Genomic DNA, 56588 nt, shown 5'->3' on the forward strand with positions numbered 1-56588 from the left:
GACTACGACCACCTGCGCGAGGCGTTCGAGTGGGAGATGCCGGAGCGATTCAACATGGCGGCGTACGTCTGCGATCGGTGGGCGACGGCGGACCCCGTAGACGGCGGCGAGAGCGGCGACGAACGCGTGGCGCTCTACACCGAAACCGCGGCCGGCGATCGCGATCAGTACACCTACGAGGAGTTCCGCGAGGTGACGAATCGGCTGGCGAACTTCCTCGCCGACGCCGGCATCGAACGCGGCGACCGGATCGGCGTCAACGCACCGCAGACGGCGGAGACGGTGTTCACCCACGTCGCCGCCTGGAAGCTCGGCGCCGTCTCGATCCCGCTGTCGACCCTGTTCGGCCCCGACGCGATCGCCTACCGCCTCGACGACAGCGAGTCGCGGGTCTGCGTCGTCGACGAGTCCAACGTCGACGCGGTTCGCGAGGCGGCCGAAGGCGTTCCGTCGCTCGAGCGGGTGGTGACGGTCGGCGACGTCGATACCGAAAGCGGAGCCGACGAGGCGGTCGACGCGGAAACCGACTTCTGGGACGCGATCGAGGATCGCTCGAGCGAGTTCGAGACCGTCGACACGGACGCCGAGGACGACGCGATCATCATGTACACCAGCGGCACGACGGGCGAACCGAAGGGCGTTCGCCACGCCCACCGGATGCTGCTCGGCCACCTGCCGCTCTTTCTGACGACGTTCTGTAACCTCGAGTTGGGCGACGACGACGTCTACTACACCCCCGCGGAGTGGGCGTGGATCGCCTCGCTGTTCGACGTCGTCGTGCCGGGACTGTACTACGGGAAGCCGATCGTCGCGTACGATGGCGGCCAGTTCGACCCCGACGACGCCTTCGAGATCCTCGAGCGCTACGACGTGACGAACTTCTTCGCGCCGCCGACGGCGCTCCGGATGCAGATGCAGGTCGAGAATCCGGGAGAGCGGTACGACATCGACTCCGTCCGCGTGATCCCCAGCGGCGGGGAGTCCCTCGGTCAGAGCATCGTCGACTGGGCCGAGGAGACGTTCGACGGCGCGGCGGTCCACGAGGGGTACGGCCAGACCGAGGCGAACCTCCTCGTCGGCGACTGTACGGCCCTCGCGGAGTTCCGGGAGGGGAAGATGGGACTCGCCGCGCCGGGTCACGACGTGCGGATCGTCGATCCGGACACGGCGGAGCCCACGGTGGAAACGGGAGAGATCGGCGAAATTGCGGTCAGATACGAGGGCAATCCGGTCTGCTTCAAGGAGTACCTCAACAAGCCCGAGCGGACGGCTCGCAAGGTCCGGAACGGCTGGCTGCTCACGGAGGACCTCGGGACGGTCGACGAGGACGGCTACTTCACGTTCAAGAGCCGCAAGGACGACGTGATCATCAGCGCCGGCTACCGCATCGGCCCCGAGGAGATCGAGGAGAGTCTGGCCGGCCACGAGGCGGTCGCCGACGCCGCTGTGATCGGCATCCCCGACGACGAACGCGGCGAGGTGCCGAAAGCGTTCGTCGTCACCGCCGACGGGACGGATCTCGAGGACGGCGGCGGCGGCGACGATTCCGAGACGCTCGAAGACACGCTGCAAGAGCACGTCAGAACTCGGCTCGCCCAGTATGAGTACCCCCGAGAGATCGAGTTCGTCGACGAACTGCCGAAGACGGCGACCGGAAAGGTTCGGCGGGCCGACCTGCGCGAGGAGGAGGGACTCGAGTAGGGTCGGAACGGACTCCGAGGCCGCAGTCGCGGTCGGACGCCGGTCGCGACGATCAGACGTGTTCGTCGAGGAAGTCCGCGATTTCGGAGTAGGCCTCGATGCGGTTCTCGAGCTTCGAGAAGCCGTGCCCCTCGTCGTCGAAGATCAGTTTCCGGACGGGAACGCCCTGTTCGGCCGCCCGCTCGGCGATCTGTTCGGCCTCGCCGACGGGGACGCGGGGATCGTTCGCGCCGTGGAGGACGAACAGCGGCGCGTCGATCCGCTCGACGTTGTTCGTCGGTGAAATCTCCTCGAGGAACTCGCGGTCCTCGGCGAGGCTGCCGTACTCGGCTTCGCGGAGTTCGCGCCGCCAGTCGCCGGTGTTCTCGAGGAACGTGACGAAGTTGGCGATGCCGACGACGTCGATTCCGGCGGCCCAGAGGTCGGGGTACTCCGTCAGCGCGGCGAGTACCATAAAGCCGCCGTAGGAGCCGCCCTTGGCGACGATTCGATCGGGATCGACGGCCGGGTGAGCCTGCAACCACTCCACGCAGGCCTCGACGTCCGCGACCGAATCCATGCGCTTCTCGACGTCGTCCAGCGCCGCGTAGTCGGCCCCGTAGCCCGCCGATCCGCGGACGTTCGGTTCGAAGTAGGCGTAGCCGCGATCCGTGAAGTACTGCTTGACGCTCGAGAACGACGGCCGGCGCTGGCTCTCGGGACCGCCGTGGATGTCGACGATGACGGGGACGCCGTCGTCGCTCGCTTCGCCGTCACCCTCCTCGTAGCCGTCGGGGAGGGTGAAGAAGCCGGGGACCTCGAGTTCGTCGAAGCTCTCGACGTGGACCAGTTCGGATTCGTCGAACGATTCGGGCGGGATGCCGGCCGTCGGCGCGCTCGTCCACCGCTCGCTCTCGCCCGTCTCCACATCGACCACGAAGACGTTCGTGTTGACCGCGTCTCCGGTCGTCGACAGCGCGAACCGCTCGGCGTCGGGATCGAAGCTCACGCCGCCGGAGATGCCGCCCGGGAGGTCGGGTTCGGGGAACGTCTCGAACGCGGTCGGATCGTTCCGGTCGAACTCGCCGACGGTGAGGTCGGTGTAGCCCTCCACGTTTCGCGAGAAGACGAACCGGCCCGTCTCGTCGTCCAGCGCGATGCCGCCGACGTTCCACCCCTCTCCCTTCGCGACGGTCTCGAGTTCTCGGGTCTCGAGGTCCAGGTACGCCAGATAGAGCGTATCCGCGTCACCCTCGTCGGTAACGAGATAGATCCCGCCGCCGTCGGGTGCCCAACTGGCGCTCCGGTAGCGGACGTCGCCCTCGTGGGGAGTGAGGTGCTCGAGTTCGGGGTCGCGCTCGAGGTCGAGCACGTAGAGGTCCTGATCGAAGTTGGAGTACGCCTGCGAGACGAGCAGTCTGGAGTCGTCGGGGCTCCAGCCCGACAGCGAGAGCCAGCCGTCGCCCTCGTAGAGGAGTTCGGCCGCATCGCCGGTCTCGTCGCGGTTCTGGACGTAGATGTCGAAGACCGACTCGTCGCGGCGGTTCGAGGCGAAGGCGAACCGCTCGCCGTCGTGGCTCCAGCCGCCCCAGCGGTGTTTCGCGCGAGCGATGCGAGCGCGAGGCTCGTTGCGGCTCGCAGAGCCGCAACGTTGTTTGGCGTCCGGTTTCGCGGTCAGATTCGTGACCTCGCCCGTTTCGGCGTCCAATCGGAAGAGTTGGGCGCGCTCGTTGCCGCCCTCGTCCATCCCGAAGATCAGTTCCGGCCGCTCCGGCGACCAGGAGGCGAACGACACCTGCTCGTCGTAGAACGTTCGCTGTTCGGGCCAGGAGCGGGGAGCCTCGAGCGTCCAGAGCTGTGCGGTTCCGGTGGTGTTCATCAGAAACGAGAGGCGCTCGCCGTCGGGGCCGAACGACGCGCCGTACGCGCTTCGAATGTTGAGGTAGCGTTCGATCTCGTAGCTGCCCATACCACAGCCTCTCGACTCGGCGCGGTAGTGGTTTTGGTTGCGGAACGCCCGCTGTCGTCCTGAAAGACCGGATCGGCGGACAGTTTTCCAGCAGTGACGCTCAATATACCAGATATCTTATGTTCGGGATACCGGTCTAATCCACCGTTACAGCGATGCTCGATTTCGGGCCAAGAAGTCGTATTTCGGCGTCTCTGGCCGGTTTCACCGCGTTCGTGATGACATATCGCGTGTCACTGTCCACCGCGAGATGGTTTGCTACGCGTAACAAAACGCCTCGAGGTGACTAGGTCCGGACGATGCAAGATAAGGGTGAAAACAGCGGTGACGAAGACGGCGTCGCCTCGAGCGCGGCGGTGCTCGTGACGGTGCTGGTCGTGCTCGTCGCGTTCGGCGTGACCCTCGCCGTCGTCGGCACCGGACTCTCGCCTGGAGAGACGTCGCCTACCAACGAAAGCGACACCGAGACGCCCGTAAACGTGAGCGACGACGATCCGGTCGATCTCGGCGACGAACTCGTCGGTAACGAATCGAACGAGAGCGAGGAGTCGGGCGGCGAGGATGGCGACGAAGCGGACGACGATGCGGGAAACGAGAGCGACGAGGCGGACGATGAGGAAGTGGACGAGGATGACGAGGCGGACGACGACGAAGCGGATACGGAGACCGACGATGACGAGGCGGACGAGAACGCGACCGACGACGGTGAGGACGAAGACACGAACGAGGAGAGCGATGCGGACGACGCGAACGAAAGCGACGACGACGGCGGAGACGCGGACGATGCGGATGACAGCGGAGACGACGATTCCGGGGACAATGACGACAGTATCGTCGATCGAATCACGGGCTTTTTCAGTGACATGCTCGACTTCGGCGACGATACCTAACTGATCGACCGACGGCACTCGAGGGTCTCTTCCTCTCGTCGAATCGAGAAACCGCACTGAGACGGTGCTGTTCCCCGCCGTCGAGAGTCGGAGCCGAACTCGTGGCGGTGTGGTAATCAGAGATCTCTCGTCCGTGTAACGATAGAAACGGCGCGGCTGTTCGAGGGGAACGGCCGAGGATACGCGACGACCAGCACGGCAGTCGAGGAACCGGATCTCGACGGGAACGACGACCGAGAGCGAGGCGACGGGACGGACGACGAGGATCGGAAGGACGATGACGCCGTAACGGCGATGACAGCGACGATACCGACAACGGCAGCGGCGGCGACGAGAGCAAAGGTCGCACCGAATACGACCCGAACGGGTGGGAACCGACGACTCGAGTCGGACGCTGCGCCCCAGTTTCGGGCGTCAGTATCCGACCGGAGTGGCGGTCCGAGCGCTAACTGACCAAAAGAAGTGACTTTTTATCCCGGCGCTACGTCCCGCGCCATATGCGCATCGCGTTCGTCTCGATCGACACGGTTCACCACCGCGATACCGAGACGAACCAGCGGTTTCAGACGATCCTCGAGGTGCTCCGCGATCACGGCCACGACGTCCACTGCTTCTGTGCCCGGTTCTGGGACGACGAGTCACCGACCCTCGAGCGAGACGATATCACCTACCACGCGGTCACCGACGATGTCGACGCGCGCCGAGCGTTCTGTCTGCGACTGCCGTTCGATCTGGCGGCCGCGGGCGTCGATATCGTACACGCGAACGCACAGCCACCGACAACGGTGGTCGCGGCCGATTGGGGCGCGACGCTCGCACGCGCACCGCTGCTCGTCGAGTGGTACGGCGACGGCGGCGTCGCCGACGATCGGTGGACGCGACGAGCGACGAAGCGAGGTGACCGACTCGTCACCCCGTCGGAACTCGTCGCCACGTGGGTCCGCGAGCGCGGGGCCGACGGCGACGTCGTCGAGACGGTTCCGAACCCGATCGACATCGAACGCATTCGGTCGGTGACGCCGGGCGAACGGGTCGACGTGGTCTACGCCCGCCGCCTCGACGAGGGGGCGAACCTCGAGAGTCTGCTGCTCGGTCTGGCGGAGCTTCGCGGCCGCGACTGGTCCACGACCGTCGTCGGCGACGGCCCCGAGCGAGCGGCCTACGAACGCCTCGCGAGCGATCTCCGGATCGACGACCGGATCACGTTCGTCGGCGACCGCTCGCTCGAGGAACGCATCGCGGCCTACCGCGGCGCCCACGTCTTCGCCCAGACGGCCGAACACTGCGTGTTCCCGACGGAGATGTGCTGGGCGCTGGCGTCTGGCTGTGTCGGGATCGTCGAGTACCACGCCGACTCGAGCGCCCACGAACTCGTCGAGGGGTGGGAGCGTGGCTTTCGGACGACGAGCGAGGAGGAACTCGCCGACGCGATTCTCGAGGCCGGCGACCTCGAGTATCGGGAGTTCGACGACCGGTTCGCCGACTACGACGAGTCGGTGGTCGCCGATCGGTATCTCGAGCAGTATCGGACGCTGCAGGACGAGCACGGGCTGTTGTAGGCTCGGCACTCGGCGGATTTCGTTCGGCCCGGTCGTCCGTTCGTACAGAGATACCTATATGTTCGTTCGCGATCAGGATCGGATATGAACGACGAGTGTGAGTTCTGTCGCATCGTCGCCGGCGACCGATCGGCGCACGTGCTTTACGAGGACGACCGAACCGTCGCGTTTCTCGACGCCAACCCGGCCGTGCGGGGACACAGTCTCGTCGTTCCACGCGTCCACGAGCAGGAGTTGCTGGCGGTCGACGACGCGATGGCGCCAGCCGTCTTCGAATCGGTTCGGATCGTCGCGAACGCGCTGGAGACGGTGCTCGATCCCGACGGCTTCAGCGTCTTCCACACCAGCGGACCGCTGGTCGGGACCGTCGACCACGCACACGTCCACCTCCTGCCGCGGATCGTGGACGACGACGTGTCGCTCTCGCTGTCGCGAGACCGACTGGAGGCCGACGACGCGTCGGCGCTGGCGACTCGAGTTCGAGAGTCGGTGTGACGGCGGCCCCTCCCAGCAGTCGAGACGCCACTACCGAGTGCGGTCGAGCGTGAGCGGTTAGAGATCGAACTTCGACGCCGCGGTCTCCATGTCCTTGTCGCCGCGACCGGAGAGGTTCACCAGGATCGTCTCGTGCTCGCCGTCCTCGGCGAGTTGAATCGCCCGGGCGACCGCGTGGCTGGACTCGAGGGCCGGAATGATCCCTTCCGTCTCGCTCAACTCGCGGAACGCGGCGAGCGCTTCCTCGTCCGTGATGCCGGTGTACTCACAGCGGCCGACGGCGCGGAACATGGCGTGTTCGGGGCCGACGCCCGGATAGTCCAGTCCCGCCGAGACGGAGTGGACCTCCACGTCGTCGTCGATCACTCGCGTCTTCATGCCGTGGATGACGTCGTCCCGGCCCTTCGCGAGCGGAGCCGCGTGCCGGGTGGAGTCGCTGCCCTCGCCGCCGCCTTCGGCGCCGTAGAAGTCGACCGGATCCTCGCGGAAGGCGTGAAAGAGCCCGATGGCGTTCGAGCCGCCGCCGACGCAGGCGACGGCCGCGTCGGGCAGGTCGCCCGTTCGGTCCCGGAACTGCTCGCGGGCCTCCCGGCCGATGACGCTCTGGAAGTCCCGAACCATCCGCGGGAACGGGTCGGGGCCGACGACGCTGCCCACGAGGTAGTGGGTGTCGTCGACGTTCTCGGCGAAGTCCTCGAGCGCGGCGTCGACCGCGTCTGCGAGTCCCTGCCCGCCGCGGGTCACCTCGTTCACCTCGGCGCCCATCAGCCGCATCCGGAAGACGTTCATCTCCTGGCGGGCGACGTCTTTCGCGCCCATGTAGATCTCCGTCTCGAGGCCCAGCAGGGCGCCGACCATCGCGGTCGCAGTGCCGTGCTGTCCGGCCCCCGTCTCGGCGATGAGTCGGTCCCGGCCGGCGTGTTTGGCGAGCAGCGCCTGCCCCAGCGCGTTGTTGATCTTGTGGGCGCCGCCGTGGAGCAAGTCCTCGCGCTTGAGGTAGATCTCCGCGCCGTAGCGCTCGCTCAGGTTCCCCGCGTGGTACAGCGGGGTCGGTCGGCCGGCGAACTCCTCGAGCAAGCCGCGCAGCTCCGCCTGAAACGCGTCGCTTTCGGCGACGTCGTCGTAAGCCGTCGCGAGTTGCTCGAGCGGTTCCTGCAGTGGGTCGGGGACGTGTCGCCCGCCGTAGCCCTCGAATGCGCCGTCAGACATACGTCGTGAGTGGAACGCCGATGACAAATACGTTCTGTACCATCGAGAAGACATTGACCTCCTCCCGCACCTAAAGTCGCGGGAATCCCACCATGGGATTTCAGGCCGACCGGTTCGACCCTAAGGTTTCAAGACGCATACGTTCCAAGCGTCTCTTGCTGGGCTTCAGCATCGGCTTGGCTGTCTTGCGGGCCGGTCAACCGGCCCCCTTCCTCAGCCGAGTCATCGCCATCCGTGTGTTCTCTTGAATGGCTCTCTCCGTTGAGGTAGCGGTCAGCAATATTGAGCGCGGCGTTGATGTCCGCGTGGTACTCCGATACCCAACACTCCGTGTTGGAACACTTGAACGTCGCTTGGTTGGGGCGGTAGCCCTGTTCTCCGCAACAGTGGCACGTCTTCGAGGTGTACGCGGGATTCACCGTTTCGACTCGAATCCCTTTCTCGGCTGCCTTGTAGCGAATCTGAGCGTGCATCTTTGCGAAGCCCCAACCGTGGAGCCGCCGGTTCATAAACGCGCCGTAGTCCATGTTCTCACGGATGTGCGTCAGGTCTTCCAGAACCAGTACGGGATTCTCGAAGTGGTCGGCATAGGCGACGACCTCCGACGTGACCGTGTGGAGTATGTCGTCAATCTGTCGCCAGAGCGAATTCCCGTAGGACTCTGCGATATGTTCGCTTCCGCGTTGCTGAAGGCGTCGAGTCGCCGTGAAGTACGTCTCACGGAGTTGTCGAACCCGCTTGCCTTCGTCGTTCCAGAGGTTGGGTGTAGCCGGGGAGCCACGCTCGTCACGGTGACACACCGTTAACAAAGAGGCTTCCCTGATGTCTACCCCAATCGGCGTTTCGGACGTCGAACTGGGTCGTTCCTCCACGTCTCGTGTGGCGACGACGTGTAAGTACCACTCGCCGCCCCGGTCGAACAGCCGACACTCGCCCATCTCCGCGTCCCCTGCGTGCAACGCTTCCAGCCACCCCCGCTGTTCGGGATTCGGTTGTGCAGGGAGCCACAGGTTGTAGTCGTCGTGGTGCGGGATTTTGACGTACCACTCGATGGCGTTCTGTGGCTTGTGGTCGAGCTTCGGCCCTTCGTTCGTGAACCGAACGGGATGGTCGTCGTGAATCTCTTCCGCGTCGTAGCTCCCACCGCAGAGTTGCGGGACGTACTTCTTGAGCGCATTTTTCGCGTACCCTGAAAGGTCGTAGTTGACCACCACGTCGTTCGTCGCCGACTGTATGGTGCAGTTGGCATTGAACGCGGCTTCGAGGGCGTCTTGGTACGCCCGTTTCGTCTCACAGAGCTTCCGATGCTTGTGGGCGTTCGGCTCCACAAGCTTGAGTTCCAGCGTCTCAGTGAGTTCAGTCACGTGTCTCCCTCCTCGTGACGTCCCGAGAAACGCGCCGCGTTTCTCGTGTGCCAAACAGAACTCATGAGTTCTGTTGACGCCGGATGTAGTCTTGCACCCTTTCGCTGGAAACGTGTCCCGCTGTGCCCGCGTAGTAACCGCGTGCCCACTTGATTTTCTCGCCGTCGTGGTCGGCGTGACGGTGGTTGTACTTCCGCGAACTGATACCTTTGAACCAATTGGCGAGAAGGGACGGGGCGTGTTTCGGCGGGCTACTCACAAACAGGTGTACGTGGTCGGGTTGGACGGCGAGGTCGATAATCTCCAACCCCTTCTCGTCGGCGATTTTGTGGAGGATTCGGCGCACACGGTCGGCGACTTCGTTAACCAGCACCGAGTTGCGACACTTCGGCAACTACACTATGTGGTAGTTGAGGTTGTAAGTCGCGTGCCGTGTGGTCTTCATCCCTGTTGCACACTATGGAAAGATACTACCTTAAAAATGTCGAATGGCGTGGGAAATCCAGTGGTTCGTAGCAACGTGGTTCGGACACACTATGCCTACCGCTCGACCCGCGCCTGAAGACGTGGGTATGCGCTCGCACTATGTATCAGCGTCTGCTGCCGGGTTCAGGCTTATCCGACCGTTCGTGGTAGCACGTGGCCTGAATCAGCGATGTCACGAGTGAGTCCGTACCCGAACCGCCAGTCGCGAGAGGTGGCGGCGACGTGAGAGTATCGGATCTACTTGCTGGCGAGCGCTCGACGCCGTCCGCGCTGCCGAACTTCGATTCGACGACGGTGTTCGTCCGGGCCGCGGCCAGATACCTCCGGGGGGAGGAGTTCCCCGCGCTGGGGATGATCCACCCGAAACTGGCGCCGCTCGGCGCACGGCTGAACCACCTGCCCCGGAGGGCGCGGACCGAGTTCTACACCCGAAGTGGCGCGAACGAGGGCGTCTCGCCCGACGACCTCGGCGACGTCGACGTCGAGGAGTTTCGGGAGTGGGTCGTCGACCAGTACCCCGAGAAGGGGTATCCCGCGGTCGTCGTCGGCTCGAGCAACGGCGCGGCGGTCTACCTCGCGGCCATGCTCGGCGTCCCGTGGCTGCCCCAGACCTTCCTCGTCCCGATTCGGCGGGAGATGGACCCCGACGCGATCCGCGAGGACGTCCAGTGGGGCGAAGCGCACGCGGAGCCGTTCCTCGAGGCGAATCCGGACGTCTCCGTCCACCAGATGCACGATCCGAACCAGGACCGGCTGATGGTCCAGAAACTGGCGTACTTCCGGACGAAATCCCATACGCTCGGCGACGCCTACGAGGAGTTCATCGACACCGTGCTGGCTTCGGACGGGACGATCGTCTCGCTGGAGTGCGAGTACGACTGGCCGGCGATCGAACTGGGCGACCGCCACAGCTTTCAGGTCGGTGGTCTCGGGGGCCTCAGTCCCGAAGAGTACTACGAGGGCAGCGACAACGTCGCGGAGTTCCTCGCGCGACAGGACGCCGGGATCCGCGAGTGGGACACGCCCGAACCCGATGGCCGGATGCCCGAGTCAGAGTGGGGGTTCGAACCGGCACTTCGTGAGGACGTGAAGCGAGTCGCGGACGAGCGGGGCTACGACCTGCGCCGGCTCTCGTTCGACGACCCGCGGGACCTGAGCCCGTTCGTCGCGGACTGGTACCGGGAGCGCTACGCCGAGCGGGATCGGCCGGTCGAGCGGTTGCTCGTCCAGTCGTTCGCGCTAGTCGAACCCTGGTGGACCATTCGAACGGGATCGGTGCCCTACTGGGCCGCGTTCAATACCGAATCGGACGCCGACTTTCTGGAAGAGTACCTCGAGAACACCGAGCAGTACGACGAGATTCGCGCGACGCTGTTCGGACACGGCGTCGAGTCGGCGGGGCTGGCATCGACGGACCGCTGGCTGGAGGTCCTCTCGCGTGCACGTGACGAGTACGGATTCGTCGGCGTCGACGCCGACGAGTTCCCCTACGACGTCGAGACGCACGTCCGCTACCACCGGGACCTGCCCGACGAGATCGAGGCGCGACACGCGCACCTGCCGCCGCTGTCGTTCGACCGATTCGACTCGATTACGAGCGATATCGCCGACGAGTACGCGATCGAGTGGGACGAGATCTGAGCGAGCAGAGTCGTTTCCTCCACCGCTCGAGGTCGACGCCCTCAGAACAGGATCAGGAGCGCCGTGAGGGTAATCGCGCTGGTCGCGAGAAACGCCACGAGGACGACGATCGCGGGCGTTACGCCGGTAGTTCGAAGATCGGCGAGGCGGATTTCGGTCCCGAGACCGACGAACGCGAGCACGAACAGCCAGTCGTAGGCGTTCTCGATCGAGCGCTGTTGTGCCGGCGAGAACACGCCCAGACTCGCGACGAGCGCGAGGACGAGAAAGCCGAGGACGAACGTGGGGAACTCGTCCCAGAGCGTCCGGAGGGACGGACGGCCGCCGCCCTCGTGGCGGGCGTAGTGACTCGCATAACCCAGTACGACGACGCCGATCAACGCGTTCCGCGAGAGTTTCGTCACCGTCGCCCACTGCCCGGCCAGCTCCGAGTGTGCGAAGCCGACTGCGACGACCGGTCCCGTCGAAAACATACTGAGGCCGGCCCAGATCCCGAAGACCCTTCCGGATAGTCCTAACAGATCGCCGATGAGCGGGTAGACGACGATCGTGATCGCGTCGAACAGCAACACCGTCGCCGCCGCGTACGCGATGTGTTCCTCCCGGGCGCGGATCGCACCGGCGACCCCGACGATCGCCGACACGCCACAGATGCTCGCACCGGCCGCGAGCAGCGAGCCGAATCGTGCGGGTAACCCGAAGACGTTTCGTGCGAGCAGTTCGACGCCGACGAGGGAGGTCCCGACCGCAGCGAGAAGGAGGACGAACACGGGGACGCCGACCTCGAAGGCGGTTTCGACCGTGATGGACGCACCCATAAGAACGATTCCGGCAGCCAACCACAGGTTGTGCGTCGCGATTCCCGGTGCGAGCCGGATCGGGATGCCGACCAGATTCGCCGCGAGGAAACCCAGTGCGATTGCGAAGAGGAGGTGATTGACACCGAGTGACGTCGCGAGCGTTCGTGCCAGCACCGCACCGAGACAGAGCACGAGCACTCCCGGACAGAGTCGTCGGACGAGCATCTCGTTACCGCAGGGGCCGTCCCTCGAGTGCATCGACGCGCACAACGAAAGTCCGACTGGCGACGACGGTCTTCCAGCCGCGTTCAAGCACCGACCGGCTCGTCGAAATAGCGCCGGCGGACGACCGCCGTTCATCGCTCGACATGTATTCGACCACCACGCGCCGTCGCAGTTAACGGTTGGCTATCTCGGCGGCGGCAGCGAAGACGGGGTCCCGGTGGTGCGGCGCACCGTTCCGACGACGGACGAGAACCGGGACAACCGTGGCCATGCGCACTCGAGCTATTTCCGTCTCTGGCCCCTCGTATGGTCCATGGTCGACGAGGAACACGGCGAGCCCGACGAGCACCTGAAACGCGTCCGCGAACGCCTCCAGCAGGCGACCGAAACCGCCGATCGACCGATCGACACGCAGCTGAACTCGATCACGGCGGGCGTCTTCGAGGAACAGGAGGGCGACCGGACCCAGTCCGAGCCGGGACCGAAAGCCGACCGGATCGCCGAAGTCGCGGAGAAACTCGACGGGCTGGCCGGGGAGGCATCGGGCGAGACGGTCGATCACGTGCTGGCGGCTCGAGACCACTGCCTCGAGTACATCGAGGAAGGCGGTGGCGACGAACGGTCGACGGACGGGTGAACGCGAGCGACCGAGAGCCGACCTCGCCTCGGGTCACCGGTCGACGCTGCCGAGCACGATGTCCAGACTGCCGAGCGAGGCGATGAGGTCCGCGACGTACTCGCCTTCGGACATCTCCGGCAGCGCCGAGAGGTTGTGGAAGCACGGACTGCGGATCTTGAACCGGGCCGGCGAGTTCGAGCCGTCGGCGCGGATGTAGACGCCGAGTTCGCCTTTGGCGATCTCGACGGCGCGGTACGTCTCGGTCCCCGCGTCGGGCTTGAGCGTTCGGGGCACGTTGCTCTGGACGGTTCGCTCGTCCTCGGGCCACTCCTCGAGCAGGTCGAGACACTGTTCGACGATCTTCGCGGACTCCTCGACTTCGTCCATCCGGACGAGGACGCGCGCGTGATTGTCGCAGCCGTCCCTGGTGACGACGTCCCAGTCGAGGTGTTCGTAGTAGCCGTAGGGGTCGTCGCGCCGAAGGTCGTAGTCGATCCCGGAGCCGCGGGCGACGGGGCCGGTACAGCCGTAGTCCTTGGCGACGTCGGGCTCGAGAACGCCCGTATCGATCGTTCGAGCCTGGAAGATCTCGTTGCCCGTGATCAGGTTGTGGTACTCGTCGACCTTGGCGGGGAGTTCGTCGAGGAAGTCCCGCGTCTTCTCGATGAACTCGTCGCGCGGCCGGGGGAGGTCCCACGCGACACCGCCCAGCCGGAAGTAGTAGAACATCATCCGCTGGCCGGTGAGGTCCTCGAGGATGTCCTGGACGACTTCCCGGTCGCGGAAGGCGTACTGGAAGATGGCCGTGAAGTCGCCGTAGACGTCCAGCGCGAAGGTGCCGAGCGCGAGAAAGTGGCCGAGCATCCGCCCGAGTTCGGTCGACATCGTCCGCAGGATCTGGGCGTACTCGGGGACCTCGATGTCGGCGAGGTCCTCGATGGCGCGGGCGACCGCCCACTCGTTGGGGAGGTTCGCCGTGTAGTCCCACCGGTCGGCGTAGGGGATGATCTGGTGGCGATAGGTGCCCGACTGGCACATCTGCTCCTCGCAGCGGTGCAGGTAGCCGACGTCGGGGTCGACGTCGACGACCGTTTCGCCGTCCAGCGTCGTCTTGAGGTGGAGCACACCGTGGGTCGCGGGGTGGTGTGGTCCGATGTTCAACAGCATCGTGTCGCTCTCGGGGTCGTGGTGGTCGGGCTGGATCGGGTTGGCGTGTTCGGCGAACTGGACGACCTGTGGCTTCTGCTGGTCGTAGTCCAGCGCCAGCGGGTGGCCCTGCCAGGTCTCGGGGAGCAGGATCCGGCGCGGATCGGGATGGCCCTCGTACTCGATCCCGACGAGGTCGAACGCCTCGCGCTCGTGCCAGTCCGCCGTTCGGAACACCGGCTCCGCGGACTGACAGACGGGATCGCTCTGGGGCAACTGCGTGATCAGCGTCACCTCGTGCGTTCGCTGATCGTACTTCGTCAGGTGGAGGATCGACTCGTAGCGGTCCTCGTACTCCTGGGGCGTGAGACACGAGAGGTGGTCGAACCCGGCCTCGTCGCGAAGGAGCGTCAGCACCGCTTGCACGTCGTCCGGTCGAATGATGAACGCCGGCGCGTTCTCGTGATCGTCTCGACCGAGCGTGTACTCCTCGAGCAGCGCCTCGAGTCGCTCCTCGTCGACACCCCCCTCCCGGAGGTGATCGTACTCGGGATCGATATCCGCCGGCTCGTGCTGGTGTGTTTCGCTCATTGGGATCCCCTCGTCGCGCCGCGGAGACGGTGGCGCATATGTCTGCAGCGTACGATTGATGCGGAGTTGAGGGTTTTCCCGGCTCGCAGTGACTGTCTTCGCCGGCGAAAGGGATTGGGGCGGGTCGGCGGTGGAACGGACGGTCAGCCGGCCCGGTACTGGTACTCCGTCCACAGCGCGGCGGCGACGGTGAAGTCCTCCGCGCTCGCGTAGCCGCGCTTGACGTAGGGCTCGCCCTCGAGCGTACAGACCTCCAGAAAGTTCCCGTACGGCTCGAGCAGCGCCTCGACGCGCTCGAGTTCCCGCCGGGCGCGGTCGTCGTAGCCGTACCGGCGGAGACCGAGTGCGTACATGAGGCTGTTCCAGGGCCAGATGTGATAGTGGTAGTCCCGGTGCAGGAGAAAGAAGGGGTGAACGGCCGCGTGCGAGAACGGTTCGGCGCGCATCGCGAGCCCGTACGGCGTGTCGAGACCCTCGAGCGAGGAGACGATCGAGGCCGCGCGGTCGTCGTCGACGAGACCGAGATAGAGCGGGACGACGTTGGCGTCACAGGCGAGAACGGGCGAGCCGCGACTGCGACCGCGACCGCGGCCATAGCCGCGATCTGCGGTGCGGTGCTCGTCGAAGTGCCGTCCGTTCCAGAGCTGCGAGTACAGCGCCTCCCGGATGGCCGCCGATTCACCCGTGAACACCGTCTCGATGTCTCGCTCCTCGAGGCGTTCGACCGCGGCGAGCAACACCGCGGTGTTGTACGTCTCCCGGGGCGCGGCCGCAGAATCCCACCAGGAGCTTCCCGATCCGGTGACGAGGCCGGAGTCGGCGACGAACCGCTCGCGGTGGACGGCCGCGAGGTCGGCGATGGCGTCGGCGTGCTCGCGAAGGCAGCCACACTCGGCGAGCAGCAAGACGAGCGCGGGGAACGTGTCCACTCCTTCCGCCGGCGTCGCGGCGTGGAACCGGTCGTGAAAGTCGGTGTAGAAGACGTCACCGTCCGCGAGTTGGTCGACGAGCCACCGTCCGGTCTCGGCGACGGCGTCGTCGAATCCCGCCGCGGAGAGTCCGCGCGCGCCGAACGCGAGGTCCCGCGGCCAGACGCCGCGGAAGTGCCCGCCCGCCTCGAACCCCCGCTCGGCTCGATTCGTCAGGATCGTCTCGGCCGCGCGCTCGAGCGAGCCGTGGTCCCGAAACCCGCGGCGGCGTTTCTCGACGTAGTGTGCGAGGCGCCGCTGGAACTCTCGAGCGTAGTACCGGCCGATCCGAACGGCCTCCATGATTCCACCCAAGGGGTCGCGTTCGGAAGTGCAGTCCGGCTGCACAGGACGGCGGTCCGCGAGTCCAGCGCCCATCGCGAGAGGTACCGATCGCTATCCGTACCGGTCGAAATCGCCGTGTACTCGGGCCCTCCGCACGCGTCGGCAACCCGCTCGCACAACCGAATCTCCTATGAACACGGCGAGCAATACCTCGGGATATGACAAAGCGGTACGTCTCGCTCCCTGACGAGGCGGAGGCGGGAATGCGGGAGTTCATCGACGAAGTCGACCGGCGACTGGCCAGCGACGAGGACACCTGCTCGGTCGTCGAGGACGTCCTGATAGACCTCTCGGGCGATCGCGAGGCCTACGAGCGCTGGCAGCGCGGCGAATCCGTCTCGCCGGCCGAGCGCGTCCGGTTGCAGAGCTACGATCCCTGTAACACCACCCTCGAGAGCGAGTACTACGCCGAGAAGGACGAGGAACGGTTCCGCCGATCGAAACACCTGCAGTGGCTCTGGCGGCAGTTCGATAGCCTCCCGATCGCCGACAACGTCGAGTTCGCGCTACGGTTCCGGCGGATGCTCGCGGACCACCTCTTCGAGGAGTGCGGGGATGGCTGCCGATTCTTCAAGGGGATCACGTTCACCTACGGCCACAACATTTCGATCGGCGACAACACGGTCGTCCACGACGAGGTCCACCTCGACGACCGCGGGAAACTCACCATCGGCGACCGCGTCTCGGTCTCGGACGGCGTCCACGTCTACAGCCACGATCACGACGTCGTCGACCAGACCGCGGTCCGCAACTACCACACGGTCGTCGAGGACGACGTCCGGCTCACCTACGACGCGATGGTCCGTGCGGGCTGCAAGGTCGGCGAAAACGCGATCGTCGGCGCGCGCGCCATCGTCCAACACGACGTTCCGGCCCACCACATCGCCATCGGCATGCCGGCCAAGAGCGTCAAGATCAAACCCGGCTGGGAGGACGCCGCGGTACCCATCGAGGACGCCGGCGTCAACCGCCAGGAGGAGCGACGCATCGAGTACGACCTCCCCGACGATCTCGAGGTCTTCGACGAGTTCGGTCGCGATCTGTGACCGAGTCGGGGTCGCTCCCGTCGATCTCGGACACGGTCTACCGCCGTCCCCACCCGACGTCGTCTCACTCCCACTAGGAGCCGGAATATTCGTCTCACTGCGACTCTCTCTGTGCGGTGATGCAGGGAATATCCAAGTGCCTTGAGACCGTATGTCATGGTGATGGAGCTCTGGGGCTGGCTCATCGGATACGTGGTGCTGTTCACCCTCCTGCACCTGTTACTGTACTACGTGTACGTCAAGGGCGACGACGGCGAGAACGCGGGGTCGCCCGGTGAGGGTGCGGGGTCACCCTCGTTCGCCGATCCCGACCGCGTGAGCCCGCACAGTTCGCCCGGCCCCGACAGGTACCCCCGTGCATCCGACGACGTCGACGACCCCGAGGAGTTCGAGGAACGCCACGAACTCGAGTTCGACGGCGAGACGATCCGCTGTCCGCACTGCGGGGCCCGAAACGAAGCCGATCAGACGTTCACCTACTGCTGGAACTGTATCTCGACGCTTCGGCGGTGAGCACCGTCCGTCGAGTGTGACAGCGTCCACCCTCTCGAAGTGCCGGCTATCCGTGGCCAACCGATCGTATCTAAAGAGAGTCGCGAAAAATAACGGTGTGAGAGAGTCCGACTCGATACGTTCAGACGGTAATGAACGATTACGCTTTTGGTCTCTAAACGCAGAGAGTGACACGACGCCGAACAGGTATGTACAGACAGAACTCCCCGCACGTCTCGCAGTCTCGCTCTCCACCGGTGTATCGCGCGACACACGACCCGTCCGGTCCGGCGACGCTCAGCACGACGGTCGTTCACGCACTGTCCGACTGTCTGGACGTCGACGTCACCGACAGCCGAATCTCGCTGTACGACACCGTCGATCCCGACGCGCTCGACGCCCTCTTTCGACCGCGCCACGACGGCCGGCCGCGAAGCGGTGGCTCGCTCTCGTTTTCCGTCCACGGCCACTACGTCACGGTCGACAGTGACGGCGAAATCCTGATCGAACCGCCCGTGACGCGGTAGCGCCCGGCGGTTCGGTTCGCTCTCGAGTGACGATACGTGCGGAAACGCACCCGATGGAACGGTCGGTAGCCGCGGCCGCGCTCAGGCGCCGAGTTCGTCCGCGAGTCGCTCGAGGTGATCCACGCCGACGACGGCGACGACGTCTCCATCGGTAGTCGCTCGAAGGTCCTCGAGGCGGTCGATCATACAGCGCTCGCGGGTCTCGTCGCGGTAGGCGAGCGCGCTGTCGTCGGTCTGGACGCTACTGAGCAGCGCCTGAACGCTGGCGACGTGGGAGCGTTCGTGGTCGGCCTGTCGTTCCGGCGGGTCGTCGTGATCGCAGTCGTACTCGATCGGATCGTCGCAGGTGACGGTCATCGACGTCGCGTGCGTCAGGGTCGCGGCGACGCGACAGGTCAGCGCCTCCCGCGTCGCGCCGCCGAGACTCGAGATGACGCGTCTGGCCGTCGACGTCGAGACGCGGTCGGCGATCAGCCGCGTCACGAGCTGGCGCAGGAACGACCAGTTCGGGGCGTCGATCCCGACGACGTCGGCGTCCGACGCGGCGCGGATCGCCGCGCTCATCTCGCCGCCGAACCGCGGCGGCGCTTCGTCCGAGCCGTCGCGAGCGTAGGCGCGGTAGAGGGGGAGGGCGGCCGTCGGTAGCTCGAGGGCGAGCGTGTCCGGCGCGACGGACTCGAGGACGCGCTCGACGCGGGCGATGCTTGCGGGGTGGTCGTGGACGACGCCGAGGAGGAGACAGTCACCCGACGGCCCGGACACCCGCCGACAGAACTGGGGGGTGATCCGGGGGTCGTCGAACGACGCGGCGAAGGAGGGAGCTTCGTCCATTGATCGACTGGTAATACGCGACTACCGGCATAACCCTTCTGTTGTAGTTGGCGACAGTCGAGGTTCAAACGGGCGGTTTCGCGGGTAAGGAGTACCTACTCGGGCGATAGCGGCCTGTTCGATCGTAACTGTTGGATGGCCAATGGGAACGGTTTTGCCGCTTTATTGTTCGCGCATCCGTCTGACCGGTAGGGTCCGACCACCGACCTGTCGAGCCGACAGCGGGCTGCGATCGGCCGTTCGACGCCCGATCGGTCCGGTGCGTGGGCGGACCGTTGGCTCACTAATGACCGAGGAGACGATCACCAAGGCTGACGAGGGAAAACGGGTGGTAAACGCCGACGGGACGGAGGTCGGTCGACTCGTTGACGTCCGCGACGACCACGGGTACGTCGAACCCGATCCGAGTATTACGGGGACGATCAAAGCGAAACTCGGCTGGGCGACGAGAAGCGACGAGGCTCATCCGCTCGACGAGGGTAGTATCGAGGAGATCACCGACGACGCGGTCTATCTTCGGGGCACGCTCTGTCAGTGAGTGTGCGGCGCTTCCCGCGTGTTTCAACCGAGTGACGTGATGGCTCGAGGAGCGATCACGCAGCATCGACCGACATCCACCACGCGCCGGTTAGGTCAGGAGACGAGCGGAGCGGTTAGACGCCGGTGCTGTACCGCAGGATACCGGCGAAGCCGCCGAAGGCGTTGTAGAGCTGTTCGCCCTTCTCGAAGTCCGTCGAGATGAACTTGGTCTCGGTGCCGCGCTGTTCGGCGATCTCGATGAGGTGGTCGATGGCGTCCTCGCGGTCCTCCTCGGTCGCCTCGACGTCGGACCCGCAGTCGGTGCAGGTGTGTGACGGCGTGTTCTTTCGTCGGTCGACGACTTCGCGGTCGGTGTTCCCACACTCGCCGCAGTCGTAAGTGATGACGTCCTTCCGGAGGTCCTCGCTGATCAGGAGCCGATCGACCGCACCCATCATGAGGTTCCGCCGGGTCTGTTCGAAGCCGTAGGTCGCGAGATCGCCCGCGTTGAGTTCCTTGAAGAACGTCTCCATCTCCTGTTTGTCCTTCATCACCTCGGCGTCGGCGAGCGCCTCCTCGGCGTTGTCGACCAGATCCTTCAGGCCGGACTCGTCGGTGTAGGCGACGTCGAACTTGCCGATGACGTTGTCCTGAATCTCGTGGTGGAGGTAGTCACCGTCGAGGAACTCGTCTTTCGTGGGCGAGGGACCGCCGACGAGGATGCCGTCGAGTTCGTGCCGTTTGGGAACGAACAGGTCGTTGGCCATACCGGCGACCTCCTGATAGAAGTTGTCGATGGCCTCGAGGCGCAGTCGGGCGAATCGCTGGGCGGACTGGCCACCCTTTCGCTGCTTGCCGGGGACGAGCGACGAGGCGGACTTGACCGGCTCGATGCGTTTGCCCTTCAGCCAGCCGACGTTCGCTTCGCGGCGGTCGAGGACGATCAGGCCGTAGAGCCCCTTGTCCGCGAGCATGTGCTCGAGCGGTTCCGTGAGGAAGTCCGAGTCGCAGTGATAGCGGAAGGACTCGACGGGCTGTGGCGGGCTCTCGAGGACTCTGGTGACCATCTCGGTCCGGCCCCCGCTGGAGTCGACCGCCCCGGAGAACAGCACCAGGCCGTTGTCCGGCGGGTAGGTATCGTAGTACCGGAGTCGGTCCTTGATACTCGTCAGCGCGTCCTGGACGGCCGTCCGGGTCTGCTTGGACTTGATGTTGGCCGCCTCGCTGTGTTCCTGCGTGACGTGCTGGACGACGTCACTGATCTGTCTATCGTCGGGAACGTAGATCGTTACGAGCTGTGTCCCGGAGCCGTCGAAGTCCTTGAGATCCTCGATAACCTTCCGGAACTCGTATTTTTTCCGGTCGGATTGCTCCTGCTCGCCCTCCTGGCTCATTGTCCGTACAAAACGGTGCTGTGGGTAAGAATCCTTTGACACACCTGTCGACGTGGTACCGACTGCCGGACGAGCACCGGCGTCCAGTTTCGTTCGGGACCGTGTCACTCCCGTTTCAATTTCGGGACACGAGTCGCGTGCCGACGTGACGATTTAAGGTGCTCCCGTTCTACAGTCCGTACAGTACTTGAGTATGTCTCACGAGACGGTCTATGCTATTGCGAGCGGGAAAGGTGGCGTCGGCAAGACGACGACGACGGTAAACCTCGGCACGGCCCTCGCGGAGGCCGGCGAGCGCGTCGCGATCGTCGACGCCGACCTCGGAATGGCGAACCTCGCCGGGTTCGTCAGCCTGTCCCCCGACTCGACGACGCTTCACGACGTGTTGTCCGGTGGCGCATCGATCGACGACGCCACCTACAGAATCACGGAGAACATCGTCGCGGTTCCGAGCGGTACCAGCCTCGACGAATACGCCGATACCTCCCCCGAAGGGCTCCGCGACGTCGTCGCAGAGCTCCGAGACCAGTTCGACTACGTCTTTCTCGACGTCGGCGCGGGCGTCAGCCACGAAACCGTCCTCCCGTTAGGGCTGGCCGACGCCGTCGTCCTCGTCTCGACGCCCGAACCCGCCGCCGTCCACGACTCGAAGAAAACGCTCGAGCTGACCGAGCGCGCCGGCGGCGAGATCGCCGGACTCGTGCTCACTCGAACGCGACCGGACAGCGACGTCTCCTACGACGAAATCGCGACCCGGCTGGAGACACCCCTGCTCGGCACGGTTCCCGAGGATCCGGCCGCCCGCGAGAGCGTCTACGCCGGCACGCCCCTGGTCGTCTACCGCCCCGACGGGCCGGCCGCCACGGCCTACAGACGGCTCGCAGCGGATCTGGCCGGGATCGACGTCGCAGAGACGGCGGCCGACGCGACCGCCGAGGACGACGGCGACCAGTCGACCGACGATAGCGACCGCACTGACGACACCGACCCCGAATCCGGTACCGGCGTCTCGACTGCCGACACGACAGCCACCGACGACGAGTCCGACGGTCGAGAGGCGGCCCACGACGACGTCTCGAGTGCGATCACGGAAGCGGAATCCGATTCCTGAGCAGGGGATACCCGGTCCCGTCACTCGGATCCGCGCTCGAAAGCGGTCACGGCCCCAGTAGGCGGTTCCTGTACGGTTGTATCACCGGAAAGAGCGCTGACCGACAGCCGTTCTTGAAAGTCTTCGCGGAGAGAGATTTCGCATAGTTTGTCTCTACTGAACGGAGTAACGACCGCCATCTAACGCGGTCCCTCTCCGATTCGGCGCCGACAGCGACCGATTCCGCCGTTTTACCGCCGCTCCACGATAGCTATCCACCATCACGCCGCACAGACTGTAACGAACTGATTACTAATCATATGTGTTATCGATGGCTCGAACATGGAGCGACGAAAAATCCTCCTTGGCAGTGGCGCAGCGCTCGCAACCGCACTGGCCGGTTGTTCCGGCGACGAAACCAGTGACGGATCCGACGACGAAAACGGCGGATCCGACCCGAACGGCAACGGTGACGCCAACGGTGACGAAAACGGCGGCGACAAAGACACCGACGGAACCGAAACGGACGACATTCCCGGGTTCGACGGCAAAAAACTGGACGTCGGCAGTGACGCGATATCGGTCAAACAGATCGACAAGAAAGGCGACAAGATCGAGATCCTCGTCGAGACGGATATCACCGATCGCGAGAAACTGTACGCCGAACTCGAACACATCGCGAACCACCACGACGACGCGATCGTCGATCTCGAGGCGTTCATCGCCGAGATCAAGACCGTCGAGTGGATCATCGAACACGAGAAGACGACGGTCGCCTCGTTCTACGTCAACGTCGACTGGATCGTCGACTACCTCGAGGACGACATCTCGAAAGACGACTTCTACGACAAGGTCAAGCAGACGGCCGAGTGACGACGGCGACCGAGCGAACGTCCACCCGGCCCGATTCGGCGACTCGACTTTTTCGGACGACGAAACGGAGAGCAGTTAGTCGTGGGGCCGTCTGCTACATCGAGCGCGGCGGTTCGACGCCAAGGATCGAGAGCGCGTTCGCGACCGTGTGCTTCGAGGCGGCCACGAGCGCGAGGCGCGCCTCGCGGACCTCGGGATCGACGTCGTCGGCCAGCACGGGACACTCCCGGTAGAACGCGTTGAACCGGTCGGCGAACGTGCGCGTGTAGGTCGCGATCTGATGGGGCTCTAAGTCGTCGGCCGCCTCGTCGACGACCGCCGGGAACCGAGCGATCGTCTCGAGGAGGTCCCGTTCGGCTTCGGTCGCGAGCAGGTCGGCGTCGAGCGAGTCGAGTTCGACGTCCTGCTCCGCGAGATCGGTTTCGGGATCCAATCCGGCCTCTTCCAGAATGCCACAACAGCGCGCGTGGACGTACTGGACGTACGGCGCGGACTGGGCCTCGAAGTCGAGGGCCTGATCCCACTCGAAGGTGATCGCCTTCGTCGGCTGTTTGGAGACGATGTCGTACCGGACCGCACCGATACCGACCTGGTGGGCGATGCGCTCGATGTCGTCCTCGTCGAGGTCGTCGTCGCGGATGCGGTCGTCCAGTCGGTCCTCGACTTCCTGACGGGCGCGGTCGATCGCCTCGTCGAGCAGGTCGTCCAGATCGACGCCGGTGCCGCGACGCGTGCTCATCTTCCCCTCGGGCAGGTTAACGTAGGAGTAGAGCACCTGTCGGAGATCGCTGGTGTCGTTATCGAGGAGTTCGAGCGTCGTTCTCAACTGGCGGGCCTGCAGTTTGTGGTCCTCGCCGAGCACAGTCACGGCGCGGTCGTACTCGTCGAACTTCCACTCGTGGTGGGCCAGATCGCGGGTCGCGTAGAGGGAGGTCCCGTCCGACCGCAGGAAAACGAGGTTCTTGTCGATGCCGTGGTCCTCGAGATCGAGCTGCCAGGCGTCCTCCTCGTAGACGGCCTCGTCGAGTTCCTTGAGGCGGGCGACGAGGTCGTCGGTATCGCCGCTGCGCATGAACCGCGTCTCCTTGACGAACTCGTCGAACTCGGCCGGGAGACGTCCGAGGCAGGCCTTCATCCCGGAGAGCACCTGATCGACGACCTCGCTGACGCGTTCGTAGGCTTCCTCGTCGCCTTCCTCGAGACCCTGCATGATCGACTCGATTTCGGCTTCGGCCGCTTCGACTTCGTCTTCGGACGCGTTCTCGAGGTAGGCGTTACCCTTCCGGTAGTAGCGTACGAGATCGTACTCGATGCGGTCGCGCTCGGGGTCTGCGAGGTCGTCCTCGTCGAAGGTCTCGTAGGCCCAGGTGAAGACGGCCATCTGCCGACCGGCGTCGTTGACGTAGTAGTGGCGGTCGACGTCGTAGCCGGCGGTATCGAGCAGGTTCGCCACGGCGTCGCCGATGATCGGGTTTCGCGCGCGGCCGACGTGAACCGGTCCTGTCGGGTTCGCGCTGGTGTGCTCGACGACGACGCGCTCCTCGCGGTCTTCGAGCGCGCCGTAGGACTCGTCCGTGCCAGCGGTGAGGGTCTCGGCGAAGTAGGCGTCGCTCGGCAGGAAGTTGAGGTACGGGCCCTGCGTCTGGATCTCCGAGACGTAGGTCAGATCGCCGGCGTCGATCTCGTCGGCGAGTCGGCCGGCGACCTGCGGGGGCGGCGCGCCGGCTTCGCTGGCGAGTCGGAAGGCCACGCTCGAGGCGAGCACGCTCTCGACGTCTTCCGGCGGTTCTTCGATCCCGAGGTCGTCCGTCGGGAACTCGAGTTCGGAGAGCGCCCCCTCGAGGGCGTCCTCGACCTCCGTACGCAAAGAGAGGAACATACTGCCTCGTATTCAGGGGTCGAGTAAAGGAATGTCGGGTTTCGCTCGCGTCGCGGGATCGATCGTCTCCGTCTCGAGGTCGCGGGTCTCCGTCACGGGATCGTCGCTCGTCTCCGTCACGGGACCGCCGGTCACTCCGTCCTCGGGCCGTCGAACGACAGTTCGGCGGGGAGTTCGGGCTCCGGTTCGGCACCGTCGGTCGCGAGTTCGGCCTGCACCTTCTCGATCAGCAGGTCGACCGCCATCCGGTTCGCCCCTTCGGGGATGATGACGTCCGCGTTCTTCTTCGTCGGTTCGACGAACTGCTCGTGCATCGGTTTGACCGTCCCGAGATACTGTTCGATCACGCCCTCCAGATCGCGCCCGCGATCGATGACGTCGCGTTCGATCCGTCGCAGGATCCGAACGTCCGCGTCGGTCATGACGTACACCCGCAGGTCGAGCATCTCGAGGATATCGTCGTCGTACAGCGAGAGAATCCCCTCGAGAACGATCACGTCCGTCGGTTCGACCGTGACGCGCTCGTCCTTGCGGTTGTGGATCTCGAAGTCGTACTGGGGCATCTCGACCGACTGGCCCATGAGCAGGCTGTTCAGGTGCTCCTGCAGGAGTTCCCACTCGAAGGCCGAGGGATGATCGTAGTTGACGTTCGCCCGCTCTTCGAACGCGAGGTGCGAGAGGTCCTGATAGTAGTTGTCGAGCGGGATACGGGTGACCGCTTCGCCGACCGTTTCGGCGACGGTCCGCGAGACGGTCGTCTTCCCGGCCCCCGTGCCCCCGGCGATCCCGATGACGAACGACGGTATACTCATCGTCCGATCCAGGATCGGATCGCTATTGAATCCCCTGATACCGACTCGATCCAGATGGAACGGTGTCAGTCAGTTGGTCAATCGAACGCCGTGCCAGTCGCGAAACCGAACCACGCCGCGCCTCGCGGCACCGTCACTCGAACCTCACAGCCGCCTCGCGAAACCGCCGTTCGTGGATCGGCCGGAACGTCTCATCCGACGCGTCGAACTCGGCGGGCGACCAGAACCGGGCCGCACTCGCGTCACTGCCAGCCGTCGGTTCACCCGCGGCGTCGGCCCGGTCCGCCACGTAGTGAACCGTCAGCACGTGCTTGCCCTCCCGCGGCGGCATCGTCGTCGCGTCGAGCAACTCGAGCGCGGCGGGGTCGACGACGACGCCGGTCTCCTCCTCGAGTTCGCGGACCGCGGCGGCCTCGGGAGCCTCGCCGATCTCCATGTGCCCGCCGGGGATCGTCCACTCGCCGACGCCCGGCGGGACGGCTCGCTCGACGCAGAGCACCGCGGACGCCGCGGCCGACCGGTCGACGACCGCGACGCTCGCACAGGGGACCGGGTTGTGCCAGATCACGTTCTCGCAGGTCGGACAGCGTTCGCGCTCGCGACCGTCGAACGTGGTCGTCTCGAGGGAATCACCACAGTGCGGGCAGAACTCGGCTGGACGACTGACCATCTACGATGGTGTCGGCACTGGGGGTATCAAAGCGTTTTCAATCCGATCGGGTCGATGGGCGACGAGTTACAGCGTCTTCAGACCGCTTCCGGTCAGCGGCACGACGACGTCGGCGTCGTCCTCGAGCACACCCATCTCTCGGTACTCCTCCAGCGCTGCGGGCGCGACCGCGCAGGTGGGTTCGACGTAGAAGCCGCCGCGGTGGAGCCGATCGAGCGCGCTCTCGACCGGATCCGAGCCGAGCGCGATGGCGTCGCCGTCGGTCGCCTCGATGGCGGCGAGAATTTCGTCCTTTCGGGCGGGTTTCTCGATCCTGATCCCGTCGGCGATGTCGGCGCCGTCGGTATCCTCCCCGATCTTCCTTCCGCCGAGTTCGTCGACGATGGGCGTGTATCCCGTCGCTTGCGCGCCCAGCAGCCGGGGCATCCCGTCGACGATGCCGGCCTCGTTGAGCAGGGAGAAGCCGCGATACGCGCCGAGGAACAGCGTTCCGTGCCCGATCGGGAGCACGACCGCGTCGGGGACGGTCCACCCCTGCTGTGCGGCGATTTCGAACGCGAACGTCATCGTGCCCGCGTAGAAGGCCGGGTTCCAGGCGTGGCTGGCGTACCAGCCCTCGCCCGTCTGTCGCGGGGCGTCCCCGCTCCAGTCTTCCGATGCACTCCGTGCATCGCCCTCCACCGCGTCGATACAGGCGTCGGTCACGTCCTGACGGCTCCCCTCGATCCGAACCGGGCGGGCGTCGGCCCGCTGGATCGTCATCAGTTTCGACTGCTTGACGTCCGCCGGGACGTAGATGTCCGCCTCGATTCCGGCTCGGGCCGCGTACGTCGCGATGGCGGCCCCCGCGTTCCCCGAGGAGTCCTCGATAACCTTGTCGACGCCGAGTTCGACGGCTCGGGAGAGCGTCGTCGTCGCCCCGCGGTCCTTGAACGATCCCGTCGGGAAGACGTACTCGAGTTTGAACTCGGCGTCCCACTCGGGCGCCTCGACGAGGGGCGTAAAGCCCTCGTGGAAGGTCACGTGGTCCTCGATCGGGAGGAACTCGAAGAACGTCCAGAGCCCGTCGCTGGTATCCAAGCTGTGCAGGGGGAGCGGATCACCCTGCGGGTGCGGCCGTTCGGTGAACTCGAGGGCGTGGCCGCAGTTACAGCGCCACGGCTCGTTCGGTCCGGCTTCGTAGACGACGCCACAGTTCGGACAGGTGAGATCGGCAGGCATGTTAGTAGTCGTCGATGTCGGTGGCGACGGAGCAGACGTACTCGCCCGTCGCGACCTGCGGAAGTCGCCGCGTGCGCCAGAGGATGCCGTCGCTGTCGGCCGTCACCTCGGTTTTGGGTTCGCCGAAGGCCGTCGTCACTTCGAACACCGTCTCTCCGCCACGCACCCGATCGCCGAGGTCTTTGTGGAACGAGATGAGGCCGCCGTTCGGGGCACCGTACTGTTCGAACCCGCGAGCTCGGGTCTGGGCCTCGAGGTGGACGTCACCCGTGAGAAAGCCGTAGTGGGTGAGCACGTTGAAGACGCCCTCGACGCCCTTTCGGATGCTCTCCTCGTCCCAGCCGACGGCCCCGCCGAGTTCGGGGTCGACGGTCGGAATCCCCTCGTCGGGTGCCGCACGCGCGAGTTGGCCGTCCGGTCCCTTCTGATCCAGAATGTAGCCACAGCCGAAGACCTTCGCCAGTTCGAGACAGTCCCCGTGGAGTCGGTGGCGTTTGCCGCAGCGCACCCTGACCTCGTCGATCATCCGGCTGGTCGAGCCCTGGTGGAGATCGAGGATCAGATCGGCTCGCGTCGCCGCCTCGTACGTCGCGGCCGCGATCCGTTCGCTCGAGGTGCCGGCCTCGTTGCCGGGATAGGCCCGGTTCATCTTCGTGTCGTCGATCGGATTGCGGTGTTCGGCGACCTGGAACGCGTGATAGTTAACGATTCCAGTGATCAGGATCGTCCCTGCGAGTTCCGCGGGATCGAGTTTCGGAACGACGCGCTGGATAACGCCGATACCGTTGAGTTCGTCCCCGTCGCTCGCCGCCTGCATGTAGAGCGTCTTTCCCGGCTGTTCGCCGTTGATTACGGCGACCGGCAGACCGAACGGAGTTCCGTCCCGGGTCTCACCGACCTCGAGACGGCCCGTATCGATCTCACCGGGGTCCGCGCTCGCCGTTCCGAGCGTCGTCGTCATGTGCCTGCAGACGGACCCGTTCGTCTTTATTGGTTCGGTGTTCACCAGCAAGCACTGGGTTCGAACGGTCTCCGGTCCGGATACCTATCTGTCACTAACTCCCGATGCAGCGGCGGCACGTGTAGCAGTCGAACGAACTGACGGTCGAAGTGGAACGGCTGCGATGTGCCTCGAGCGAGCCCCACGGCACGGGCCGCCGTGCGGACGCGCCCCTCCTCGAAGAACTCCAGGATCCGGGAGAAGCCCTGCTCCTCCTCGCCGCCGGCCAGTTTGTCGGTGGGGACGCAAACGTCGTCGAGGTTGACCTCCCAGGTCTTCCAGCGGCGGTAGCCGATCTCGTCGATCGGCTGGCCGCTCAGCCCGTCGCGGTCGAACGTCCCCGCCGGTTTCTCGACGACGAAGTCCGAGATGCCGCGGTAGGCGGGTTCCCCGTCCGGATCGGTAATGGCGTCCGTGAGAAACGAACCGTGAACGACCGTCCGAGAAGTCGAGACGGCGCCGTGCGCTCACTCGAACGATCCCGGCGATTCGTCGGACACCGTCCAGCTATCCTCGGCCACCGTCGGCGTCTCTTCGGGCGACAGCTGCATGCTCCGATACAGGTGCTCGAGGTGGGTCAGTGTGTGACGGACGTCGTACTGCTCGACGGCCGCTCTGGTGTCGCGATCCGTTCGGAGGCACGCCTCGATGGCATCGGCCATTCGCTCGAGATTGCCGTACTCGAAGCGTTCGCCGTTGGCGGCGGCGATCGTTCGATCGAACGGCGGAACGTCGGCCGCGGCAACGGGCGTACCGCAGGCGTTGGCCTCGAGCGTGGACAGCCCGAGCGTATCGGCGGTCGAGGCGGTGACGAACGCGTCGATCGAGGAGTAAAAGATCGGTAACTCCTCGCGAGGGAGGAACGGCCGGAGTGTGACGTTGTCCGGTGCGTTCCGCTCGAGGGAATCGCGGTACGGACCCTCCCCGACGATGACGAACTCGTACTCCGGTAACTCCTCGGCGACCTCAAGGATATCGCTGACGTTTTTCTCCATGCTGAGCCGACCGCTGTACCCGATTACGGGTCTGTCGGCGCCGGAATACCGGTCCTCCGCAGTCGGCTGAAAGAACTCCATATCGATTCCGACCGGGAGCGGAACGTGGTTGACGTCGCGTTCGATCCGCGCCGTCGAGGCGGTCACGATATCGAAGCTTTCGAGGAACGCGTTCTCCAGGGGGACGTACAGTTTCCCGATTGCAGTAGCGATCGACTCGAGTTTGACGCTCTGGTGGAAGTACTCCTCGAGCGGCGTATGGTGGGTGTAAATCGTCGGCAGTTCGTGTTTCCGAGCGTAGTAGCGCCCGAGGAGACCGACCGACGCGGGGCCGTGACAGTGGACGACGTCGAGTTCGGGGAGCGTCGACGGCCGCCTGAAGAGCGGAATCCGGTAGCCGGCATAGAAGGGGTTGGGAAGCGATCTGACCGGGATCTCGCGGTCACCGGGTTCGTAGTCGCCGTCCGGATAGACGACGTATACCTCGTGTCCCTTCCGTTCGAGTTCCTCTCGCCAGAGTTTGATCGTGTACGTTACGCCATCGATCTCGGGGAAGTAACTGTCCGTGAAGTATCCGATTTTCATTCACGCCACCTCCTCGTACAGGGACCGGTACTGGTTCGCGACCGTCTCGAGCGAAAATCGTTCGCTCCGGTCGGTCGCGGTCGATCCGAGTCGACGCCGGAGGTCGGGGTCTTCGAGCCGTTCGAGGGCATCTTCGAACGCGTCGACTCCTGCCTCCGATCTCGGCCCCGAACCCTGTTCCGACTTCGAGGTCGACACCTTCAGACAGTCCTCGCCGTCCTCGAGCCACGAGAACGTCTCGATGTCACGGACGAGGACCGGTTTCCCGGCGGTCATCGCTTCGAGCAGCGCGATCCCCTCGTTCTCTTCGTGGGTCGGGAAACAGAAAATGTCGCCCGCTGCATACGCACCACGAACGTCGTCGATGTAGCCAGTGAACGTGCAGTTCTCCGGTGACTCCTCGATCAACCGCGTCGTCTCTCGGCCCTTCAGCGAGAGGTCGAGGGGACCGAACCACGCGAAGTCCAGATCCGGCAGTCGGCGAGCCAACTCGACGAACGTCTCGAGTCCCTTGCGTTTGATGACGTGGCCGACGAGAAAGACCACGGGCGGATCGAGGTCGTACCGCTCGCGGTACTCCGCCTCGAGGGACTCGAACCCCTCGAGTTTCTCGCGGTCGACGCCGTTCGAGATGACGGTCGTCGGCGCGTCCGTGTAGGTCTCGATCAGCCGTCGGTTGTACTCCGAGGGACAGACCAGCGCGTCGGCAAGCCCGTAGGCCCACTCGAGATACGGTTGCAACGGTTTGGCGAGGGTGTTCGTAAAGCGGAAGCTGTCTCCGAAGTCCTCGGCCGTGACGTGCGTGTGGGCGACGATCGGGATGTCACGCGATCGAGCCCGCTTTGCATACCAGACCGATCGGGGTCCCATAAGGTTGCAGTGGAACGCATCACCATCGAGCGTTGGTTCGGTCGTATATCGCAGGTCCAGTCGGTCCAGCATCTTCCGCTGGTGAACGACCGATTCGTGGATCCCACCGGTAATCCGCTTCTCGAACTCGAGGTAGTGATTGATCTTCATGCCGGATCTTCGGATTCGTCCGCGACTCCTCGAACCGACCGAGATGAACCGACAACCGCCGTGATCGGGCGGACGCGACGGTCGGTTACTCGACTTCGAGCCACGGTACCTCCATGAGCGGCGGGATGTGCGTCTCGACGTGGTGTTCCCAGACGCCCTCCTCGCCGAAGGCTTCCCCGTGATCGGCGGTCACGACGACCCGCCCGTCCAGTTTCGGGATCAGGTCGGCAACGGCCTCGAGAGCGATTCGCAAGTTCTCCTCGTAGAGTTCGAGGGCCGCTTCTCGGGTGCCGTTCCTGACCAGGTCGGCGGGGTCGAGTTCGAGCCAGAGACCCGCTTTTTGTACGAGTTCGCTGCCCTCAAGTCGACTCTCGACCTTTGGCCGGATGGTGTCGCCGAGCGATGAAAGCGTGTCATCTCCACCGTCGGCCGCCGTTTCGGCTTCCTCCTGTCTCCGAATCCCCCTCTGAATCTGCTTGAGTTTCTGTCCCTTTCCGCGGGAGAGGTACGGAGCGTGTGGCTGCATGTAGTGCAGTACTGTCCGATCGGCCCGTTCGACGGACCCAGACTGGGACTGGAACGCTTCCGCGAGGCTCTCCGGCGGGACCGTTCCGAGGTCGTCGTTCCACCCGGTCTTCCAGACGTCGAACACGTCGCTGATGTGGTCAGTGGCCGACCACTCGTAGTCACAGCTGGCTCCCCACTTGAGTTCGTTCAGTGGGACACCCAGATCGTTGATGAACGGATTTCCGGAGAAGTACGCGATGTCGTGGTCGCCGTCGAACGTCCGATAGGCCCACTCCGGCGTCGACGAACCGGTACTCCGGCGTTTTTCTAGCCTTCCGTCGAGATACTCGTCGTAAATCTCACTGAACACGTCGTATCGACACGCGTCCAGCACGACGCAGTAGTCCCACTCCGATTCGAGGAAGCGTTGGTCCTCCATCGCCCGTGAGCCTCTTTCGAATCGAGCACCGTATTCTTATTCCCGTATGGGAATCGCTACTATCGACCTATCACCCCGAAGTGTTGTCTTACAACTGTAGATTCGGTCAGAGCGATTCGAAGAGCGGTCGCTCGAGCGCCTGTGAGTAGAGATAGCCTACACTCGTATCCAGTACCTTACTGACTACTATTCGGGACCCGATCACACGAAATGTGATAGGTGGTTGATGTGTCACTCGAGATACCCGAGTTCGCGCAGCCGGTCACGGGTCTCTTCGTCGGCCTCAGCTAACGCGTTAGCCTCGTCGGCATCCGTCTCGTTCGGGTCGTCCCACGCGCCGCCGACAGCCTCCTCGAAACGAGCGAGTGCCCGTTCGGTCGCGGCGACACCCTCGTCGTTCGCCCCGTCGACCGGCGTTTCCTCGTCCGGATCCTCGTCGAGGCGATAACCCTCGTCGGGAATACGGTCGGCCCGAACGTACTTCGCGTCAGTGCTGCGGGCGGCACGCAGACGCGAGTAGGCCCGGTGATCGTCGGAAAGATCGATACCGGCATCGCTCGCCTTCTCTTCTAAGTGGTGGAGTTCGATGACCGGCTGGGCGTACTCGACGAACGCGTAGTCGGCGTCGCCGTCCCCCTCGCGCACCGCCTGCTGGCCGGGATCCGGGTCTTCGATCGCGGCGAACTCACGGTACTCGCTCGAGAGCAGCGACCGAGTCGGATCGAAACCGACCGCGTCGCCGTCGAGGTTTGGCTCGACGTCGGCGGGAGCGACGTCTACCGCGTCGAGCACCGTGTGATAACAGTCGACCAACTCGACGAGATCGGTACGTCGGTCGGCCTCGAGCCCGGGGTGTTTCACCAGGAACGGGACGTTGATGAGTTGGTCGTAGAGGGCGAACTCGTGACCGTAGAGGTCGTGTTCGCCGTGAAGTTCGCCGTGATCGGCCGCAACGATGACGGTCGTCTCCTCCCACTGCCCGGTTTCGCGAAGCCACGCGAACAGTCGGCCGAGTTCGGCGTCCATGTGGGCGATTTCGGCGTCGTACAGTCCGCGAATGGCCTCCCACTCCTCGTCGCCGATCTCTCGAGCGCCCGAATTGTACTCCTTGGAGTTCTGGCAGACGTCGGCAGGGTCGACGCCCGGAGCGAACTCCTCGCGGTACGTCTCGGGCGGGTAGTAGGGCAAGTGGGCGTCCATCAGGTTGACGAACGCGAACCATCCCCGGTCGCTCTCGCTGTCGTCGATGAACGACCGCGTCCGATCGATAACCGACGGCGTCTTCGAGTCGGCACCCTCGCCGCTGGCGAGTGTTTCGTGGGCCATCGCGCCGACCCTGACGAGTTTCGACGCCAGCTCGCGGAGGTAGTCGTTGTCGTTGACGGCCTGCCACGCGCTGGCCAGCGGTCCCGAGAGAACGTCACCGGGGAGGACCTCGAAGAACGAATCCTGTTCGTCGAACCCGTGGGTGAGGCCGGTGTAGGGGGTGATCCAGGCGTTCGAGGAGTAACACGCCGTGTCGTAGTCGGACGCCGACAGAACCGAGGCGAGAGTCGCGACGTCGTCGAGGTACGGGCTCCCCTGGTCGGCTCCGTGCTGGCTCGGATACCGCCCCGTAAACATCGAGGCGTGAACCGGCAAGGTCCACGGAGCGGGCGCGACGGCACCGTCGAAGACGGTCGCCTCCTCGGCGAACCGGGAGAGTTCGGGCGTCGTCTCCCGCTCGTAGCCGTACGGGCCGAGTCGGTCCTTCCGGACCGTATCCAGAACGACGAACAGGACGTTCGACTGGGGAGTCTCGTCCATTACCGGTACCAACCGGGTCCGGCTCAATAAAACGAGTGGAGCGGTGATCGACACCGATACCCGACCGCTTCCCGTCACCGGCAATCAGATGTTTCAAGTTTGCTAACGATTCATATCTGCCATGGACGACCAAAATCGACGCGCATTTTTTCTCGGTGTGGTCGGGGCGATCGCAGTCTTTGCCGTCCTCTTCTTCGTCGTCGGAACGGATCGCGTTATCGACTCGCTGCTGTCGGCCGAACCGACCCTGGTCGTCGTGACGTTCGTGCTCGCGCTCTGCTGGCTCGCCGCGTGGAGTCTGATGCTCCGGACTGTCCTCGCTGCGCTCGGCGTCGACGTTTCGATGGGCAAGGCGTTCTTCGTCTACGCCGGCGCCGTCTTTGCGAACAACGTCACCCCGTTCGGCCAGGCCGGCGGCGAACCCGTCGCCGCGTTGCTCATCTCCAAGGTCTCCGACACCCAGTACGAAACCGGTCTCGTCGGCATCGGGAGCGTCGACGTTCTCAACGTCGTTCCGTCCGTCTCGCTCATCCTCGTCGGCGTCGGGTACTACGCGACGACCGCCGCCGTCGGCGAGCGCCTCGAAACCGCCGTCGGCTCCGCGGTCGCGTTGATCGCCGGAATCGTGGTCGTCATGATCCTCGTCTGGCGGTGGCGCGACGCGCTCGTCGACCGCCTTCCCGCCATCGTCGCTCCCCGAATCGGTCGACTCGGACTCGAACGGTTCGACGTCGAAACGCTCGAGGCGGACCTCTCGGATCGGCTGGGGCGGTTCTTCGAGAACATCGAGCGCGTCGCGACGGACCGGTGGCATCTCGCCGCCGCGGTCGGCCTCTCGCTGGCCGGGTGGCTCTTCCAGGTGGCCGCACTCACGGCGGCGTTCGCTGCGCTCGGCTACAGCGTTCCACCCGCCGTCCTGCTGTTCGTGATCCCGCTCGCCAACCTCGCCGGGGCAGCGCCGCTTCCGGGCGGACTCGGCGGGATCGAGGCCGCATTCGTCACGCTGCTCGTCCCGACGACCGGCATCGAGGCGTCCGCCATCACCGCGGCCGTCCTCATCTTCCGGGGCGCGATATACTGGATGCCGGTCGCGATCGGCGGCGCATCGGTGTCAGCGTTCGGCGTCAACGCACTGCGGTAACTCCACGACCGTTCCGCCGACCGAGCGGTTAATCTTCGTCCGCCACAGAGGGTCGGGCGTCCACTCGTCATGCACCGCGGCGGCCACATCGGATTCAACGCCTTGCTGTACGCCCCGTTCGTCCCGCTGGTGAGTCGCTACTGGTCGGTCGAGGTCGCACTGCTGGGCGCAGCGCTCGCTCTCGGCGTCGCGAACTTGCCGGATATAGACGAGTTTCTGCCGCGGCTCCCCCACCGCGGGCCGACGCATACGGTCTGGTTCGCGGTCTTCATCGGCGTCGTCACCGGCGGCGCCACCGCGCTCGTCGCGCCCTCGACACCGCGGACGTTTCAGTTCGGGTTCGTCGTCGGAGCCTGCAGCGTCCTCGCTCACCTCGCGGGCGATGTCGTGACACCGATGGGGATCAGCCCCTTCGCCCCGCTGTCACGGTACCACGTAACGCTCAACTGGTTCAAATCCAGGGACGACCGGATCAATCGAGTCTTTCTCCTCGTCGGTCTGTCGGCACTGGCCGCGTCGTTGGTCCTGACGAACGGACTGCCGACGCTGTTCGGCTGAGGGGAGTCGGGTAGGCTCCTGAGTCCGTCGACTCGAAGCGCCTATCCAGTACTGAATTGAGAGAAAACGTCCGATCGCCACGCGAGAATTCCGATAGATACCGCCCAGAGCGCGACTGTTGCGAATAGTCCGTGAACCGCGATCCCGGGACTCCACGTCGTTTCGAGCGGGAAGAGCCAGTCGATTCCCCCCGGCGAGAGCGAATCGATCGCGAGGTGCGAGCCGATCGCCAACCCGGCGGCGAGTGCGATCGTCCGTTCCCGAGTGACTGCATACGCTCCGGCGACGATCGCTAGCGCAAACAGCGGCGTATGGGTGACGGCACGGTGAACCAGCGGCCAGCCCCACTCCGCAGGAAAGCACAGGTCCACGTCCGGGAGGAGTCCGAAGACGATCCCCACTCGCGGATCGGCGTCGGTGAACCCGCGAACGAGGGCGTAGCCGACGATGGCGTGGGTGGCGAACACCCTGGCGAGAAACAACATCCGTCCGGACTCCATACTGCCTCCTTCGGCCGAGACCCTTACAGAGATTGTGATTCGTTCACACACCAACGCGGTCCGGTGAGACGATCGACTCCGCTCGAGAGCCAATAATGATTACATCCGGGGTGGAACCATCCATCGCTAATGAATCCGCTGCAACTCGACGGAATGCCGACGTGGCTCGAGTCGATGTTTACGTCGGAACTCGCGCTTGCAGTGTTGTTCGGAATCTGCATCCTCGAGGGCGCGATGATGTTACGGTTCATGCCGAGCGAACTCGTCGTTCCGAGTGCACTCGTGCTGATCGGCTCGTCGATCCCCGAAACGATTACGATCGTCGCTATCGCGGTCGTCGGAACGACGATCGGACAGGCCATCCTGTTCTATCTCGTTCGCCGCGCCGGGCGGGAGTACGTCGTTCAGAAGCGGTGGTTCCCGCTCACGGAATCGCGACTCGAGCGATTCGACGGCTGGTTCGACCGCTGGGGGGCCGTCGCCGTCGCCGGGAGCAATACGATGCTGGTCGTCAGGGGACTACTCACCGTCCCCGCCGGACTGTCGGAGATGAACGCGCGCTCGTTCGTCGCGCTGTCGGCGATAGGCTCGCTGTCCTTCCAGTCGATCCTCGCCGGCCTCTACCTCCTCGGCGGCCGTGTCCTCGTCTTCGGGTAAGCTCTTTCGACTCCGCGGGTCACCGAAGCCTCCGATCAGAAGGGGCCCTCGTACCCGTAGTTACCTAGTCGCCGAGTCACTCGGTACGGGGCGAGAATACCGCGCCCCTAATCAGGAAACTATGCTGAGAACGTCCAGTAGCCGGTCTACGTATTTGTCGTATTTGCCTTCGTTCTCCGCCGCTTCGTCGGACGATTTCGCCGTCCGCTCGTCGTCAGTCATAGCACAGTATTGTCTACGCAACGACGTGAATTTTCCGGGATGGCGGATGTACAGTTCGCAGACTACCCTTCCGACCAGTTTACCGTTTCACGGACGAGGGATCAGTCGTCGCGTCGGTGGACGGGGAGCTGGAACCGAATCCCGGCGTCGCGAAGTCGCCACCTGATCTCTAACCCGGTCCACGTCAGTCCGGAGAGGAGTGTGACGCCGACGGCGGCGAACTCAGTCGATCCCATCCAGATGGGCGTCGCAAAGAGGAGTCCGTTGTACCATCGGTGGGGAAGGTGTTCCTCCAGGAGGTTGCCGAGATACTCGAATGGGGTGAATCCGAACCTGCCGCCACCGTCACCGCCGCCTCCGTCGTCGTCGTCGTCATCCGCGCGGGACTCGAGGCCGAGTTCGGCCGCGCTCCGGCCGCCCTCGCTCTCCGCGCCGGTCTCGAGGCGTTCTGCCTCGTAGGGGAGCGTCGACCCGACCTCCCACACGATCTCGCCCGATGCGTTGACCTCAATCACGCGGTTGCCGTGGGAGTCGGAGATGAGCGTGTTCCCGTTTGGGAGCCGGTCGGCGTCCCGGGGCCACTGGATCCGGTCGTCCGCCCACTGCCAGGTTCGGTTCCACTCGCCGTCCTCGCGCTGGAACTCCTGGACCCGCCCCTGCTCCGAGTCGGCGACGAGGACGGCCGGTCCGCCCTGCGATTCGGGGATGTAGTCGGGGTTGTGCTGTTCGTACTGGACGTCGTAATCGTTCTCGCTTCCGAGCGTCCAGTCGTCGACCAGTCCCTCCTCCGGATCGAGGAAGACGACCTGATCCTGATTCCGAAGGCTGGCCATGATTCGTCCCTCGTGTTCGCCCGCTTCGATGTACTCGACGTCATTGATGTGCGCCCAGTCTTCCGGATACGGACCGGCTTCCTCGACGGGGAAGTCGCTCTGGGCGTCCCAGAGCCAGTCGACGACCTCCGTCTCGGTGTTCACCACGAACACTTGATCCGCGACGATGTCGGCGATAGCGACGTGCGTTTCGTTGATGCGAACCGCGTCGTGCCACTCGCCGGCGGTCTCCTTGTAGTCGTAGCGCTCGTAGAGCACTTCGACCTCGCCGGTCTCGAGATCGACTCGCTCGAGGACGTTTTTCGCACACGGTGGATCGCTACACGTCGGCCCCTCGGCGTGGATCGTGTCCGTCGCGGTGTACTCGACGGTCAGCGGATCGTCTTCGGTGGGATCGACGTCGAAGTACTTCGTTCGCGAGTTGTTGTAGTACATCACCTCGCCGTCCGGCGTGTACGCGGTAATCGTCCCCGCACGCCCCGATTCGGTGACGACCGTGTGGTTCTCCGTCTCCGGTGCGTCCGGAACGTCCGCTTCGGACGCAGTCGAGAGACCGTCGTCCGACGCCGCAGTAGCGAGTACGGCCACTGAGAAGAGGACGACGACGAGGAACGCGATCCGAAGTCGATTCCGAGAGAGCGTCGATCGGACGTCCCCGAGCGACGGGAGCGAACGATCGCTCACGATTCGGTCACCGTCGAGTATCGAACTGCCGTCTGCGGGCTCATCGGGTTTCCTGTTTCCCGAGCAGGATATTAGTGCTTTTTCTAGACTCCCACCCATAACCGGTCGAGTGCGTCGACGAGGTCGGTTCGGTGAATTACCAGTTCGCCGATGACATAGCCCGCGGTAGATCGCCCGTGCTGTGATTCGTTCTGCGTATTCCAGTAGCTCCGACGCTCGCTGCGTGGACGTCACGCCGGCGACCGCCAGCGTTCTGTGCGTCAAACCCGACGTCTCCGTGGGGGAGGGTAACTCTGTCGGGAATTCTGTGCCTGAGCGAGAGAGTCGATTCCGGACGAACCAAAAAGCGTATTCCGCCGCTCCCGAAGCACTACGGCAGCGTGACCAGAACGGAACCCCATCGCTCCGGGACGGATTGCGGCGACGCCGAGACGGCGCACGACGATCGGCCGGTACTCGAGTCCCGACGCCACCGATTGAGTGCGTATCTCCGATACAACGGGGAGCGGATCTGTCGCGATACGGTGGTATTGGTCACCTGGGCACTGGTGATGACGATCTGGATTCAGGGGAACGGACTGCCGCGTTGGGCGTGTTACGTCGTCACCTTCGTGGGCGTCGTCGGCTATACCCAGATGACGGCGCCGTGGTCGCGGCCGTACGCGAGCGTCGACGATTTCGAGTCGACATCGGCCGACGATCGGTTACTACAGGAATCGAAGTAGCGGGACGAGCATCGTCACCATCCAGAGGAGCACGCCGAGTCTGACGAAATCGTGATCTCGAGGATCGGCCCGAACGGTGTGTGACGCGCCGACGGCGACGAACCCGAGTGCGATCGCCGTCGAGAACCGATGGACGAAAACGTTGACCGGGAGTCGCGTCACACCGAGGACGGTATAATCGAGGAGGATCGCGACCGCGAAGCCAGTCGAGGCGGCGGCGAAGGCCGCCGGGCGATCGAGAGACCGCCCGAAATAGTACGCACAGATGGGTAACCCGACGACGAGTAGCGGGTAGAACGCTCCCACGATGAGCCGCGGATCGACGTTTCCGAGTCGCATCTCAGCCGCGAGCGCTCCGAACCGAATGAAGAGGTAGAGTCCGATCAGCGAACCTGCCAGCAGCAGTGCACGCGATACTCGAGAAGTGACCACCTTCCGGAGTCGAGTCCGTGAGGAGAGTCGACTCGCAACCATCGTCCCCGAGAGGAACCCGACGAACGCGAGGTGAACCGGCGGACTATCCTCGAGGTCGACGATCGTCACCCAGCCGTTCGCGTCGGAGCCGTGGTCGTTACCCAGATGGACGCGCCTCACGTCCGCCACATATCGCCGGTCCATGAACTCGTGTTCGACGTATCGCTGTGAGTCCTCGACGCTGTCGACCGTATGGCTGAGGCGAAACCAGTCCCAGTGTTCGCTGTGCGCCTGAATCGCGGTCCATTCGTCGTCGTCGTCGGGCGACTCGTAGGCTCGAATGTGGTGGCGCGCGCCGAGATACTCCCCATCGTGTAGTTGATAGCTCTCGGCGAGCCACAGACCGCTGGTCGAGTCGTCCTCGGTGGCAACGTAGGTGTACCGTGTCGAACCGTCAGCGGTTCCCCACGCCGTTGCCGTACCGACGAGATCGTCGTTTCCGTCGGTATTCACGTCCTCTTGCTCGGGAGTGGTTTCGTTCCATTCGCCGCGACTCCGTTCTTCGAGATGACGACGCGTTTCCGCCGGGTCACCACTGATTATCATGTTTATCGCGAGCGTCCGTTCTTCGAACGTCGGTGCTCGACTCGTATACGGCCATATCGGCGAATCGTCGTCGACAGTCACCGTCGATCCGTGCCGTTCAACTGCGGCGTCACCGGGCGATGTGACGACGGACGACCCGAGGACCAGAACGACGAACACGACGGCAAACATCCCAAAGGCGATCAGTGTTCGTCGATCGATAGCTGGTCACCTCTATTGATGATTGTTCGATCGTACAAATACGGGTAAACCCCGTCCATTGGACTACATAGGTCCCTGGGTGTTTCGCATATAGGTCTTCTCGTCCGATTTGTCGGGTTCGCTTTCGATGAATGTCCACCTATCTAACTGGTGCTTGGTACTGATCGTCGTTTCCATCGAGATAGTGCATCTAAACGCCGGCCGCCGCGCCACTGAGAAGCGTCGCCTTGCGCTCCACGAATCTAGTAGTATCGCTCGCCAGTGGCGTTAGGGGAGTTACGTCTGATACGAATGGGTAGCAAATCTCATCGTCTCACTCCGCATCCTACCCCGAACAGCGCTCACAGGAACAACCGGAAGTAGTACGGGCTCAGGAAGCCCTCGATGACCGCCGCGACGGCGAGCAGGATTCCGACGCCGGCGAGCACCCAGAACGCGCGCTCGAGGGCGTCCGCGAACTCCGTTCGAGTCGCCCGCCCTCGGAACGTCCGCCAGCCGACCCGACCCAGCCAGATGCCGACCGCCGTGGCGATGAAGATGGCCGGAATCTCGAGAATCCCGTGCGGGATCACGAACGCGAGGAGTTCCATCGGTTCGGCCTCGGTTCGACCATAGACGCCCATGAACACGCCGTTGAACAGCAGCGACGCGATCGCTGGGAGGACGAATGCGACGCCCGAGAAGGCCGTCGTGAGCGCGACCATCCAGTTGTTACCGAAGAACTCGAGGGCCGCTGCCGGCGGAATGTGGCCCTCGAGGCGACCGGAAATCGACGTCTCGAGCGTTCCGGCGAGCGGTTCGGCGGCCTCCCAGCCGACCCAGAAACTGGCGAACGCGAGGACGACGACGAGCGCGTGGGTCCCGGGCGTCGCTCGGACGAACGAGACCATCTCGTCCCAGCCCCGTCGAACGCCGACTCGGAACTGGCGACGAACCGAACGATCCGGCGTCGTCGGCGGTCTCAGTCGGCCGCGGTAGTCGTTGTAGAGGGCCGTCTTCAGGAGGTCGAGGAAGGGGAAGACGAGCAGCGCCGTGACGAGCGAGGTGAACGCCATCACGTCGACCAGCAGTAACACGCCCGAGACGGCAGAGATCGCGAGCATCGTTCCGAGGGAGACGACGTAGTAGAACCCCGCCCGAACCGGACGGGCGCGGACGAACGCGAGGGTGTTGGAGAGCGACTCGAGAGCGGTCGTATCGTCGACGACGACGGCCACCGGTGCGAACGCGAACAGCGCTCGAACGGCCGCGAGCGCGACGAGTAAGACGAGTGCCGCCAGGAGCGCGATCAGCCCGGCGATCAGTCCCGCACCGGTCGCCGCGAGCGCGATCACGGCGACGACCGCGACCATCGTCCCGATTGTGAGTAGCACCGCGATCCACGCCAGGAACTCGAGCACGTACAGCCCGAGAAATCGCAGCCAGTAGCGGCGGGCCCCCGCGATACCGGCGGTCAGGCCCCGTTTGTCGATCAGCCGGGCGCTGCAGGCGGTGAGCTGTCCGGCGCTGACGATCGGGGAGAGGAGCACGAACAGCAGGATCGACAGCGCAATCGTCACGAGGACGAGTGCGAGCATCCCCGGCGTGAGCACCTGCTCCATGGCGGGTTCGAGTCCGCTCGCCCACTCGTCGAACGCCTCCTGATCGGCCTCCGGATCCGGCGGGGTGGTATCCATCTCACCCAGGTGGTCCTGAATCGTCGCGAGTCGGCCCGTCGTCTCGAGGTAGACGAATCCGACGGCGATCGCGAGAAACGGAACGAGACGAACGATCGCGGGGACGGCAGCCCCGAGTAAGTACCACGGGAGGAGATCGGACGGCCGGCGGCGGAGCGCGGCGATAGCGGCAGTGACCGAATCGGAGAGGGACATACTGACACTTCGCTCGTCTTTCAGATAAATGAACCTCTATCGGTCGGGAGCGGCGAAACGTAGCGTCACGGGTCAGTCGGAGCTTGAGTCGGCGAGAAGGAAATCAGTTGAACGTGCGGTCGTCGAACGTCTCGTTCGAGTCGTCGTCCGACCCGCCGCTCGAGAGCCGCGGTGTGAACCCGCCGGTGAGAATCACGGAAACGACGACCAGCGCCGCCGAGAGGACGACGAAGTCCGCGCTCGGATCGTAACCCGCGAGGCCGGCACCGGTCGAGACGACGAAGATGGCGACGGCGAAGACGATGGTCGCCAGGAGTCCGATGACGAGAATTCCGACGACGCTGGCCAGCAGCCCGCTCAGTATTCGGCGAATCGATGACATTCGTTGCAACCGTATTGAAAGCGAACGAACGTAATTATTGTGACATCGGCCGTGAATCGACGATCGTGGCGTCGGTCTCGAGTCAGGAACTGCGATACGGGCCTCGGTTGGCGGCGTCAGCGAACCGATGTGCGGAAACAATCGACAGTGGAGAGGGGCGTCGACGAAAAGTGCGATGTGGACGGGGCGATCACGATCAGCCGAGGAGGTACCGCAGTTGCGGTACCCGCTCGACGATCGGGTGCCGTTCGATGTAGCGGTCGGCGCCGAGGATCCGGCCGGCCGCTAGTGCGCCCAGCGTCAGGAAGACGGCGGCGTACACCAACTGGTCGTTGACCAGGCCGCCGGCGACATCCCAACTGCCGAAGTAGAACAGGACCATCTGGGTCGCTGCTCCGAGTGCGGCGAGTCGGACGAACACGCCGGCAATCAGCGCGAGGCCGATGAGCACCTGCGTGACCGGGACAATCACGTCGATCGCCCCCATCAGCGCGGCGTTCTCAGCCATCGCCCCGAAGAGCCCGCTCGCCGGACTCGCCGGATCGACGTTCGCGAGGTAGCCATAGGCGCTGAAGTCGCCCGTCAGCTTCCCCCAGCCCGCCGTCAGCATCACCCAGCCCATCAGGAGCCGAAGGCCCAGGATCGCCCACGCGCTGAGGTGGTGCGGTCGCCCCTCGAGCGTCACGCCACCGAGGCGGCTTTCCAACCGGTTTCCCGCAGTCGTCGTCATTGTCAGTCACCTCTTACAGATAGAGAGAGGGGAGCTAGTTGCTTGAATACGAATTACAGTTCCCGATAGACGGGAGAGAGGCCAGGGGACACCACGATATGCAGGGTCAATATATGTGCCCGTGAAGCCGCCGTGGCGAAACTTACGTCGCGCGATGGCGTACGGTCGAATATGGTCACGACGCTCTCCGCAGATCGACTCGCGGAACTCATCGACGAGGACGCCGCGTTCACCCTCGTCGATACCCGCCCCGAAGACAGCTACGAATCGTGGCACATCTCGGGTGCGATGCACTTTCCCTTCGGCCCCGAGGAGGAACTGGACGGCCGCCTCGAGGAGTTCGAGGACCTGGTCGGCGACGCCGATCGCGTGATCACCACCTGCGCGAAGGGGATCTCCTCGGGGAATCTGGCGACCCAACTCGAGTCGGCCACCGACGACTACGACGTCCAGACCGTCGACGGCGGGATGAAGGGGTGGAGCGGGGTCTACGATCACGTCGAAATCGACGCCGATGACGACGAACTGACGATCGTCCAGATCCAGCGCCGCGCGAAGGGCTGTCTAGGGTACGTCGTCGGCTGCGACGCGACGGGCGAGGCCGTCGTCGTCGATCCGACCGGCGACGTCGACGAGTACGAGATCGCCGCCGAAGAGGCCGGACTCTCGATTACGGGCGTGATCGACACCCACGTCCACGCCGACCACGTCTCCGGCGGTCGCGACCTCGCCGACCGTCTCGAGGTCCCCTACTATCTCGGCGCCCGTGCCGAAGAGCGCGGCGTCGAGGTCGAGTTCACGCCGCTCGAGCGAAACGAGGTGCTGGCGGTCGGGGACCTCGCGGTCAAGGCGGTGATCGCGCCGGGTCACACCAGCGAGATGATCACCCTGCTCGTCGACGACGCGGCGCTGCTGACCGCGGATACGCTCCACGTCGACTCGGTGGGCCGGACGGAACTCGAGTTTAGCGAGGACGAGGGGGAGCGTGGGGCGAAGATGCTCTACGAGACGCTGCACCGCACCCTGCTGGCCGAACCGGAAGGAGTCACCGTCCTGCCGGGTCACGTCACCGTCACGGCCGAGGGAGAGTTCGAACACGGTTCGCCGGGCGAACCGATCGCGACCACCGTTCGGGACGCCCGAACGGAGATTGACCTGCTCGGACTCGAGGAGGACGCCTTCGTCGAGCGGATGGCCGACGCCGGCGAGAAGCCCGCGAACTACGAGGATGTCATCGACCTGAACCGAGGCGTGAAGGAGAGTCCGCCCGAGGAGCGGACGGAACTCGAACTCGGGCCGAACAACTGTTCGGCCTGAGTCGAGGGGCGACACCAATTCCGTGAGCGAGTGTCGCCGATGCTCGGGTGCATCTCTGTCCGAGAGACGACTCGAGCGGACCGTATCCGGAATAGCCAACGCGCCTGAGAATTGGTTATGTAGTATCGTGGCATACTATACCACGGCGAACAGCAATGCAAACAACAGCGATACGCCAAGTTGAGTGCCCGCAGTGTGCGACCCGAGCGAGCGTTTCAGTTCCCAACGGCGATGTCGAACCGAAATCCAGTCGCTCCGTCGCAGCGTTCGGTGAACAGACGAAAGTAACGTGCTCGAACGGACACACCTACTGGGTACAGTTCTGTTGAACTACCCCACCCTACTCGCTCACGGCTGACGCCGTTCCTTGAGGGTAGCGTGAGACCAAAGGTCTCACGGACCATGCGAACGGGCGCTTCGCGCCCGTGAGCAAATGGGGCTTCCTGCTTCCACGACGTTGTCAGACTACGTCTGACAGCCCGCCAGACGTCGTCTGGCGAACGCGCTTTGCAGGAACCGAAGTGGTTCCCGTAGGGAGCGCAGTCTCCACAGGCGTTCGAAAATCGCACAGCGATTTTCGCAGCCCATCAGAATCGCTCTGCGATTCTGAGGACGTTGATTCGGAGCGTCCCGCTCCTACTTGCTTGGTACCGCGAGAAAGAACGTTCCACGCTGCATTCCAATCCCTTTCGGCCGTGAAACCGCACGACGGACATGAGTGTTCGCGGACCCACAGTGGTTTGTCAGTTGAGACACCGCAGGCTGCACACTCTTTGGTCGTACCCGCTGGATCGACAGCGACGAAGTGCGTGCCTTCGCGTTCGCACTTGTACTTGAGCATCCGGAGGAACGTTCCCCATGCTGCCCCGGCACGGTTCCGAGAGTTGCCGTCAAGTTCGACAAGACCCTTCGCGTCAAGGTCTTCGACCGCCACGAGATCGTACTCTCGAGCGTAGTACGCCGAGAGCTTGTGCAAGAAGTCCCGACGCTTTCGTTTGAGGTCGGCGTGGCACGCGGCCACGCGACGGCGTTGCTTCTCGTAGTTGTTCGAGCCGTGCTCTTTCCGCGAGAGTTTCCGCTGTTCACGCTCGAGTCGGCTGCGTTCGTCGGAGAGGTCAATCGATTCGATTGCGTAGCCGTCAGTGTCGTGTGCGTACTTGAGAATCCCCACGTCGATGCCGACAGACTTCTTCGGATTCTCCGGCTTCTCTGGTGGTTCTCGGTCCATTTTGACGCCAAACGTGTCGAACCATTCGCCGGTCGGCTCTTTCTTGAGTGTGACTTGCTTCAGCTTTGCGTCGTCGGGGATCTCACGGTGGAGTCGGATTGGAATGTCCGCGAGTTTCGAGAGTGACAGCACAGTCTGACCGCTCTTCTTGTCGAGCTTGAAGCCAGACTGGTTGTACGTGAAACTGCGGAACTCGCGCGGCGATTTCCACTTGAGCATCCCGACGCCGTAGCCGTTCTGCTTGAGTGCAGAACGGCTACTGAGATTGTTGAATAGCCGTTCGACGACGGTTTGGAGAACCTTCGAGTATACGTCTGACAGATCGTCCCACCACTGCTTGAGATCGGGTAGCTCCGACCGAAGTGTGGTCATGGACGGCAGTTCGCCGTGGTTCTCTCGGTACTCGTTGAGCCGGTAGCGAGTGTGATTGTACAGTTGCCTGCAAATATCGCGGTGGCGGTCCAACTCCTCGCGGTGGGCATCGGACGGCTCAAGGCGATACTTGTAGGCGTAGTACATCAGTTCTCGCGTTCCTCAATGAGCTTGTCAAGTTTCTCCTGAACGAACGAAGAAAGATTCAGGTGATTGTCCTGAATCCACTCTTCTTGGTCGTCTCGGATTGAGATTGTCTTTCGCGTTGCCACACCATAAGTTATGCAATTTGCATACAAAACACCTCCGGTTCCGTTGGCCTGTGGGCTTGCAACAGAACAGTGTATGAAAACCGTGCGGCGTTGACGAGACGCGACGCGTCTCGTTCGCACACCAGAAATCACAGATTTCTGACTGTCAATCAGAACGCAAAGCGTTCTGATGACGCTCGCTGAGGAAGGGGGCTTAGCGCCTCGGTTCAGCTAATCGTCCCTTTTTTGAGGCCCCGTTCGGACGATACGGAGAGCGACGACGCCGCGTCACCGGGAGTAGGTCTCGAGTCCGGTGATCCGACCGTCCTCGAGGTCGAAGAAGTCCGCGAACTCGAACAATTCCGTCTCGCCGTCGAAGACGCGACCGCGGACCGCGACGCGGTCGCCGTCGGCGATCACCGCCTCGAGTTCGTGGCCGGTGTCGGGATTCGGCCGATCCTCGCGCATGAACCGGACGAACGACTCGCGACCCTCGAACGTTCGATCGGGGCGTCGCTGGACGAAATCGGGCGCGATGACGTCCTCGAGGGCATCGTACTCGTGGTGATCAAGCGCGTCGTAGTATCGCCGAACGACGGTGGCCGAGTCCATACGCCGAACGTTTCGGTGCGACCGTCAAAAGCGTACAGTTGGAACGGCCGTTCTCCGTCTCGAATCTCGAGGCGGGCACTTCAGTTCGGGTGTCAGCCGAATTACCGGAACTCGTTTCAGCGAACGCTTACACGCTTCTGTGCCATTAGTTGACTCATGGCAACGGCAGACGACTTTCGGGCGGCCGTATCGCTGGACGAACTCGAGGAGACGGGACGCGAGCTGGTGAGCGTCGACGGAACACCGCTCGCCGTGTTTCAGCACGAAGGCGAGATTCGAGCCGTGAACAACCGCTGCCCCCACATGGGGTTTCCGCTGGTCGAGGGGACCGTCGACGACGGCATCCTCACCTGTCACTGGCACCACGCGCGGTTCGAACTCTCCTGTGGCGACACCTTCGACCCCTGGGCCGACGACGTGCAGACGTATCCCACCGAGATCCGAGACGGTACCGTCTTCGTGAACCCGAACCCGCCGCGCGAGTTGCCGCCCGAGGAACACTGGGCCGAGCGCCTCGAGACCGGCCTCGAGGAGAACCTCCGACTCGTCGTCGCGAAGTCGACGATCGGACTGCTCGACGCCGGCGTGGCGCATCGAGAGCCGATGGCGACGACGCTCGAGTTCGGAACCCAATATCGGGACTCGGGCTGGGGGTCCGGACTCACGATTCTGGGCTGCATGGCGAACGTGATCGACGATCTCGAGCCCGAGGATCGAAAGCGAGCGCTGTACACCGGCGTTCGCCACGTCGCGAGCGACTGTGCGGGCGAACCACCCCGCTTCGACCAGCCCTCGTTTTCGACCGACGACGTTCCCTTCGACCAGCTGAAATCGTGGTTCCGCGACTGCGTCGAAGTTCGGGACCGCGACGGGGCGGAACGCTGTCTTCGCACTGCCGTCGCGTCCGGACGATCCGAAGCCGAGGTCGCCGAACTGATCGTCGCCGGCGCGACCGACCATCCGTACCTCTCGACCGGCCACGTGCTCGACTTCGCCAACACGGCCTTCGAGACCCTCGAGCACGTCGGCTGGGATCACGCGGAGCGGACGCTCGCGAGCCTCGTCGAACCGCTCGTGACCGCCAGTCGCAGCGACGAGCGATCCTCCTGGCGACAGCCGATCGATCTGGTCGCGCTGCTCGAGGACGTCTATGGCGGCGACGTGAGCGAGACGAGCGGCCTCGAGGAACTCGTGCGCGACGGCGCGGCCGAAACGTGGACCGTTCCGGACGGTTTTCGAGAGACCCTCCTCGGTGACGATCCCGAAGCCATCGTCGGCGCGCTCGCAGACGCCGTTCGGAAGGGGGCGACCAGCGAGGCTCTCGCCGCGGAAGTCGCACACGCCGCGGCCACGCGCGTCGCCCAGTTCGGCACCGCGAACGAGTTCAGCGACTGGAACACCGTCCACCACACGTTCACGTACGCGAACGCGGTGCACCAGTTTGCGCGTCGCACGGACGCCCTCGAGTGCTATCGCGGCGTCTTCGACACCGCGGTCAACGTCTATCTCGATCGGTTCCTCAACACACCACCCACGCCGATTCCGGAAGTAGGTGCCAACGAGACCGGCCGCGAACCGGACGCGATCCGCGAGGAGCTGCTGGAGACGTTCGATACCGAAGGCGAGGTGAACGAGGCCGGACGACTGGTCGCCGAGTTCTTCGACTGCGGTGGCGATGCCGCGGCGCTGAAACGGACGCTGGGTCACGGACTACTGCGCGAAGATTCGGGGTTCCACACGTTACAGAACCTCGAGGTGGCGTTCCGGCAGTTCGACCTCGCCGACGGGTCCAAGCGCGGCGACGCGACCGAGCGCGCCGACGGGTCCGGAACGGCCGTCGGCCTCGAGCGACGACGGCGCGTGCCGATGATCGCAACTGCTCGCTACATGGCGGCACACTTCCCGACGCGTCGGGAGGCCGAACAGACGTTCACCATCGCCTCGAGGCTCAACCGCGGCGAAACGATCCACGAGGACTGAGGTCGATCACGAAGCGCGGGACCGCTCGCGGAGATTGAGGCCGGTCGTGGGGTCCCCGTCTCGGCGCGTTCCACATGCCTTTTCTCTCGGCTGTCCCTACAGTCCGTGTGGAGTGTCACGTCTACTACGAGGGCGACGACGACCCGAAGAAGTGCACCGCGCGTCGCCTCGAGAAGTTCGATAAGGCCACCCTCTATCGGCGGATGGAGCAGGTGCCCTACGGCGTCGTTCTCAACCCCCACGCCGATCAAGCGCTCTCGCCGGCCGACGTCGAGGACGGACTCGGAACGCTCGTCGCGCTCGACTGTTCGTGGGAGTCCGCCGAAGCCGCCTCGTTCCGGATGAACGGCGTGCACCGGGCGCTCCCCTTTCTCGTCGCCGCGAATCCGGTCAACTACGGCCGACCGTTCCGGCTGACCACCGTCGAGGCGCTCGCCGCCGCCTGCTGCATCTTCGACGAGTACGAGCGCGCCGAAGATATCCTCGAGCCCTTCCGCTGGGGAGAGACCTTCCTCACGCTCAACGAGGAACCCCTGCGCCGCTACAGCGAGTGTACCGACTCGAGCGAGGTCGTCGCGGTACAGGACGACTACCTGGCCGACGAGGAACCGGCCGCCGAACTGGCCGACGAGGGATCTGCAGACGGGCGAGACGCGGCCGACGACGAATAAGCACGCCTCGCCAAGCGTCACGGCCACGCGTCACAGCGGGGAGAAGCAGACTGCTCAGGGGGCTCTACTCGAGACATCGTGCTCGTTCTCACACACCTGTCGGTCAGCGTCCCGACACCTGTCGATCGGCGTACCAGTCACAGGACCACAGCGGTTATATGTTCGACAGGCTAACGAGCGATATGGCCAGTTTCGACGCCGCGGAAAAACGAACGCTCGAGAAGATGATCTGCATGCGCTGTAACGCGCGCAACTCACAGAAGGCCGACCGCTGTCGCAAGTGCGGCTACGCGAAGCTTCGCCCGAAGGCGAAAGAGGCCCGCGCCGCATAATCGACACCCGGTCTCGAATATTTTTTCCAACGCACGCATCGATACTGCCCGGCGAGAGCGGTCAGTCGACGGGTCGACCAATCGTCAGGTGATCGATCGGTCGTCAGGTGGTCAATCGGCGGCGAACGGGTTGCGTTCGATTTCGGCGCAGCTCTCGAGAAGCGTCGCGAACCGAGCGGACGGCTGCCGATAGCGGACCGTCTCGCTCCGATAATCGTACTCGACGATTCCCACCGCGGTGAGTTTCGGCAGGTCGACGTGTCGCAGGGCGAGTCTCGTTTCGTCGACCCGGTCGTCGGTATCCGTCGACGCCGAGGCGTCTTCGAGCTCCTCGGAAACGAGTCGCGCCAATTCGTCGACGGTGGCGACGTCGTGTTCTCGCAGATAGTAGAGCGCGTACCGTCGGCGCTGCGCGGCGAGGATACCTAACAGCCGATCCACCACCGTCTGCTCGCTCCCAGTATCGCCTCCGTCTGTTCGGATTCGACACTCGGCGTCCGACCCGTGTTCAGAATTGATAACATCCCCCATGTCGGTAACCACGCGTCTAGACAATCACTATGGCGAATTATTCGTTACGGCCGCCAGATAAGGCGTTCAAGCGTGCGAAATCGAATACGAATCGAGCACGCCCCGTGTTCACGCTGCCCGCCGCGATATTCGAGGATCCGTGCGCACCGAATTCGAACGAGTCGATCACCGGTGACGAATCGCGTTCGTTCGCTCGACAGTTCGCTTACTCGTCGGGATACTTCGGCTCCCGCTTCTCGGCCCGGTCGAGTGCCGTCTCGACCACGTCCCGAACGTCGCCGTGGAAGACGCCGCCGTGACCCGCGTACATGTGTTCGACGCTGTCGGGCATGGCCTCGAGCAGGTCCTCGATGCTCTCGATGAGCCGCTCGCGCGACTGGCCGGCCATGTCGGTGCGCCCGAAGCTCCCGTAGTCGAAGGCCCCGTCGTCGTGGACGACGACGTCGCCCGAGAACAGCGCGGTCTCCGAGACGAACGAGACGTGATCGTCGGCGTGGCCGGGCGTGTAGACCACGTCGAACGCCTCGTCGCCGATGGGCGCCGTGTCACCGCCCGCGATCCCGTGGGTGCGCGTCGGGTGGTCGTCGTAGGCGTAGACGTCGGGATCGAAGGCGTCGACGACGGCCTCGAGTTGGGCGACGTGATCGCCGTGCTGGTGGGTCATAACGACATTGTCGACGCCGTCGGTGTGTGATCGAATCTCGTCGACGACGCCGTCCCAGGCGCCGGCGTCGACCAGGGTAGTTTTCTCCTCGACCACCAGAAACGCGTTGCAGGTGAACGTCTCTGCCGCCTCCGTGACGTGATGGACCGTCATATGCGATTGCTCGAGGGCCGGCCCCAAAATGGTGCCGTCCGAGAGAGCGGACGACAGGGTCGGGACAGTCGTTGGCTCCACGGAATGCCATCAATGGGGGTTCGATCCGTTCGAGTTTCCGCACTGGCCAGGAGGGTAACGAGAACTGAAATACTCGAGGGACCACGAGATTTTTTACCCGCAAGGACGAAGGAGATACCGTATGGGATTCGGGAGCTACGACGAATCCGAGCAACAGGAAGTCGACGCTGATTTTGACGACGACGACGCGGTACAATCCGGTGAGAACAGCCACGACGGATCGATCGAGTTCGAAAACGGCGCCTCCAGCGACGAGTTACTCGATCGACTCCAGGAGATCAAAGACGAGGACTGATGAAGTCCGGGGTGCGGGCGCTGGGCATCGCCGAATCGTTTCGGCGGGACGGGAATCGCGACCGAAGCACGCTCGCCGGCGCCGTCGTCCGCGCCGACCGCGTCGCGGACGGACTCGCGTACCGCTCGTGTACCGTCGGCGGCACCGACGCAACCGACGGCGTGGTGGCGCTCGTCGACGACCTCGGCCGGCCCGACGTGCAGTACGTGCTGCTCGGCGCCGTCGCACCCGCCTGGTACAATCTCCTCGATCTGTCACGAATTCGGGAGGCCGCCGACCGACCGGTGATCGCCGTCACCTTCGAGGCGAGCGACGGTCTCGAGGGCGGCCTTCGAGACGCCTTCTCCGATGCCGACCTCGAGCAGCGCCTCGAGAGCTACCGGTCCCTGCCCGAGCGGCGGGCGCTGTCGGTCAACGACGAGACCGTCTACGTGAGACACGTGGGCTGCGATACTGAGACGGCTGAGGAGGTCGTCCGGACGTTCACACCCGAGGGTGGTCGGCCGGAGCCGATTCGAGTCGCGAGGGTCGCGGCTCGAGCGGGTGATGCGTATATCGACTCGCTCGAGTAACCCGGAACTACCGTCGCTCGATCGACCGCGGACGGACGGTAGCAGCCCCGACACCCCACCGCTGGGTGGGAGAGAAAGGGGCTTTCATCCCGTTCGTAGCGGTGAAACCAGCGAGGACGACGCGACAGATCGGTACCAGCAACTGCGACCCGAAAGACGTAGTAGGCGGCCGTTTGACCCACCGGTATGGGAACGATGGACGAGTCGGAGCTCTGTGTCAGCGAGTGTTCGCGCTGTCCGGCGCTCGTGGACTCTCGCAGCCGGATCGTCAACGGAACCGGACCCGAGGACGCCGACGTGCTGTTCGTGGGCGAAGGGCCGGGTGCACAGGAGGACAGCGAGGGCGAGCCCTTCGTCGGTCGCAGCGGCTCCGTCCTCGACGACGGGCTTCGGAGCGTCGGCCTGATTCGCGAGGACGTTCGCATCACCAACTGCGTCCGCTGTCGGCCGCCGGAGAACCGTGACCCCAGCACGGAGGAACTCGAGAACTGCCGCGGCTACCTCGAGCGAGAGATCGACCTGCTCGACCCGGAGATAATCGTCACGCTGGGGAAAGTACCCAGTGAGCACCTGCTCGGCCGGTCGGTGGCGGTGACGAAAGAGGCGGGCTCGATCGAGGAGATTCGAATCGACGGCACACCGCGGCGCGTGCTGCTCTGTGTCCATCCGGCGGCGACGCTGTACGACCGGAGTCAGGAGGACACGTTCACCGACGCGCTCGCACGCGCCGCGGAACTCGCCGGTGTCGACGGCGACGGCGGAAGCGGGCAGACGAGACTCGACGGGTTTTGAGAAGTGTTCGAATAGTGATCGGAATTCCTCATTACTATTTCAAACAATTCGGGTTATAGGTGGACATTTATGGATTTGTTCCAGTTAGATAAACGTCTTCAGATCATTATGGCACCTATCGATGGACGACTACGTAGGTAACATAGAAACTACTAAATAAATTCATGCATAGTCACTGCTATGTCCGATACCGATCGGTGGGCAACGGATCGACGAACGGTTTTGAAAAGCGCCGGGGCAGTGGGGATGGCCGGCCTCGCCGGCTGTACTGGTGGCAGCGACGACTCGGACGTGATTTCGTGGGTCATGAATCCTGCAGAGGAAACCGTCGACATCGAACTGCAGTACCAGCCGCTGTTCGAGTACCTCGAATCAGAGGCCGGTGTCGAAATCGAGGGCGTCCAGACGTCCGACTACAGTTCGACCGTCCTCGAGATGCAGGGCGACCGCGGCGACTTCGCCGACACCTCGCCCGGTGCGGTCGCCCAGATCCCCGGCGACATCGACGTCGTCGGGATGCGCCTCGCGTTCGGTGCCGAACAGTACTTCTCGCTCATCACGACGACTCCCGATAGCGGGATCGACGAGTTGACCGACCTCGAGGGCGAGGAGATCGCGTTCGGCGCTGCGACGTCGGTCTCGGGGACGCTGTTCCCCATGCTGATGCTCGAAGAGGCCGGCCTCGACACCGGCGGCGCACCCGACGGCGACCCCGAGGACTTCACTGCACGGTACTCGGACCACGACACCGCCCGCAAACAACTCATCGAGAACCCGGACGTCGCCGCCGCCGCGACCGGTGCGTTCTCGGCGGGACCTCACGTCCCCGCGGAACAGTTCGACGAACTGTCCGAGGACTACGTCGATATCTCCGTCGAGTACGAGAACGCCGGATCCCGCGATCCGGAACTCCAGTTGCTCGGCGTCTCCGATCCGATCCCGCGAGCACCGATCGTGGCCCGTTCGAACTGGGACGACCCGGTCCGCGAGGAACTCGAGGAACTGATGCTCGAGGCACCGTCGGAAGCCTTCGAACACGACGACGAAGACCTCGCGGACGAACTCGGCATCGACCCGGAGATCCTCGACAAGGACGAGGACGAACTCACCGACGAGGAAGAAGAGGACCTCCAGACGTTCGAGGACCACGGCCTCTGGTTCGACGGCATCGAACCGGCGACCGAGGACGACTACCAGCCGGTCGTCGATCTCCTCGAGGAACTCGGGCTCGAACCCGAGGAACTCGACTGAGCGCTCCCGAGTTGAAGACTATCGATTACCATGTCTAAAGTTGTAGTCGACGGACTCACCAAGCGGTACGGCGACGTCCTCGCACTCGACGACGTCTCGTTCGAGGTACCGCCGGGTGAGTTCGTCATCATTCTCGGTGTATCGGGGTCCGGAAAATCAACGCTTCTTCGATGTATGTCGGCGCTGACGAAACCGACGGCCGGCGAGATACGGATCGACGGCGAGCCGATGATCGCCCCTCGTCCCGAGGTGGCGATGATCTTCCAGCAGCACAACATTATCGGCGATCTGACGGCGTACTCGAACGCACTGTCCGGCAGCATGAGCCGCAGTTCGTTCGTCGAGAGCTTCCTCCAGCTCCAATCGGACGAGGAGAAGTATCGGGCTCTCGACGCGCTCGATACCGTCGGACTCCTCGACGAAGCCGAACAGAAAGCGCGACGAATGAGCGGCGGCCAGCAACAGCGGGTCGGAATCGCCCGCGCGCTGGTACAGCGACCGGAGGTACTGCTCGCCGACGAGCCGGTCGCGAGTCTCGATCCCGGGAGCGCACAGGAAGTGATGCGCTACCTCCAGTCGAGTACGGTCGAGCGGGACCTCACGACGTTTATCAGCCTCCACCAGGTCAACATCGCCCGCAAATTCGGCGAGCGGTTCATCGGCCTTCGTGACGGTGAGAAGGTCTTCGACGGCTATCGCGACGAGTTGACGATCGACGCGATCGACGAGATCTACGGCGATATCGATACTGAAGGGATGTTCGTCGACGCGGACTCGAGCGGCGACAGCGAATCGGAGGTGACGCCGTGAGCCGACCCGACGACGGATCCGACGAGACCGACTCCGATGCAGTCATATCCACCGACGGTGGCCGGCCGACGACCGGCGGCGGGCAGCCGACGGCCGATGCCGCCGACGAACTGAAACGCGACGAACGACTCACGGAACAGTTCGAGAGCATCCGGCAACGGCGACGACGCCGGGCGATCGGTGGTGTGGCGGTCCTCTCTCTCATCGGCTTTATCTTCGTCCAGGGGCTCAGCGCGATCGAAATCTTTACCGAGTTCCTCAACTGGAGTTTCTTCGGCGAGTCGCTGCGAAACTTCTTCCCGACCACGGAGTACTTCGACGCGATTCCGTTCATCGACTTCGGACAGTACTTCTCGTACATTCGCGAGGAGAACCTCCTGTTCGATCCCGAAGTCGGCGGTCTGATCGGGGGCCTCGGAATCTTCGCGATCTTCGGTGAGGCCGGCATCACGCTCGCGATGGGCGTCGTCGGAACCATCCTCGGCCTGCCGTTCGCACTGCTCTTCGGCGTCCTCGGCTCCGAGCGAGTCACGCCGTTCCCGTTCAACTTCATCTTCCGCGGGACGATGTCGTTCATCCGATCGATTCCGGCGCTCGTCTGGACGCTGATCTTCATCCCGCTCGCCGGGCTCGGCCCCGTCGCCGCGACGCTCGCGATCATGGTCGACACCATCGGGAACCTCGGTCGGCTGTTCGTCGACGAACTCGAGGAGATCTCGGACGGCCCGATCGAGGCGATGGAGACGACCGGTGCGAACAGACCGCAGACGATCGTCTTCGGGATGTTGAGCCAGGTCAGGACGTCGTTCATCGCCTGGACGCTGTACATCCTCGAGATCAACGTCCGCATCGCGGTCACCGTCGGTGTCTACGGTGCCGGCGGACTCGGACAGGTCGTGGAAGTCCAGCAGGGACTGCTCAACTGGACGAACATGATGGCGACGCTGCTGTGCATCTTCCTGCTCATCATCAGCGTCGAACTGTTCAGCCAGCGCCTGCGCGCCAGACTCCGCTCCGACGAGGAGAAGATGGGCTGGCGGGAACTGATCTTCGGCTTCCCCAACCGGATGGCCGACTCGGCGATGAAGTAGCGGCGTTCAGCCGTCACCACCGTTCCGACGGACTCGTTTTGTTCGGTTCGATCCGGTTCTTCAGTTTGTCAGTACGTTCCGGTTCTTCAGTTTGTCAGTACGTTCCGGTTCTTCGGTTCGCTCCAACTCTTCGATTTGTTCCGGTCGTACCCTCAAATTCGACAGTGTAGCGTATCGGAGGACCGCATGGGTATCGCGAAGACTGCGCGGATGGAAACCCACTTGCCGTTCGGCCTCCGATCTGCAGACATGAGTGCTACCCAGCAATCTCTCGCGTCCGTCGTCATCGTCGACTACGGACTGGGGAACCTGCGCAGCGCCACCCGCGGCCTCGAGCGTGCGGGTGCCGACGTCGAGATTACCGACGA

At 64.2% G+C, this 56588-nt stretch carries 57 protein-coding genes (2 of these 57 running past the window's edge); 28 read left to right on the top strand and 29 right to left on the bottom strand.

The features are described 5' to 3' along the window. A protein-coding gene (locus ACSFC7_RS23325; RefSeq protein WP_436345380.1) for an acyl-CoA synthetase crosses the window boundary here: on the top strand, nt 1-1701 show its 3' portion. Its footprint begins 54 nt before the window's first position; only the last 1701 of its 1755 coding nucleotides appear in the window; its start codon lies beyond the left edge, outside the window; its stop codon occupies nt 1699-1701. Nucleotides 1702-1753: 52 nt separating this feature from the next. Here the strand turns inward: ACSFC7_RS23325 and ACSFC7_RS23330 are convergent, their stop codons facing one another. Continuing rightward, nucleotides 1754-3649, bottom strand: a complete 1896-nt coding sequence (locus ACSFC7_RS23330; protein WP_436345382.1) for a S9 family peptidase — start codon at nt 3647-3649, stop codon at nt 1754-1756. A gap of 299 nt (nt 3650-3948) precedes the next feature. Here ACSFC7_RS23330 and ACSFC7_RS23335 point away from each other — a divergent pair, with 299 nt between their 5' ends. From ACSFC7_RS23335 to ACSFC7_RS23345, 3 genes are all read left to right on the top strand, one after another. After that, complete coding sequence (locus ACSFC7_RS23335) at nt 3949-4539, top strand: hypothetical protein (RefSeq protein ID WP_436345384.1); 591 nt, start codon at nt 3949-3951, stop codon at nt 4537-4539. A gap of 497 nt (nt 4540-5036) precedes the next feature. After that, nucleotides 5037-6098 (top strand): glycosyltransferase family 4 protein, encoded by a 1062-nt coding sequence (locus tag ACSFC7_RS23340; RefSeq protein ID WP_436345386.1) that lies wholly within the window; start codon nt 5037-5039, stop codon nt 6096-6098. 84 nt (nt 6099-6182) lie between these two features. After that, nucleotides 6183-6593, top strand: a complete 411-nt coding sequence (locus ACSFC7_RS23345; protein ID WP_436345390.1) for an HIT family protein — start codon at nt 6183-6185, stop codon at nt 6591-6593. Between the two features lie 57 nt (nt 6594-6650). On the opposite strand, the gene trpB is transcribed toward ACSFC7_RS23345, so the two are convergent. The 3 genes from trpB to tnpA form a co-directional block, all read right to left on the bottom strand. After that, nucleotides 6651-7802: a tryptophan synthase subunit beta gene (gene trpB, locus ACSFC7_RS23350; protein WP_436345392.1), complete on the bottom strand. Its 1152-nt coding sequence runs from the start codon at nt 7800-7802 to the stop codon at nt 6651-6653. A 128-nt stretch (nt 7803-7930) separates the two neighbouring features. Then, entirely contained in the window at nt 7931-9166 is a 1236-nt protein-coding gene (locus ACSFC7_RS23355) for an RNA-guided endonuclease InsQ/TnpB family protein (RefSeq protein WP_436345394.1), read from the bottom strand. A gap of 61 nt (nt 9167-9227) precedes the next feature. Beyond that, the gene (tnpA, locus tag ACSFC7_RS23360) at nt 9228-9560 is read right to left on the bottom strand and encodes an IS200/IS605 family transposase (protein ID WP_436345396.1); all 333 of its coding nucleotides are present in this window, start codon (nt 9558-9560) and stop codon (nt 9228-9230) included. Between the two features lie 314 nt (nt 9561-9874). On the opposite strand from tnpA, the gene ACSFC7_RS23365 reads away from it, so the two are divergent. Continuing rightward, nucleotides 9875-11293, top strand: coding sequence for a hypothetical protein (locus ACSFC7_RS23365; protein ID WP_436345398.1), 1419 nt, complete (start codon nt 9875-9877; stop codon nt 11291-11293). Between the two features lie 41 nt (nt 11294-11334). Here ACSFC7_RS23365 and ACSFC7_RS23370 read toward each other — a convergent pair whose 3' ends face one another. Continuing rightward, nucleotides 11335-12318, bottom strand: a complete 984-nt coding sequence (locus ACSFC7_RS23370) for a YeiH family protein (protein WP_436348028.1) — start codon at nt 12316-12318, stop codon at nt 11335-11337. A gap of 313 nt (nt 12319-12631) precedes the next feature. Between ACSFC7_RS23370 and ACSFC7_RS23375 the strand changes: the two genes are divergently transcribed. Then, nucleotides 12632-12955 carry a DUF7553 family protein gene (locus ACSFC7_RS23375; RefSeq protein ID WP_436345400.1) on the top strand — a complete coding sequence of 108 codons (324 nt, stop codon included), beginning with the start codon at nt 12632-12634 and terminating at the stop codon, nt 12953-12955. A gap of 33 nt (nt 12956-12988) precedes the next feature. Here ACSFC7_RS23375 and ACSFC7_RS23380 read toward each other — a convergent pair whose 3' ends face one another. Next, nucleotides 12989-14674, bottom strand: coding sequence for an NADH-quinone oxidoreductase subunit D (locus ACSFC7_RS23380; RefSeq protein ID WP_436345402.1), 1686 nt, complete (start codon nt 14672-14674; stop codon nt 12989-12991). 143 nt (nt 14675-14817) lie between these two features. Further along, entirely contained in the window at nt 14818-15945 is a 1128-nt protein-coding gene (locus tag ACSFC7_RS23385; RefSeq protein ID WP_436345403.1) for an MGH1-like glycoside hydrolase domain-containing protein, read from the bottom strand. 200 nt (nt 15946-16145) lie between these two features. Between ACSFC7_RS23385 and ACSFC7_RS23390 the strand changes: the two genes are divergently transcribed. The 3 genes from ACSFC7_RS23390 to ACSFC7_RS23400 all read left to right on the top strand — a co-directional run bounded on the left by ACSFC7_RS23390 (nt 16146) and on the right by ACSFC7_RS23400 (nt 18052). Then, nucleotides 16146-17033 carry an acyltransferase gene (locus ACSFC7_RS23390; RefSeq protein ID WP_436345405.1) on the top strand — a complete coding sequence of 296 codons (888 nt, stop codon included), beginning with the start codon at nt 16146-16148 and terminating at the stop codon, nt 17031-17033. A gap of 162 nt (nt 17034-17195) precedes the next feature. Next, nucleotides 17196-17546 (top strand): DUF7577 domain-containing protein, encoded by a 351-nt coding sequence (locus tag ACSFC7_RS23395; RefSeq protein WP_436348029.1) that lies wholly within the window; start codon nt 17196-17198, stop codon nt 17544-17546. A 188-nt stretch (nt 17547-17734) separates the two neighbouring features. Continuing rightward, nucleotides 17735-18052, top strand: a complete 318-nt coding sequence (locus ACSFC7_RS23400) for a HalOD1 output domain-containing protein (protein ID WP_436345407.1) — start codon at nt 17735-17737, stop codon at nt 18050-18052. Between the two features lie 81 nt (nt 18053-18133). Here ACSFC7_RS23400 and ACSFC7_RS23405 read toward each other — a convergent pair whose 3' ends face one another. After that, nucleotides 18134-18883 carry a hypothetical protein gene (locus tag ACSFC7_RS23405; RefSeq protein WP_436345409.1) on the bottom strand — a complete coding sequence of 250 codons (750 nt, stop codon included), beginning with the start codon at nt 18881-18883 and terminating at the stop codon, nt 18134-18136. 286 nt (nt 18884-19169) lie between these two features. Here ACSFC7_RS23405 and ACSFC7_RS23410 point away from each other — a divergent pair, with 286 nt between their 5' ends. After that, nucleotides 19170-19421, top strand: a complete 252-nt coding sequence (locus tag ACSFC7_RS23410) for a PRC-barrel domain containing protein (protein ID WP_436345410.1) — start codon at nt 19170-19172, stop codon at nt 19419-19421. Between the two features lie 115 nt (nt 19422-19536). Here ACSFC7_RS23410 and prf1 read toward each other — a convergent pair whose 3' ends face one another. Next, on the bottom strand, nt 19537-20796 hold the full coding sequence (gene prf1, locus ACSFC7_RS23415; RefSeq protein WP_436345412.1) for a peptide chain release factor aRF-1: 1260 nt from the start codon (nt 20794-20796) through the stop codon (nt 19537-19539). Between the two features lie 193 nt (nt 20797-20989). Between prf1 and minD the strand changes: the two genes are divergently transcribed. Together minD and ACSFC7_RS23425 are read left to right on the top strand one after the other, a co-directional pair. Continuing rightward, nucleotides 20990-21907: a cell division ATPase MinD gene (gene minD, locus ACSFC7_RS23420; protein WP_436345414.1), complete on the top strand. Its 918-nt coding sequence runs from the start codon at nt 20990-20992 to the stop codon at nt 21905-21907. Between the two features lie 321 nt (nt 21908-22228). Then, complete coding sequence (locus tag ACSFC7_RS23425) at nt 22229-22759, top strand: hypothetical protein (RefSeq protein WP_436345416.1); 531 nt, start codon at nt 22229-22231, stop codon at nt 22757-22759. 94 nt (nt 22760-22853) lie between these two features. Here ACSFC7_RS23425 and argS read toward each other — a convergent pair whose 3' ends face one another. The 10 genes from argS to ACSFC7_RS23475 form a co-directional block, all read right to left on the bottom strand. Continuing rightward, nucleotides 22854-24638 (bottom strand): arginine--tRNA ligase, encoded by a 1785-nt coding sequence (gene argS / locus ACSFC7_RS23430; RefSeq protein ID WP_436345418.1) that lies wholly within the window; start codon nt 24636-24638, stop codon nt 22854-22856. Between the two features lie 12 nt (nt 24639-24650). Further along, a complete protein-coding gene (locus ACSFC7_RS23435; protein WP_436345420.1) occupies nt 24651-24773 on the bottom strand; it encodes a hypothetical protein in 123 nt (40 codons plus the stop codon). Further along, on the bottom strand, nt 24770-25450 hold the full coding sequence (gene udk, locus ACSFC7_RS23440; RefSeq protein WP_436345422.1) for a uridine kinase: 681 nt from the start codon (nt 25448-25450) through the stop codon (nt 24770-24772). Before udk ends, ACSFC7_RS23435 begins: the two co-directional genes overlap by 4 nt. Before the next feature lie 133 nt (nt 25451-25583). Next, a complete protein-coding gene (locus ACSFC7_RS23445) occupies nt 25584-26120 on the bottom strand; it encodes an NUDIX domain-containing protein (RefSeq protein WP_436345424.1) in 537 nt (178 codons plus the stop codon). Nucleotides 26121-26186: 66 nt separating this feature from the next. Beyond that, on the bottom strand, nt 26187-27341 hold the full coding sequence (locus ACSFC7_RS23450) for a pyridoxal-phosphate dependent enzyme (protein WP_436345426.1): 1155 nt from the start codon (nt 27339-27341) through the stop codon (nt 26187-26189). Between the two features lies 1 nt (nt 27342). Then, nucleotides 27343-28302, bottom strand: coding sequence for a succinylglutamate desuccinylase/aspartoacylase family protein (locus ACSFC7_RS23455; RefSeq protein ID WP_436345428.1), 960 nt, complete (start codon nt 28300-28302; stop codon nt 27343-27345). A gap of 506 nt (nt 28303-28808) precedes the next feature. Beyond that, nucleotides 28809-29921, bottom strand: coding sequence for a glycosyltransferase (locus tag ACSFC7_RS23460; RefSeq protein ID WP_436345430.1), 1113 nt, complete (start codon nt 29919-29921; stop codon nt 28809-28811). Next, nucleotides 29922-30941 carry a glycosyltransferase family 4 protein gene (locus ACSFC7_RS23465; protein WP_436345432.1) on the bottom strand — a complete coding sequence of 340 codons (1020 nt, stop codon included), beginning with the start codon at nt 30939-30941 and terminating at the stop codon, nt 29922-29924. A gap of 85 nt (nt 30942-31026) precedes the next feature. Beyond that, nucleotides 31027-31887 (bottom strand): hypothetical protein, encoded by an 861-nt coding sequence (locus ACSFC7_RS23470; RefSeq protein WP_436345434.1) that lies wholly within the window; start codon nt 31885-31887, stop codon nt 31027-31029. Between the two features lie 231 nt (nt 31888-32118). Beyond that, a complete protein-coding gene (locus ACSFC7_RS23475) occupies nt 32119-33693 on the bottom strand; it encodes a sulfatase (RefSeq protein WP_436345436.1) in 1575 nt (524 codons plus the stop codon). 121 nt (nt 33694-33814) lie between these two features. On the opposite strand from ACSFC7_RS23475, the gene ACSFC7_RS23480 reads away from it, so the two are divergent. Next, the gene (locus tag ACSFC7_RS23480; protein ID WP_436345438.1) at nt 33815-34834 is read left to right on the top strand and encodes a lysylphosphatidylglycerol synthase transmembrane domain-containing protein; all 1020 of its coding nucleotides are present in this window, start codon (nt 33815-33817) and stop codon (nt 34832-34834) included. A gap of 69 nt (nt 34835-34903) precedes the next feature. Beyond that, nucleotides 34904-35392, top strand: a complete 489-nt coding sequence (locus ACSFC7_RS23485; protein ID WP_436345440.1) for a metal-dependent hydrolase — start codon at nt 34904-34906, stop codon at nt 35390-35392. Between the two features lie 41 nt (nt 35393-35433). Here ACSFC7_RS23485 and ACSFC7_RS23490 read toward each other — a convergent pair whose 3' ends face one another. After that, on the bottom strand, nt 35434-35892 hold the full coding sequence (locus ACSFC7_RS23490; protein WP_436345442.1) for a metal-dependent hydrolase: 459 nt from the start codon (nt 35890-35892) through the stop codon (nt 35434-35436). Nucleotides 35893-36021: 129 nt separating this feature from the next. Between ACSFC7_RS23490 and ACSFC7_RS23495 the strand changes: the two genes are divergently transcribed. After that, nucleotides 36022-36549: a DedA family protein gene (locus tag ACSFC7_RS23495; RefSeq protein WP_436345443.1), complete on the top strand. Its 528-nt coding sequence runs from the start codon at nt 36022-36024 to the stop codon at nt 36547-36549. A 323-nt stretch (nt 36550-36872) separates the two neighbouring features. Here ACSFC7_RS23495 and ACSFC7_RS23500 read toward each other — a convergent pair whose 3' ends face one another. Beyond that, nucleotides 36873-38288: an aryl-sulfate sulfotransferase gene (locus tag ACSFC7_RS23500; RefSeq protein ID WP_436345445.1), complete on the bottom strand. Its 1416-nt coding sequence runs from the start codon at nt 38286-38288 to the stop codon at nt 36873-36875. A gap of 380 nt (nt 38289-38668) precedes the next feature. On the opposite strand from ACSFC7_RS23500, the gene ACSFC7_RS23505 reads away from it, so the two are divergent. After that, nucleotides 38669-39013: a hypothetical protein gene (locus ACSFC7_RS23505; protein ID WP_436345447.1), complete on the top strand. Its 345-nt coding sequence runs from the start codon at nt 38669-38671 to the stop codon at nt 39011-39013. Here the strand turns inward: ACSFC7_RS23505 and ACSFC7_RS23510 are convergent. From ACSFC7_RS23510 to ACSFC7_RS23525, 4 genes are all read right to left on the bottom strand, one after another. Beyond that, nucleotides 38996-40033, bottom strand: a complete 1038-nt coding sequence (locus tag ACSFC7_RS23510; protein WP_436345449.1) for a hypothetical protein — start codon at nt 40031-40033, stop codon at nt 38996-38998. The genes ACSFC7_RS23505 and ACSFC7_RS23510 overlap by 18 nt on opposite strands. A gap of 542 nt (nt 40034-40575) precedes the next feature. After that, a complete protein-coding gene (locus tag ACSFC7_RS23515) occupies nt 40576-42105 on the bottom strand; it encodes a stage II sporulation protein M (protein ID WP_436345451.1) in 1530 nt (509 codons plus the stop codon). A gap of 103 nt (nt 42106-42208) precedes the next feature. Further along, nucleotides 42209-42487 (bottom strand): hypothetical protein, encoded by a 279-nt coding sequence (locus ACSFC7_RS23520; protein ID WP_436345453.1) that lies wholly within the window; start codon nt 42485-42487, stop codon nt 42209-42211. Between the two features lie 196 nt (nt 42488-42683). Continuing rightward, nucleotides 42684-43217, bottom strand: a complete 534-nt coding sequence (locus ACSFC7_RS23525; protein ID WP_436345455.1) for a DoxX family protein — start codon at nt 43215-43217, stop codon at nt 42684-42686. Between the two features lie 171 nt (nt 43218-43388). Between ACSFC7_RS23525 and ACSFC7_RS23530 the strand changes: the two genes are divergently transcribed. Both ACSFC7_RS23530 and ACSFC7_RS23535 read left to right on the top strand, forming a co-directional pair. Continuing rightward, nucleotides 43389-44534 (top strand): MBL fold metallo-hydrolase, encoded by a 1146-nt coding sequence (locus ACSFC7_RS23530; protein ID WP_436345457.1) that lies wholly within the window; start codon nt 43389-43391, stop codon nt 44532-44534. A 155-nt stretch (nt 44535-44689) separates the two neighbouring features. Next, the gene (locus ACSFC7_RS23535) at nt 44690-44863 is read left to right on the top strand and encodes a hypothetical protein (protein WP_436345459.1); all 174 of its coding nucleotides are present in this window, start codon (nt 44690-44692) and stop codon (nt 44861-44863) included. Nucleotides 44864-44994: 131 nt separating this feature from the next. Here the strand turns inward: ACSFC7_RS23535 and ACSFC7_RS23540 are convergent, their stop codons facing one another. Then, a complete protein-coding gene (locus tag ACSFC7_RS23540) occupies nt 44995-46281 on the bottom strand; it encodes an RNA-guided endonuclease InsQ/TnpB family protein (protein ID WP_436345461.1) in 1287 nt (428 codons plus the stop codon). 392 nt (nt 46282-46673) lie between these two features. After that, the gene (locus ACSFC7_RS23545) at nt 46674-46997 is read right to left on the bottom strand and encodes a nuclear transport factor 2 family protein (protein WP_436345462.1); all 324 of its coding nucleotides are present in this window, start codon (nt 46995-46997) and stop codon (nt 46674-46676) included. 156 nt (nt 46998-47153) lie between these two features. On the opposite strand from ACSFC7_RS23545, the gene ACSFC7_RS23550 reads away from it, so the two are divergent. The 3 genes from ACSFC7_RS23550 to ACSFC7_RS23560 all read left to right on the top strand — a co-directional run bounded on the left by ACSFC7_RS23550 (nt 47154) and on the right by ACSFC7_RS23560 (nt 49980). Further along, complete coding sequence (locus tag ACSFC7_RS23550) at nt 47154-48977, top strand: Rieske (2Fe-2S) protein (protein WP_436345464.1); 1824 nt, start codon at nt 47154-47156, stop codon at nt 48975-48977. Between the two features lie 107 nt (nt 48978-49084). Next, a complete protein-coding gene (locus ACSFC7_RS23555) occupies nt 49085-49648 on the top strand; it encodes a DUF367 family protein (RefSeq protein WP_436345466.1) in 564 nt (187 codons plus the stop codon). Between the two features lie 182 nt (nt 49649-49830). Beyond that, the gene (locus ACSFC7_RS23560) at nt 49831-49980 is read left to right on the top strand and encodes a 50S ribosomal protein L40e (RefSeq protein ID WP_436345467.1); all 150 of its coding nucleotides are present in this window, start codon (nt 49831-49833) and stop codon (nt 49978-49980) included. 111 nt (nt 49981-50091) lie between these two features. Here the strand turns inward: ACSFC7_RS23560 and ACSFC7_RS23565 are convergent, their stop codons facing one another. After that, entirely contained in the window at nt 50092-50511 is a 420-nt protein-coding gene (locus ACSFC7_RS23565) for a DUF7344 domain-containing protein (RefSeq protein WP_436345469.1), read from the bottom strand. Between the two features lie 205 nt (nt 50512-50716). Further along, a complete protein-coding gene (locus tag ACSFC7_RS23570) occupies nt 50717-51328 on the bottom strand; it encodes an MBL fold metallo-hydrolase (protein WP_436345471.1) in 612 nt (203 codons plus the stop codon). A gap of 202 nt (nt 51329-51530) precedes the next feature. On the opposite strand from ACSFC7_RS23570, the gene ACSFC7_RS23575 reads away from it, so the two are divergent. From ACSFC7_RS23575 to hisH, 7 genes are all read left to right on the top strand, one after another. Then, a complete protein-coding gene (locus tag ACSFC7_RS23575) occupies nt 51531-51704 on the top strand; it encodes a DUF5786 family protein (RefSeq protein ID WP_436345472.1) in 174 nt (57 codons plus the stop codon). Beyond that, a complete protein-coding gene (locus ACSFC7_RS23580) occupies nt 51704-52276 on the top strand; it encodes a DUF99 family protein (RefSeq protein WP_436345473.1) in 573 nt (190 codons plus the stop codon). The genes ACSFC7_RS23575 and ACSFC7_RS23580 overlap by 1 nt, the downstream gene beginning before the upstream one ends. Before the next feature lie 186 nt (nt 52277-52462). After that, nucleotides 52463-53068 (top strand): uracil-DNA glycosylase, encoded by a 606-nt coding sequence (locus ACSFC7_RS23585; protein WP_436345475.1) that lies wholly within the window; start codon nt 52463-52465, stop codon nt 53066-53068. Between the two features lie 180 nt (nt 53069-53248). After that, complete coding sequence (locus ACSFC7_RS23590) at nt 53249-54319, top strand: substrate-binding domain-containing protein (RefSeq protein WP_436345477.1); 1071 nt, start codon at nt 53249-53251, stop codon at nt 54317-54319. A 30-nt stretch (nt 54320-54349) separates the two neighbouring features. Further along, nucleotides 54350-55129, top strand: a complete 780-nt coding sequence (locus ACSFC7_RS23595) for a phosphonate ABC transporter ATP-binding protein (protein ID WP_436345479.1) — start codon at nt 54350-54352, stop codon at nt 55127-55129. Continuing rightward, nucleotides 55126-56220, top strand: coding sequence for a phosphonate ABC transporter, permease protein PhnE (gene phnE / locus ACSFC7_RS23600; protein ID WP_436345481.1), 1095 nt, complete (start codon nt 55126-55128; stop codon nt 56218-56220). Before ACSFC7_RS23595 ends, phnE begins: the two co-directional genes overlap by 4 nt. A gap of 249 nt (nt 56221-56469) precedes the next feature. Continuing rightward, a protein-coding gene (gene hisH / locus ACSFC7_RS23605) for an imidazole glycerol phosphate synthase subunit HisH (RefSeq protein ID WP_436345483.1) crosses the window boundary here: on the top strand, nt 56470-56588 show its start. Its footprint extends 532 nt past the window's final position; 119 of the gene's 651 nt are visible here — the first part of the coding sequence; its start codon is at nt 56470-56472; its stop codon lies beyond the right edge, outside the window.

It is taken from the genome of Natronorubrum halobium (genome assembly GCF_051351675.1).
GTDB lineage: Archaea > Halobacteriota > Halobacteria > Halobacteriales > Natrialbaceae > Natronorubrum.

Coding starts and splice junctions, on each gene's coding strand:
- ACSFC7_RS23395 (WP_436348029.1), top strand. CDS start 17,196: ATGGAGCTCTGGGGCTGGCTCATCGGATACGTGGTGCTGTTCACCCTC.
- trpB (WP_436345392.1), bottom strand. CDS start 7,802: ATGTCTGACGGCGCATTCGAGGGCTACGGCGGGCGACACGTCCCCGAC.
- ACSFC7_RS23480 (WP_436345438.1), top strand. CDS start 33,815: ATGGACGACCAAAATCGACGCGCATTTTTTCTCGGTGTGGTCGGGGCG.
- ACSFC7_RS23580 (WP_436345473.1), top strand. CDS start 51,704: ATGAAGTCCGGGGTGCGGGCGCTGGGCATCGCCGAATCGTTTCGGCGG.
- ACSFC7_RS23455 (WP_436345428.1), bottom strand. CDS start 28,302: ATGACGACGACGCTCGGAACGGCGAGCGCGGACCCCGGTGAGATCGAT.
- ACSFC7_RS23390 (WP_436345405.1), top strand. CDS start 16,146: ATGACAAAGCGGTACGTCTCGCTCCCTGACGAGGCGGAGGCGGGAATG.
- ACSFC7_RS23445 (WP_436345424.1), bottom strand. CDS start 26,120: ATGGTCAGTCGTCCAGCCGAGTTCTGCCCGCACTGTGGTGATTCCCTC.
- ACSFC7_RS23410 (WP_436345410.1), top strand. CDS start 19,170: ATGACCGAGGAGACGATCACCAAGGCTGACGAGGGAAAACGGGTGGTA.
- ACSFC7_RS23405 (WP_436345409.1), bottom strand. CDS start 18,883: ATGGACGAAGCTCCCTCCTTCGCCGCGTCGTTCGACGACCCCCGGATC.
- ACSFC7_RS23495 (WP_436345443.1), top strand. CDS start 36,022: ATGAATCCGCTGCAACTCGACGGAATGCCGACGTGGCTCGAGTCGATG.
- ACSFC7_RS23530 (WP_436345457.1), top strand. CDS start 43,389: ATGGTCACGACGCTCTCCGCAGATCGACTCGCGGAACTCATCGACGAG.
- ACSFC7_RS23465 (WP_436345432.1), bottom strand. CDS start 30,941: ATGAAGATCAATCACTACCTCGAGTTCGAGAAGCGGATTACCGGTGGG.
- ACSFC7_RS23520 (WP_436345453.1), bottom strand. CDS start 42,487: ATGTCATCGATTCGCCGAATACTGAGCGGGCTGCTGGCCAGCGTCGTC.
- ACSFC7_RS23570 (WP_436345471.1), bottom strand. CDS start 51,328: ATGACGGTCCATCACGTCACGGAGGCGGCAGAGACGTTCACCTGCAAC.
- ACSFC7_RS23425 (WP_436345416.1), top strand. CDS start 22,229: ATGGAGCGACGAAAAATCCTCCTTGGCAGTGGCGCAGCGCTCGCAACC.
- ACSFC7_RS23375 (WP_436345400.1), top strand. CDS start 12,632: ATGGTCGACGAGGAACACGGCGAGCCCGACGAGCACCTGAAACGCGTC.
- ACSFC7_RS23560 (WP_436345467.1), top strand. CDS start 49,831: ATGGCCAGTTTCGACGCCGCGGAAAAACGAACGCTCGAGAAGATGATC.
- ACSFC7_RS23485 (WP_436345440.1), top strand. CDS start 34,904: ATGCACCGCGGCGGCCACATCGGATTCAACGCCTTGCTGTACGCCCCG.
- ACSFC7_RS23565 (WP_436345469.1), bottom strand. CDS start 50,511: ATGGGGGATGTTATCAATTCTGAACACGGGTCGGACGCCGAGTGTCGA.
- ACSFC7_RS23595 (WP_436345479.1), top strand. CDS start 54,350: ATGTCTAAAGTTGTAGTCGACGGACTCACCAAGCGGTACGGCGACGTC.
- udk (WP_436345422.1), bottom strand. CDS start 25,450: ATGAGTATACCGTCGTTCGTCATCGGGATCGCCGGGGGCACGGGGGCC.
- ACSFC7_RS23540 (WP_436345461.1), bottom strand. CDS start 46,281: ATGTACTACGCCTACAAGTATCGCCTTGAGCCGTCCGATGCCCACCGC.
- ACSFC7_RS23550 (WP_436345464.1), top strand. CDS start 47,154: ATGGCAACGGCAGACGACTTTCGGGCGGCCGTATCGCTGGACGAACTC.
- ACSFC7_RS23370 (WP_436348028.1), bottom strand. CDS start 12,318: ATGCTCGTCCGACGACTCTGTCCGGGAGTGCTCGTGCTCTGTCTCGGT.
- ACSFC7_RS23535 (WP_436345459.1), top strand. CDS start 44,690: ATGCAAACAACAGCGATACGCCAAGTTGAGTGCCCGCAGTGTGCGACC.
- ACSFC7_RS23490 (WP_436345442.1), bottom strand. CDS start 35,892: ATGGAGTCCGGACGGATGTTGTTTCTCGCCAGGGTGTTCGCCACCCAC.
- ACSFC7_RS23545 (WP_436345462.1), bottom strand. CDS start 46,997: ATGGACTCGGCCACCGTCGTTCGGCGATACTACGACGCGCTTGATCAC.
- ACSFC7_RS23380 (WP_436345402.1), bottom strand. CDS start 14,674: ATGAGCGAAACACACCAGCACGAGCCGGCGGATATCGATCCCGAGTAC.
- argS (WP_436345418.1), bottom strand. CDS start 24,638: ATGTTCCTCTCTTTGCGTACGGAGGTCGAGGACGCCCTCGAGGGGGCG.
- ACSFC7_RS23470 (WP_436345434.1), bottom strand. CDS start 31,887: ATGGAGGACCAACGCTTCCTCGAATCGGAGTGGGACTACTGCGTCGTG.
- ACSFC7_RS23345 (WP_436345390.1), top strand. CDS start 6,183: ATGAACGACGAGTGTGAGTTCTGTCGCATCGTCGCCGGCGACCGATCG.
- ACSFC7_RS23575 (WP_436345472.1), top strand. CDS start 51,531: ATGGGATTCGGGAGCTACGACGAATCCGAGCAACAGGAAGTCGACGCT.
- ACSFC7_RS23590 (WP_436345477.1), top strand. CDS start 53,249: ATGTCCGATACCGATCGGTGGGCAACGGATCGACGAACGGTTTTGAAA.
- minD (WP_436345414.1), top strand. CDS start 20,990: ATGTCTCACGAGACGGTCTATGCTATTGCGAGCGGGAAAGGTGGCGTC.
- ACSFC7_RS23585 (WP_436345475.1), top strand. CDS start 52,463: ATGGGAACGATGGACGAGTCGGAGCTCTGTGTCAGCGAGTGTTCGCGC.
- ACSFC7_RS23515 (WP_436345451.1), bottom strand. CDS start 42,105: ATGTCCCTCTCCGATTCGGTCACTGCCGCTATCGCCGCGCTCCGCCGC.
- ACSFC7_RS23450 (WP_436345426.1), bottom strand. CDS start 27,341: ATGCCTGCCGATCTCACCTGTCCGAACTGTGGCGTCGTCTACGAAGCC.
- ACSFC7_RS23400 (WP_436345407.1), top strand. CDS start 17,735: ATGTACAGACAGAACTCCCCGCACGTCTCGCAGTCTCGCTCTCCACCG.
- ACSFC7_RS23340 (WP_436345386.1), top strand. CDS start 5,037: ATGCGCATCGCGTTCGTCTCGATCGACACGGTTCACCACCGCGATACC.
- ACSFC7_RS23460 (WP_436345430.1), bottom strand. CDS start 29,921: ATGAAAATCGGATACTTCACGGACAGTTACTTCCCCGAGATCGATGGC.
- ACSFC7_RS23475 (WP_436345436.1), bottom strand. CDS start 33,693: ATGGACGAGACTCCCCAGTCGAACGTCCTGTTCGTCGTTCTGGATACG.
- ACSFC7_RS23525 (WP_436345455.1), bottom strand. CDS start 43,217: ATGACGACGACTGCGGGAAACCGGTTGGAAAGCCGCCTCGGTGGCGTG.
- ACSFC7_RS23385 (WP_436345403.1), bottom strand. CDS start 15,945: ATGGAGGCCGTTCGGATCGGCCGGTACTACGCTCGAGAGTTCCAGCGG.
- prf1 (WP_436345412.1), bottom strand. CDS start 20,796: ATGAGCCAGGAGGGCGAGCAGGAGCAATCCGACCGGAAAAAATACGAG.
- ACSFC7_RS23510 (WP_436345449.1), bottom strand. CDS start 40,033: ATGATAATCAGTGGTGACCCGGCGGAAACGCGTCGTCATCTCGAAGAA.
- ACSFC7_RS23335 (WP_436345384.1), top strand. CDS start 3,949: ATGCAAGATAAGGGTGAAAACAGCGGTGACGAAGACGGCGTCGCCTCG.
- ACSFC7_RS23330 (WP_436345382.1), bottom strand. CDS start 3,649: ATGGGCAGCTACGAGATCGAACGCTACCTCAACATTCGAAGCGCGTAC.